The sequence below is a fragment of the Pseudofrankia inefficax genome (assembly GCF_000166135.1).
Taxonomy (GTDB): Bacteria; Actinomycetota; Actinomycetes; order Frankiales; family Frankiaceae; genus Pseudofrankia; species Pseudofrankia inefficax.
Map to the genome: position 1 here is coordinate 6591369 of NC_014666.1, position 57025 is coordinate 6648393.

General features: G+C 71.3%; 49 protein-coding genes and 1 pseudogene (2 of these 50 only partly in view). 27 read left to right on the forward strand and 23 right to left on the reverse strand.

Annotation, left to right across the window (positions count from 1 at the left end; translation table 11 throughout):
- The 5 genes from FRAEUI1C_RS26665 to FRAEUI1C_RS26685 form a co-directional block, all read left to right on the forward strand.
- Positions 1-532, forward strand: partial view of a TIGR03621 family F420-dependent LLM class oxidoreductase gene (locus tag FRAEUI1C_RS26665; protein WP_013426472.1) — the 3' portion only. Its footprint begins 431 nt before the window's first position; the window shows 532 of its 963 coding nt (coding positions 432-963); its start codon lies off the left edge, out of view; its stop codon occupies positions 530-532.
- A 143-nt stretch (positions 533-675) separates the two neighbouring features.
- The gene (locus FRAEUI1C_RS26670) at positions 676-1596 is read left to right on the forward strand and encodes an HpcH/HpaI aldolase/citrate lyase family protein (protein ID WP_013426473.1); all 921 of its coding nucleotides are present in this window, start codon (positions 676-678) and stop codon (positions 1594-1596) included.
- Between the two features lie 46 nt (positions 1597-1642).
- Positions 1643-3094, forward strand: coding sequence for an aldehyde dehydrogenase (locus FRAEUI1C_RS26675; RefSeq protein ID WP_013426474.1), 1452 nt, complete (start codon positions 1643-1645; stop codon positions 3092-3094).
- Positions 3095-3388: 294 nt separating this feature from the next.
- On the forward strand, positions 3389-4687 hold the full coding sequence (locus FRAEUI1C_RS26680; RefSeq protein ID WP_041259658.1) for a cytochrome P450: 1299 nt from the start codon (positions 3389-3391) through the stop codon (positions 4685-4687).
- Positions 4687-4875 carry a ferredoxin gene (locus FRAEUI1C_RS26685; RefSeq protein WP_013426476.1) on the forward strand — a complete coding sequence of 63 codons (189 nt, stop codon included), beginning with the start codon at positions 4687-4689 and terminating at the stop codon, positions 4873-4875. The genes FRAEUI1C_RS26680 and FRAEUI1C_RS26685 overlap by 1 nt, the downstream gene beginning before the upstream one ends.
- A gap of 89 nt (positions 4876-4964) precedes the next feature.
- Here the strand turns inward: FRAEUI1C_RS26685 and FRAEUI1C_RS26690 are convergent, their stop codons facing one another.
- From FRAEUI1C_RS26690 to FRAEUI1C_RS26700, 3 genes are all read right to left on the reverse strand, one after another.
- Positions 4965-5255 (reverse strand): DUF1330 domain-containing protein, encoded by a 291-nt coding sequence (locus FRAEUI1C_RS26690; RefSeq protein ID WP_013426477.1) that lies wholly within the window; start codon positions 5253-5255, stop codon positions 4965-4967.
- 263 nt (positions 5256-5518) lie between these two features.
- The gene (locus FRAEUI1C_RS26695) at positions 5519-6424 is read right to left on the reverse strand and encodes an LLM class F420-dependent oxidoreductase (RefSeq protein ID WP_013426478.1); all 906 of its coding nucleotides are present in this window, start codon (positions 6422-6424) and stop codon (positions 5519-5521) included.
- A gap of 201 nt (positions 6425-6625) precedes the next feature.
- Positions 6626-7840: a cytochrome P450 gene (locus FRAEUI1C_RS26700; RefSeq protein ID WP_013426479.1), complete on the reverse strand. Its 1215-nt coding sequence runs from the start codon at positions 7838-7840 to the stop codon at positions 6626-6628.
- Positions 7841-8074: 234 nt separating this feature from the next.
- Between FRAEUI1C_RS26700 and FRAEUI1C_RS26705 the strand changes: the two genes are divergently transcribed.
- Positions 8075-10504 carry a CaiB/BaiF CoA-transferase family protein gene (locus tag FRAEUI1C_RS26705; RefSeq protein ID WP_013426480.1) on the forward strand — a complete coding sequence of 810 codons (2430 nt, stop codon included), beginning with the start codon at positions 8075-8077 and terminating at the stop codon, positions 10502-10504.
- Positions 10505-10577: 73 nt separating this feature from the next.
- On the opposite strand, the gene FRAEUI1C_RS26710 is transcribed toward FRAEUI1C_RS26705, so the two are convergent.
- Both FRAEUI1C_RS26710 and FRAEUI1C_RS26715 read right to left on the reverse strand, forming a co-directional pair.
- Complete coding sequence (locus FRAEUI1C_RS26710) at positions 10578-11018, reverse strand: nuclear transport factor 2 family protein (RefSeq protein WP_013426481.1); 441 nt, start codon at positions 11016-11018, stop codon at positions 10578-10580.
- A 74-nt stretch (positions 11019-11092) separates the two neighbouring features.
- On the reverse strand, positions 11093-11839 hold the full coding sequence (locus FRAEUI1C_RS26715) for an SDR family NAD(P)-dependent oxidoreductase (RefSeq protein WP_013426482.1): 747 nt from the start codon (positions 11837-11839) through the stop codon (positions 11093-11095).
- A gap of 354 nt (positions 11840-12193) precedes the next feature.
- Here FRAEUI1C_RS26715 and FRAEUI1C_RS26720 point away from each other — a divergent pair, with 354 nt between their 5' ends.
- Both FRAEUI1C_RS26720 and FRAEUI1C_RS26725 read left to right on the forward strand, forming a co-directional pair.
- Positions 12194-13366 carry an acyl-CoA dehydrogenase family protein gene (locus tag FRAEUI1C_RS26720; protein WP_013426483.1) on the forward strand — a complete coding sequence of 391 codons (1173 nt, stop codon included), beginning with the start codon at positions 12194-12196 and terminating at the stop codon, positions 13364-13366.
- The gene (locus FRAEUI1C_RS26725) at positions 13363-14622 is read left to right on the forward strand and encodes an acyl-CoA dehydrogenase family protein (protein ID WP_013426484.1); all 1260 of its coding nucleotides are present in this window, start codon (positions 13363-13365) and stop codon (positions 14620-14622) included. The genes FRAEUI1C_RS26720 and FRAEUI1C_RS26725 overlap by 4 nt, the downstream gene beginning before the upstream one ends.
- Here FRAEUI1C_RS26725 and FRAEUI1C_RS26730 read toward each other — a convergent pair.
- Positions 14619-16238 (reverse strand): MFS transporter, encoded by a 1620-nt coding sequence (locus FRAEUI1C_RS26730; protein ID WP_013426485.1) that lies wholly within the window; start codon positions 16236-16238, stop codon positions 14619-14621. The two genes, FRAEUI1C_RS26725 and FRAEUI1C_RS26730, sit on opposite strands and share 4 nt — an antisense overlap.
- A 125-nt stretch (positions 16239-16363) precedes the next feature.
- On the opposite strand from FRAEUI1C_RS26730, the gene FRAEUI1C_RS26735 reads away from it, so the two are divergent.
- The 10 genes and pseudogenes from FRAEUI1C_RS26735 to FRAEUI1C_RS26780 all read left to right on the forward strand — a co-directional run bounded on the left by FRAEUI1C_RS26735 (position 16364) and on the right by FRAEUI1C_RS26780 (position 27652).
- Positions 16364-17095, forward strand: a complete 732-nt coding sequence (locus FRAEUI1C_RS26735; RefSeq protein WP_013426486.1) for a TetR/AcrR family transcriptional regulator — start codon at positions 16364-16366, stop codon at positions 17093-17095.
- 102 nt (positions 17096-17197) lie between these two features.
- Positions 17198-18151 (forward strand): zinc-dependent alcohol dehydrogenase, encoded by a 954-nt coding sequence (locus FRAEUI1C_RS26740; RefSeq protein ID WP_013426487.1) that lies wholly within the window; start codon positions 17198-17200, stop codon positions 18149-18151.
- Positions 18148-18621, forward strand: coding sequence for a VOC family protein (locus FRAEUI1C_RS26745; protein ID WP_013426488.1), 474 nt, complete (start codon positions 18148-18150; stop codon positions 18619-18621). Before FRAEUI1C_RS26740 ends, FRAEUI1C_RS26745 begins: the two co-directional genes overlap by 4 nt.
- 86 nt (positions 18622-18707) lie before the next feature.
- Positions 18708-19972, forward strand: a pseudogene (locus FRAEUI1C_RS26750) (alpha/beta hydrolase domain-containing protein).
- A gap of 35 nt (positions 19973-20007) precedes the next feature.
- Positions 20008-21036 carry a DUF2889 domain-containing protein gene (locus tag FRAEUI1C_RS26755; RefSeq protein WP_013426489.1) on the forward strand — a complete coding sequence of 343 codons (1029 nt, stop codon included), beginning with the start codon at positions 20008-20010 and terminating at the stop codon, positions 21034-21036.
- A 111-nt stretch (positions 21037-21147) separates the two neighbouring features.
- On the forward strand, positions 21148-22449 hold the full coding sequence (locus FRAEUI1C_RS26760; RefSeq protein ID WP_013426490.1) for an acyl-CoA dehydrogenase family protein: 1302 nt from the start codon (positions 21148-21150) through the stop codon (positions 22447-22449).
- Positions 22450-22553: 104 nt separating this feature from the next.
- The gene (locus FRAEUI1C_RS26765) at positions 22554-23558 is read left to right on the forward strand and encodes a phosphotransferase family protein (protein ID WP_049807261.1); all 1005 of its coding nucleotides are present in this window, start codon (positions 22554-22556) and stop codon (positions 23556-23558) included.
- Positions 23559-23562: 4 nt separating this feature from the next.
- Positions 23563-24540: an NADPH:quinone oxidoreductase family protein gene (locus tag FRAEUI1C_RS26770; protein ID WP_013426492.1), complete on the forward strand. Its 978-nt coding sequence runs from the start codon at positions 23563-23565 to the stop codon at positions 24538-24540.
- A 193-nt stretch (positions 24541-24733) separates the two neighbouring features.
- Positions 24734-26023 (forward strand): ABC transporter substrate-binding protein, encoded by a 1290-nt coding sequence (locus tag FRAEUI1C_RS26775; protein ID WP_013426493.1) that lies wholly within the window; start codon positions 24734-24736, stop codon positions 26021-26023.
- Between the two features lie 348 nt (positions 26024-26371).
- The gene (locus FRAEUI1C_RS26780; RefSeq protein ID WP_013426494.1) at positions 26372-27652 is read left to right on the forward strand and encodes an ABC transporter substrate-binding protein; all 1281 of its coding nucleotides are present in this window, start codon (positions 26372-26374) and stop codon (positions 27650-27652) included.
- Between the two features lie 55 nt (positions 27653-27707).
- Here the strand turns inward: FRAEUI1C_RS26780 and FRAEUI1C_RS26785 are convergent, their stop codons facing one another.
- The gene (locus FRAEUI1C_RS26785; protein WP_013426495.1) at positions 27708-28373 is read right to left on the reverse strand and encodes a TetR/AcrR family transcriptional regulator; all 666 of its coding nucleotides are present in this window, start codon (positions 28371-28373) and stop codon (positions 27708-27710) included.
- Positions 28374-28577: 204 nt separating this feature from the next.
- Between FRAEUI1C_RS26785 and FRAEUI1C_RS26790 the strand changes: the two genes are divergently transcribed.
- From FRAEUI1C_RS26790 to FRAEUI1C_RS26800, 3 genes are read left to right on the forward strand one after another with little or no spacing between them, the layout of a single operon-like run.
- Positions 28578-29645: an acyl-CoA dehydrogenase family protein gene (locus FRAEUI1C_RS26790; RefSeq protein WP_013426496.1), complete on the forward strand. Its 1068-nt coding sequence runs from the start codon at positions 28578-28580 to the stop codon at positions 29643-29645.
- Positions 29629-30804, forward strand: coding sequence for an acyl-CoA dehydrogenase family protein (locus tag FRAEUI1C_RS26795; protein ID WP_013426497.1), 1176 nt, complete (start codon positions 29629-29631; stop codon positions 30802-30804). Before FRAEUI1C_RS26790 ends, FRAEUI1C_RS26795 begins: the two co-directional genes overlap by 17 nt.
- 33 nt (positions 30805-30837) lie before the next feature.
- Positions 30838-31635 (forward strand): enoyl-CoA hydratase, encoded by a 798-nt coding sequence (locus tag FRAEUI1C_RS26800; RefSeq protein ID WP_041259659.1) that lies wholly within the window; start codon positions 30838-30840, stop codon positions 31633-31635.
- 237 nt (positions 31636-31872) lie between these two features.
- Here the strand turns inward: FRAEUI1C_RS26800 and FRAEUI1C_RS26805 are convergent, their stop codons facing one another.
- From FRAEUI1C_RS26805 to FRAEUI1C_RS26820, 4 genes are all read right to left on the reverse strand, one after another.
- Entirely contained in the window at positions 31873-32691 is an 819-nt protein-coding gene (locus FRAEUI1C_RS26805) for an acyl-CoA dehydrogenase family protein (protein WP_013426499.1), read from the reverse strand.
- A 2-nt stretch (positions 32692-32693) separates the two neighbouring features.
- Positions 32694-33872: an acyl-CoA dehydrogenase family protein gene (locus FRAEUI1C_RS26810; RefSeq protein ID WP_013426500.1), complete on the reverse strand. Its 1179-nt coding sequence runs from the start codon at positions 33870-33872 to the stop codon at positions 32694-32696.
- Complete coding sequence (locus FRAEUI1C_RS26815; RefSeq protein ID WP_013426501.1) at positions 33869-34300, reverse strand: nuclear transport factor 2 family protein; 432 nt, start codon at positions 34298-34300, stop codon at positions 33869-33871. The genes FRAEUI1C_RS26810 and FRAEUI1C_RS26815 overlap by 4 nt, the downstream gene beginning before the upstream one ends.
- 84 nt (positions 34301-34384) lie before the next feature.
- Complete coding sequence (locus tag FRAEUI1C_RS26820; protein WP_013426502.1) at positions 34385-35596, reverse strand: metal-dependent hydrolase family protein; 1212 nt, start codon at positions 35594-35596, stop codon at positions 34385-34387.
- A gap of 550 nt (positions 35597-36146) precedes the next feature.
- Here FRAEUI1C_RS26820 and FRAEUI1C_RS26825 point away from each other — a divergent pair.
- The 4 genes from FRAEUI1C_RS26825 to FRAEUI1C_RS26840 all read left to right on the forward strand — a co-directional run bounded on the left by FRAEUI1C_RS26825 (position 36147) and on the right by FRAEUI1C_RS26840 (position 40075).
- Positions 36147-37619: an aldehyde dehydrogenase family protein gene (locus FRAEUI1C_RS26825; protein WP_232425136.1), complete on the forward strand. Its 1473-nt coding sequence runs from the start codon at positions 36147-36149 to the stop codon at positions 37617-37619.
- Positions 37620-37728: 109 nt separating this feature from the next.
- On the forward strand, positions 37729-38142 hold the full coding sequence (locus tag FRAEUI1C_RS26830; protein ID WP_013426504.1) for a carboxymuconolactone decarboxylase family protein: 414 nt from the start codon (positions 37729-37731) through the stop codon (positions 38140-38142).
- 1 nt (position 38143) lies between these two features.
- Complete coding sequence (locus FRAEUI1C_RS26835; protein ID WP_013426505.1) at positions 38144-39013, forward strand: NAD(P)-dependent oxidoreductase; 870 nt, start codon at positions 38144-38146, stop codon at positions 39011-39013.
- Between the two features lie 207 nt (positions 39014-39220).
- Positions 39221-40075: an LLM class flavin-dependent oxidoreductase gene (locus FRAEUI1C_RS26840; protein ID WP_013426506.1), complete on the forward strand. Its 855-nt coding sequence runs from the start codon at positions 39221-39223 to the stop codon at positions 40073-40075.
- Positions 40076-40611: 536 nt separating this feature from the next.
- Here the strand turns inward: FRAEUI1C_RS26840 and FRAEUI1C_RS26850 are convergent.
- From FRAEUI1C_RS26850 to FRAEUI1C_RS26870, 5 genes are all read right to left on the reverse strand, one after another.
- The gene (locus FRAEUI1C_RS26850; protein ID WP_013426508.1) at positions 40612-41751 is read right to left on the reverse strand and encodes an acyl-CoA dehydrogenase family protein; all 1140 of its coding nucleotides are present in this window, start codon (positions 41749-41751) and stop codon (positions 40612-40614) included.
- Between the two features lie 194 nt (positions 41752-41945).
- Complete coding sequence (locus FRAEUI1C_RS26855) at positions 41946-42725, reverse strand: enoyl-CoA hydratase/isomerase family protein (RefSeq protein ID WP_013426509.1); 780 nt, start codon at positions 42723-42725, stop codon at positions 41946-41948.
- Between the two features lie 9 nt (positions 42726-42734).
- On the reverse strand, positions 42735-43835 hold the full coding sequence (locus tag FRAEUI1C_RS26860; protein ID WP_013426510.1) for an acyl-CoA dehydrogenase family protein: 1101 nt from the start codon (positions 43833-43835) through the stop codon (positions 42735-42737).
- Entirely contained in the window at positions 43822-44766 is a 945-nt protein-coding gene (locus tag FRAEUI1C_RS26865) for an acyl-CoA dehydrogenase family protein (protein WP_013426511.1), read from the reverse strand. The genes FRAEUI1C_RS26860 and FRAEUI1C_RS26865 overlap by 14 nt, the downstream gene beginning before the upstream one ends.
- 271 nt (positions 44767-45037) lie before the next feature.
- Positions 45038-46477, reverse strand: a complete 1440-nt coding sequence (locus tag FRAEUI1C_RS26870) for a class I adenylate-forming enzyme family protein (protein ID WP_013426512.1) — start codon at positions 46475-46477, stop codon at positions 45038-45040.
- Between the two features lie 87 nt (positions 46478-46564).
- On the opposite strand from FRAEUI1C_RS26870, the gene FRAEUI1C_RS26875 reads away from it, so the two are divergent.
- A complete protein-coding gene (locus tag FRAEUI1C_RS26875; RefSeq protein WP_013426513.1) occupies positions 46565-47590 on the forward strand; it encodes a ferredoxin--NADP reductase in 1026 nt (341 codons plus the stop codon).
- Between the two features lie 57 nt (positions 47591-47647).
- On the opposite strand, the gene FRAEUI1C_RS26880 is transcribed toward FRAEUI1C_RS26875, so the two are convergent.
- The 7 genes from FRAEUI1C_RS26880 to FRAEUI1C_RS26910 all read right to left on the reverse strand — a co-directional run bounded on the left by FRAEUI1C_RS26880 (position 47648) and on the right by FRAEUI1C_RS26910 (position 56384).
- On the reverse strand, positions 47648-48718 hold the full coding sequence (locus tag FRAEUI1C_RS26880; protein ID WP_041259660.1) for a CaiB/BaiF CoA transferase family protein: 1071 nt from the start codon (positions 48716-48718) through the stop codon (positions 47648-47650).
- Between the two features lie 194 nt (positions 48719-48912).
- Positions 48913-49872 (reverse strand): LLM class F420-dependent oxidoreductase, encoded by a 960-nt coding sequence (locus FRAEUI1C_RS26885; RefSeq protein WP_041261521.1) that lies wholly within the window; start codon positions 49870-49872, stop codon positions 48913-48915.
- A gap of 129 nt (positions 49873-50001) precedes the next feature.
- A complete protein-coding gene (locus tag FRAEUI1C_RS26890; RefSeq protein ID WP_013426516.1) occupies positions 50002-50502 on the reverse strand; it encodes a cobalamin B12-binding domain-containing protein in 501 nt (166 codons plus the stop codon).
- The gene (locus FRAEUI1C_RS26895) at positions 50502-52079 is read right to left on the reverse strand and encodes a methylmalonyl-CoA mutase family protein (protein WP_013426517.1); all 1578 of its coding nucleotides are present in this window, start codon (positions 52077-52079) and stop codon (positions 50502-50504) included. The genes FRAEUI1C_RS26890 and FRAEUI1C_RS26895 overlap by 1 nt, the downstream gene beginning before the upstream one ends.
- Positions 52076-53596, reverse strand: a complete 1521-nt coding sequence (locus FRAEUI1C_RS26900; protein WP_013426518.1) for a FadD3 family acyl-CoA ligase — start codon at positions 53594-53596, stop codon at positions 52076-52078. The genes FRAEUI1C_RS26895 and FRAEUI1C_RS26900 overlap by 4 nt, the downstream gene beginning before the upstream one ends.
- An 8-nt stretch (positions 53597-53604) precedes the next feature.
- Positions 53605-54795: an amidohydrolase family protein gene (locus FRAEUI1C_RS26905; RefSeq protein ID WP_013426519.1), complete on the reverse strand. Its 1191-nt coding sequence runs from the start codon at positions 54793-54795 to the stop codon at positions 53605-53607.
- A 29-nt stretch (positions 54796-54824) separates the two neighbouring features.
- Positions 54825-56384, reverse strand: coding sequence for an AMP-binding protein (locus tag FRAEUI1C_RS26910; protein WP_013426520.1), 1560 nt, complete (start codon positions 56382-56384; stop codon positions 54825-54827).
- Between the two features lie 163 nt (positions 56385-56547).
- Between FRAEUI1C_RS26910 and FRAEUI1C_RS26915 the strand changes: the two genes are divergently transcribed.
- Positions 56548-57025, forward strand: the 5' portion of a protein-coding gene (locus tag FRAEUI1C_RS26915; RefSeq protein WP_013426521.1) for an enoyl-CoA hydratase/isomerase family protein. 254 nt of this gene lie beyond the right edge of the window; the window shows 478 of its 732 coding nt (coding positions 1-478); it begins with the start codon at positions 56548-56550; its stop codon lies beyond the right edge, outside the window.

Sequence of the window (57025 nt, forward strand, 5' to 3'; positions counted from 1 at the left end):
GGCGCACTGGTCCGGCGAGCCGATCGAGCTGGACGGCCAGCACGTCAAGGTCTCCGGCTACCGCGGCCTCCCGTTGCCGGTCCAGCAGCCGCGGCCCCCGATCATGGTCGGTGGCGGCAAGAAGCGCATCCTGTCGTTCGCCGCCCGCGAGGCCGACATCGTGAGCATCTCGAACACGCCGTTCGTCGCGATCAACGAGGACGGGCTGACCCCCTCCGAGGAGCTCGCCCGCCGGGTCGGGTACGTACGAGCGGCCGCGGGCGACCGCCTGGAGCAGCTCGACATCGAGGGCTCGCCATGGTTCGCCGAGATCACCACGGACACCGTCGAGGCCACGGAGCGGATCGCGGGCTGGGCGCAGACCACCCCCGAGGTCATCGCGGCGCATCCGAACGTGCTACTCGGCACCCTCGACGAGATCATCGAGCGGCTTGTCGAGCGCCGGGAGGCCTTCGGCGTGAACTATGTCAGCGTCCAGCAGGGCCAGCTGCGGACGTTCGCGCCCATCGTCGCCGCGCTGGCCGGGAAGTAACCGCGCCGGCCATCCGGCCCGACCGCTCCCCAGTCCGACCGCTACCCCAGCCCGGCGGCCGTCCGGGCCAGGGGATGAGAACCTCGCCCGATCGAACGCGGCCAGGCAGAGCGCCGGCCTCGCACAGAACAGCAGGAGGATCCGTGCGCGAACCGCGTGCCCGCCGCTCGGAGCTGGCCACCCCGGCCAGCAGCGAGAAGATGTGCATGAAGGCCGGCAAGTCCGGAGCCGACCTGGTCTTCCTCGACCTCGAGGACGCCTGCGCGCCCCCTGTGAAGGAGTCCGCCCGCGCCATCGCCGTCGCCGCGCTCACCGGGCAGGACTGGGGGCACACCGTCCGGGCCGTCCGGGTGAACGGGCTGGACACCCCCTGGTGCCACGGCGACATCATCGAGATCGTCACCGGCGCCCGGGAGTCGCTGGACGTGCTGATCGTGCCCAAGGCGCGCTCGGCCCGGGACGTCTGGTGGGTCGACGTGCTGCTCACCCAGCTGGAGACGAAGCTCGGCCTGCGCAAGCGGATCGGCCTCGAGGTGCTCATCGAGGAGGCCGAGGGCCTCTCGAACGCCCCCGAGATCGCCAAGGCGAGCCCGCGGCTGGAGGCGATCATCTTCGGCGCCGGGGACCTGTCCGCCTCGCTGCACGCCCGGGTGGACGGCAACTTCGACCCGGTCGGGGAATACCCCGGCGACTTCTGGCACTTCGCCAGGGTGCAGGTGCTCGCCGCCGCCCGCGGTGCCGGCATCGACGCGATCGACGCTCCCTACCCCGCCTACCTGAACCCGGACGGCTACCGCCAGGCGGCGACGCACGCGAGCCTGCTCGGCTTCGACGGCAAGTGGGCGATCCACCCGTCGCAGGTGCCGATCGCGAACGAGGTGTTCGCCCCGACCGAGGCGCAGATCGCCGAGGCCCGCGACTCGATCGAGGTGTACCGGGCCTCCGAGCGCGACGGCGTCGGGGCGATCGGCCGCGGCGGCCAGCTCGTCGACGCCGCCCACATGCGCCTGGCCACGAACACGCTGCACCGCGCGGTGCTCGCCGGCCTCATCGACGAGGTCTGACACCACTTCCGCCCGGCCCCGGCCGGGTAAGCCCCCGGAGGGTCACATGCAGGTACAGGATCGACTGTTCATCGGTGGCGAGTGGGTCGCGCCGAGCGGCACCGACACCTTCGACGTCGTCTCGCCAGCCACCGAGGAGGTCATCGCCCGGGTCGCCGAGCCGACGACCGTGGACGTGGACAAGGCGGTGGCCGCGGCCCGCGCCGCGTTCGACGAGGGTCCCTGGCCCCGGCTGCCGGTCGCCGAGCGGGTGGCCGCGGTCCGCCGCCTCGCGGCGCTCTACAAGCCGGGCCGCGGCGAGCTCGCGAAGATCATCAGCTCCGAGATGGGCGCCCCGATCAGCTTCGCCAAGCTCGGCCACGTCGCCATCCCGATGTTCATGATGAACGCCTTCGCGGGCATCGCCGAGAACCTCGAGTGGGAGGAGCGCCGGCCCGGCTTCTACGGCCAGGACATCCTGGTGCGCAAGGAGCCCGTCGGCGTCGTCGGCGCGATCGTCCCGTGGAACATGCCGATGCACCTGACGATCGGCAAGCTGATCCCCGCGCTGCTCGCCGGCTGCTCGGTGGTGCTGAAGCCGTCGCCGGAGACGCCGCTGGACGCCTACTGGCTGGCGGACCTGCTCACCAGGGCCGAGCTGCCGGCCGGCCTGGTCAGCATCCTGCCGGCCGGCCGCGAGGTGGGCGAGTACCTGGTCTCCCACCCCGGCGTCGACAAGATCTCGTTCACCGGGTCCACGGCCGCCGGCCGCAAGGTCGCGGCGGCCTGCGGCGCGAACCTCAAGCGGGTGGGCCTGGAGCTCGGCGGCAAGTCCGCCGCCGTGGTGCTCGACGACGCCGACCCGGCGGCGATGGCCAAGGGCGTCCAGGTCGCCGGCCTGATGAACAGCGGCCAGGCCTGCGTCGCGCAGACCCGGGTCCTGGTTCCGCGGTCGCGCTACGCCGAGTACGTGGACGCGCTGGCCGCGATGGTCGCGGGCCTGCCGACCGGCGACCCGTCCGACCCGAGCACCGAGGTCGGCCCGCTGGTCGCCCAGCGCCAGCAGGACCGGGTCCGGGGCTACATCGAGATCGGCCAGAAGGAGGGTGCTCGGCTCGTCACCGGCGGCACCGACCTGCCGGCCGGGGTCGACCGCGGCTGGTACGTCCGCCCGACGCTGTTCGCCGACGTCGAGCCCTCCATGCGGATCGCGCAGGAGGAGATCTTCGGCCCGGTCCTCTCGGTGCTCCCGTACACCGACGAGGCCGAGGCCATCAGGATCGCCGACGCGACCGAGTACGGCCTGTCCGGCTCGGTGTGGACGGCGGACGTCGAGCGCGGCCTGGGTGTCGCCCGGCGGGTGCGCAGCGGCACCTTCGGCGTGAACGAGGCCTACAGCATGGACCCGGCGGCGCCGTTCGGCGGCGTGAAGGCGTCCGGCATCGGCCGCGAGCTGGGTAAGGAAGGTATCGAGGGCTTCCTCGACTCCAAGTCGATCTCGGTCGCCGCCGGTCGCTAGGCCAGCGGCTGGGCCGGGCGCCGCCAGGTTGCCCGGCCCAGCCAGAGCGCGACTGGAGCGGGCGCCGCGTCCGGTGCGGTACGTTGTGGATGTCAGCTTTCCGTTTCGGAGAACGCTGCTCTCGCTTAGAATAACGTCGTTATCCTCGTCACAGCCGCGACGAGAACCCCCGTCCCACGCCCGGCCGGCGTCGCGGCGTCGAAGGGAGCACCTGTGTCTGCTGAGGCCAAGAACGGGCCGGCGGCTGCTGAGGCCGAGAACGGGCCTGAGGCGTCTGAGGCCAAGACCGGGCCTGTGGCGAACGACCTCGAGTCGTTGGACTTCTTCCTCGGCAGGGACCTCGTCGACGATCCGTACCCGTACTTCGACGAGCTGCGGTCCAAGTGCCCGGTGTACCGGGAGCCGCACCACAACGTGCTGATGGTCACCGGCTACGACGAGGGCGTCCAGGTCCTGCAGGACGTCGAGAACTTCTCCTCGGTGACCTCGGTGACCGGCCCGTTCCCCGGCTTCCCGGTCCCCGTCGAGGGCCGCGACGACGTCGCCGAGCTGATCGCGCAGCACCGCGACTCGCTGCCCTTCAGCGACCAGCTGCCGACGATGGACCCGCCGACGCACACGGACCACCGTGCACTGCTGATGAAGATGATCACCCCGAAGCGCCTCAAGGAGAACGAGGAGTGGATGGGCGGGATCACCGACCAGCTCCTCGACACCCTGCTGGAGCGGGGCAAGGGTGAGTTCGTCGGCGAGTTCGCCGGGCCGCTCGCGCTGCTGGTCATCGCCGACCTGCTCGGCGTGCCGCCGGAGGACCACCCCGAGTTCATCAAGCAGCTCAACCGCTCCAACGTCGGCGGTGGCATCGGCTCCAGCAGCGGCGAGTCCCTGGCGCACAACCCGCTGGAGTTCCTCTACGGGAAGTTCGCCGGCTACATCGAGGACCGCCGCAAGGAGCCGCGCGGCGACGTGCTCACCGGCCTCGCCCAGGCGACCTTCCCCGACGGCACGACCCCCGAGGTCATCGACGTCTGCCGGGTCGCCGCCAACCTGTTCTCGGCCGGCCAGGAGACCACGGTCCGGCTGGTGAGCACCGCGGCGAAGCTGATCGCCGAGGACCCGGAGCTGCAGGCGACGCTGCGCGCCAACCCCGAGAAGGTGCCGAACTTCCTCGAGGAGGTGCTGCGGACGGAGAGCCCGATCAAGGGCGACTTCCGGATGTCCAAGTGCCCCGTCTCGGTCGGCGGGGTCGACGTCCCGGCCGGTGCCACTCTCATGATCGTCAACGGCGCCGCCAACCGCGACCCGCGCCACTTCGACGACCCGGCGACGTTCGACATCAGCCGGGCGAACGCGCGGCACCACATCGCGTTCGGCCGCGGCATCCACACCTGCCCAGGCGCCCCGCTGGCCCGGGCCGAGGCGAGGGTCGCCATCCAGCGGCTGCTGGAGCGCACCAGCGACATCCGGCTGGACCCGGGCCTGCACGGTTCCGCCGAGAACCCCAAGTACCGCTACATGCCGACGTTCATCCTGCGCGGGCTGCTCTTCCTGGGCCTGGAGGTCACGCCGGCGCAGGTCGCGGTCGAGGCGTGATGAAGGTCTTCATCGACGACGACAACTGTCGCGGGCACGGCGTCTGCGCGGCCGAGTGCCCGCAGGTCTTCGTCGTCAACGACGACGGCTACGGCGAGGTGATCGTCGACGAGGTGCCGGCCGAGTTGGAGGACGCGGTCCGCGTCGTCGCCACGCACTGCCCGGAGCGTGCCATCACAGTGGAGTGACCTGGCGCGACGGCGGGCGGTGGCGGGTTCTCCCGCCACCGCCCGTTTGGCGTCCTGGGCCGGTCTCAGAGGCCGGTTCGGAAGCCGGTTCAGAAGCCGGTGATGATGGCCGCGTTGCAGTCGGCCGCGGCCTGGCGCAGCGGGATCGCCTTGGCGTAGGCCTCCGACGTGTACCAGGCCTTCGCCTCCTCGACCGAGTCGAACTCGAGGATGACCGTCTGGTTGCCGTGCCACTCCCCCTCGAGGACCTCGGTGGCCGGTCCGACGGCCAGCGGCCGAGCGGTGTGGCCCGCGAACGACGCCATGGCCAGCTTGCTGTACTCGGCCATCCCGTCCGGGTCGTTGATCGCCTCGGTGAAAACGACATACGCCTTCGGCATGCGCTCGGCTCTCCTCAGGTCAGTTCGCAGGTCCAGACGTCGTCGACGTCGCTCCGGCCATCCTCGTCCGTCCCCACCATCCGGCGCGACGTCTGCAGCCCACACGGGACAAAACGGAGATGATCGCCGTTTCGGCCCTCGGGTGGTTGTGATCGGGGCTGGTTTACGACCACGGGAGGGCCGAGACGGCGATCAAGGAGGCGGATCCGCCGAGCTCATGGCCGGCGGGGCGGGAGGGGCCTCGGCTGCGGGAGGGGCCTCGGTCAGGAGAGGTACGTGGCGCCGAAGGACTCGATGAAGTCCAGCGTCGTCTCTCGCGACTCGGAGTGGCAGGAGATGATGCACCAGGTCGCGCCGACCTTCTCCAACTCGGCGAACTGCTCGCGGTGCCGGTCCGGGTCGACGGTCGGGGACGAGCCGATCGCCGGGTCGCTGTAGGAGCAGGTGAAGTCCAGCGGCTCGGTGCGCCCGGCCGCGGCCGCCGCGTCCTTCACGCCCTGGATCAGGCCGGCGAGCTCGTCGCGGGAGTTGATCGCCGTCGTCTGGGCGGTGACCGCGACCGACGGCGGGGCCATCATCGGCAGCCAGCCCTGGCCCTTCTGCGCCGCGCGGCGCCGGGCGGCCGGCGTGTTGCCACCGATCCAGATCGGGATCGGGTCCTGCACCGGCTTCGGCCGGGCGATCACGTTGCGGGCGTTGAAGTGGCGGCCCTCGTAGCTGAACGGCTCGCCCTTCCAGTGCAGCGGCAGCACGTCGAGCGCCTCCTCGAACAGGGCGCCCCGCTCGGCCGCGTCGACGCCGAGCGCGAAGAACTCCGACTTCTGGTAACCGGCGCCCAGGCCCAGGATGAGCCGCCCGCCCGACAGCTTGTCGACCGTCGCCGCCGCCTTGGCCAGCAGGAACGGGTTGCGGTACGTGACCACGGACAGGTTCGTCATCAGCCGCAGCCGGGTCGTCGCCGCCGCGGCGAAGCCGAGCGCGACGAACGGGTCGAGGCTCTGGTGGCCGCCGGTCTCCAGCCAGCCGGCCCCCGGGATCGGGTGCTCGGTCAGTGAGAGCGCGTCGAAGCCCGCCTTCTCGGCCGCCGCGGCGACCTCGTCCAGCGGCCCGGCGTCGAGCATGTCCCGGTCGGTGCCGTTGGTCTCCGGGTAGTGGAGGATGAAACGCATCGAGGTCCCCTAGCGCGCGTCGGTCGGGTCGAGCGGCGCCCCGCCGTCGCCGGCGACGGAACACCACGGGTCGGTCAGGTGCTCTGGCAAGCTGCCGAAGGCCGCTTTCGCGATCCTGCCCGCAGGCGGGTGCCCCGCGCACGAGATGCCGGACGGCCAGCTGCCGGCAGCGCCAGGCTGCCGGCCAGGACAGACTGCCGGCTAGGACAGGCGGATCGGGAGCTTCATCCAGCCTCGGGTCGTCGACGTGTGGTCGAGGACCGCGTTGTCGTAGTCGACCTCCCAGTCGGTCCACCGCTTGAGCATCTCGTCGAGCACGACCCGGCCCTCGGTCCTGGCGAGGCCGGCGCCCATGCAGAAGTGGATGCCGTGCCCGAACGACAGGTGCCGCTCCGGGGCGCGGTGGAGGTCGAAGGAGTCGGCGTCCGGCCAGTGCCGCTCGTCGCGGTTGGCCGAGGCGTTGAGCAGCAGCAGGGCGCTGCCCGCGGGCACGGTCTGGCCGTACAGCTCGACGTCGCGGGAGAGCACCCGCGCCTGCACCGGCGACGGCGCCTCGAAGCGCAGCGTCTCCTCGACCGCCCTGGCGACCAGGCCGTCCCGGTCGGCCGCGACCTGGCGGCGCTGGTCGGGGTGGTCGCCGAGCAGCTGGCCGGTCCAGCCGATGAGCCGGCGGGTGGTCTCGTTGCCTGCGCCCGCGAGCAGCGCGGTGTAGATGAGCACCTCGGTGCGGCTCAGGCGGCGGCGAGTGCCGGTCTCGTCGGTGAACTCGACCGTGAGCAGCGCCGTCATCAGGTCGTCGGACGGGTTGTTCGTCCGCCAGTCGATGTACTCGGCGAACGCCTGCATCGAGATCTCGGGGTCGCTCGCCTTCGGCGCCTGGCCGGCCTCCAGATGGTGGCGCTCGTGGCCGGCGTCGCGGATCGCGGCCTGGTCGCTCTCGGGGATGCCGAGCATCATGCCGATGACACGCATCGGGATGAAGGCGCCCAGGTCGACGACGAAGTCGAAGCCGTCGGTGCCGACGAACTGGTCGAGCGTGTCCGCCACCAGCTGGCGCACCTGGGGCTCCAGCGCCGCCATCCGCCGGGGCGTGAACACCCGGGAGATCAGCGCGCGGTGCAGGTCGTGGATCGGCGGGTCCTCGCCGAGGACCATGCCCGGCGGCACCCCTCGGCCCGCCTTGATGATCTCCAGGACCGAGCCCTGGCCGGAGATGTAAGTGTCATGGTCGGCGATCGCCTCGTCGACGTCGTCCCACCGGCTCAGCGCGTAGAAGCCGTGCGCGTCGTTGTAATAGAGCGGTGCCTCGTCGCGCATCCGCTTCCAGACCGGGTAGGGATCCGAGTCGATTACTACGTCATAGGGGTCGTAGTAGATCTCCCGGTCCGCCGTGGCACTGGCTAAGCCGAGCTCCACCCGCCGCCTCCTTCCGCGTCGCCGGCGACTCGGAGGCTCGCCCTCCGGTTCGTGGCAGCAGCATGTCATCAACCTGAACCCACGGGCAACCCGTGCCCGCCAGGGCGGCGGCTAGCCATCTGAGCCCTTGCGTCCCCCACGCGCAGCCACAACTATCAATCGACGTCGATGTTAAAACGCTGGCCGGCGCGATGCCCGCAGCTCGGGGCGGCCGGCGCACGGGAGGAGCGCCAGATGACGACCGAGCCGCAGGCTCCGACGATCCCCGCTCCGCACGGTCCCCTGGCGGGGGTGCGGGTCGTCGAGGCCGCCTTCGGCACCAGCGTCGTGGGCGCCGGGCTCGCCACGAGCCTGCCGGGCGCGCTGTTACGCGACTTCGGCGCCGAGGTGACCCGGGTGCGCTCGACGACCCGGTCGACGCTGGACACCGGCATCGAGTTCGACCACGTGTGGGACCGCGGGAAGCGCGTCGTCGAGGTCGACGACGCCGACCCGGCCGCCGCGGCCGCCGTCACCGAACTGGCCCGGGGCGCCGACGTCCTGTTCCTCGCCGGACCGCACGAGGCGATCGAACGCCAGGGACTCGACTATCCCGCGCTCGCGCTGCTCAACCCGCGGCTCGTCGTGGTCCGGCTGCGTCCCGGCCACACCGCCCGGGGCGCGGTCGGTGACCTGGAGCTGCTGCTCGACGCCCGGCTCGGGCTGCTCACCCAGATCCGCCACCATCAGCCCGGCAGGCCGGCCTTCCCCGATCTGACCGTCGCCAGCGCCGGGGCGGGGCTGGCCGCGACGGTCGGCGCGCTCGCCGGCCTGTACGAGCGGGTCGGCACCGGCCGGGGCGGCTGGGCCGAGACCTCGCTGGCCGACGGCCTGCGCGCACTGCTTCCCATGATCATCGGCCGGGTCGAGCACCCGTCCCCCACCACGACGCTGCTGTGGCGCGACCAGGGGCCGAAGGAGAGCCTGGCCTACCGGTGCGCCGACGGCGAGTACCTCCAGCTGTGGTTCGGGGCGAAGGGCGCCTACGAGGCCTTCCTCGCGCATCTGGGCGAGCCGCCGAGCGAGCGCGGCTACAACGCCGACCTGATGAGCGGCGCGATGGTCGAGCGCGGGGCCCGCTGGGCGGCCGCGTTCGCGCGCCGGCCCCGGGCCGAGTGGCTGGCGGAGTTCGCCGGCCACAACTTCCGCTGTGAGCCGGTGCTGCGCCCCGGCGAGGCGCTCGCGGACCCGCACGTCCGCCAGACCGGCCTGTCCGTCACCCACGACGACCCCGACCACGGCGCGGTCACGGTCCTCGGCCCGATCGCCCGGGTGACGGCGTCCGACCCGGCTCGCGCGGGCGGGACGCGCCCCCCGGCCGGCGACGGGCGGCTGCTGTCCGGGGTGCGCGTGCTGGACCTGTCGGCCTACCTGGCCGGGCCGGTCGCGACGGCGGTGCTGGCCGAGCTGGGCGCCGACGTCGTCAAGGTCGAGCCGGTAACCGGGGACGTCCACCGGACCATGGAGCCGATGTTCGCCGCCGGCCAGCGCGGCAAGCGTGCTGTCGCGCTGGACCTGAAGGCGCCCGGCGCCGACCGGGTCCTCGCGGCGCTGTTCGCCGGTAGCGACGTCGTTCACCACAACTCCCGGGTCGGCCTGGCCGAGCGGCTCGGCTACGACGAGGCGACCGTGCGCGCCGCCAACCCGGACGCGGTCTACTGCCACGCGAGCGGCTTCGGCGCGACCGGCCCGCGGGCGAAGCTCCCGGCGAACGATCACCTGATGCAGGCCCTGTCCGGCGTCGAGGGCGCCCAGGGCGGCGCCGGCCAGCCGCCGACGTTCCTGGTCTGGGGCGCGATCGACTCCGCGAGCGGCTGGGTCGCCGCCTGCGGCATCCTCGCCGGCCTCTACGCGCGGCGCCGGGGTGGCGGCGGGCAGTCGGTCGCGACGTCGCTGCTGGGCGCCGGGCTGATGCTCAAGTCCGGCGCGTTCCTCGCCGGCGATCCCTCCGCGGCTGCCCCGCACGTCATTTCCGGCCCGGTGCTCGACGCCGAGCAGACCGGGTACGGCGCCGCCTACCGGCTCTACCAGGCCGCCGACGGTGGCTGGCTCGCGCTGGCCGTCCCGGACGCGGCCGCGTGGCGCCGGCTGCGGGACGCCGTCCAGGCCGGCCTCGCCGTCGCTCCCGCGCCGGGCTCGGCCCGCCCGGCGACCGCGGGCCGGCCGGTCCCGTCGCTGGCCGGCCTGCCGGCCGAGCCGCCGCCGCTGCGGACCGCGCCGGGTGACAGGCAGCCCGCCGAGGAGATCCTCGAAGCCGCGTTCGCGGCGGGTGGGACGGCCGCGGGCTGGGTCGCCCGGCTGCGCGCGGCCGGCGTGCCGGCCGAGCTGGTCGCCGAGGTCGACCGGTCCGGGTTCATCGCGAACGTGCTGGACGACCCGGTCGACCGGGAGATCGGTCGCACGGTCGCCTTCGCCTGGGGTGCGCGCGGCCGTACCGAGCAGCCCGGCTTCGCGCTGCGGCTCGGCCCGGCACCGCGGCCGGCCGTGCGGGTCGCGATCCCCGGGCTGGGCGAGCACACCGCCGAGGTGCTGGCCGCGGCCGGCTTCGACGCGGACGCCCAGGCCACGCTGGCCGACGCGGGCGCGATCCCGCCGAGCCCGCTGCCCGCGGCCGCCCGCGGCTGAAGCATCGACCCCCGTGGGGTGACGGGCCAGGCTGACTCGTCACCCCACCGAGGCCCCGCCGCGCGGGGCGGCGTCAGCTCGTCGGGCGGGCCGATGGGGGGTTGACGAACCAGACCAGCTTCTCGGTGAGGTTCGCGCTCTTCCAGCCGTCCGGCGTGCGCACGAAGTCGTGGAAGTAGTAGCCACCGCAGGAGCTCTGCTCGGCCATCCCGGGCACCTGCATCGGGTTGAAGAACTGCGCGATCACCTTCGCCTTGTCGCCGTCGAGGGTGATCTCCACGTTCGTGATGTAGTGGATCTTCATCGGCATCTGGCCGAGACCTGCCTCGAGGTGCGCGGCCATCTCGTCGCGCCGGAGGACCGGCAGGGTGGCCGACGTCGAGGTGTAGTCGATCAGGGCGTCGGGGGTGAACACCGACTTCCACAGTTCGTAGTCGTTCGTGTCGACGCCACGCGCGTAGCGGGCAAGCTGCTCCTGGATCTCGAGCTTGTCCGAGACCGCCTGCAGATCCATCGGTTCTCCTCGCTGACCGTGCGTGCTGTGCTGCCTGTGCGGGGCTGCCTGTGCGGGCCGGGCCGGCGCCCGGGCTAGCTGACGGTGAGGCCGTTGTCGACGACGTAGACCGCGCCGGTGATCGACCGGGCCTCGCCCGAGGCCAGGAAGGCGAACAGCGCCGCGATCTCCTCTGGCATCGTGAGACCCCGGTAGCCGGCCATCCGGCGGGCCAGGTCCGGGTCCAGGTCCTCGGGGAAGGTCACGTCGCGGGCGATGTTCGTCAGGGTCCCGGCCGGCGCGATCGCGTTGACCCGCATCGGGGTCTTGATGAACTCGACCGCCATCGACCGGGTCAGCTGGATGAGCCCGCCCTTGCTCGCGGCGTAGGCGGCCGAGTACGGAGTGCCCTGGATGCCGGCGTTGGAGGCGATGTTGACGATGTTGCCGCCGCTCTCCAGCAGGTGCGGGATCGCCGCCTGGGAAAGGAAGAACGGGCCGTCGAGGTTGACCGCCATCGTCTGGCGATACAGCTCCAGCGACGTCTGGGCCGTGTGCGCCGGGCGGTAGATCCCCGCGACGTTGCCGAGCACGTCCAGCCGGCCGAACTCGGCGACGGTGACCGCGACCGCCTCCGCGCAGGCCGCGGGATCGCCGACGTCGACCTGGCGCAGCGAGACCGGCCCGTCCGCGAGCGTCTTCGTCTCCACGAGCGCGCCCTCGTTGATGTCGATGGCCAGCACCGAGGCACCCTCGGAAGCCAGGCGAATCGTGGTTGCCCGGCCCATTCCGGAGCCCGCGCCCGTGATCAGCGCTACCTTGCCTTCAAACCGTCCCGCCATGCCCGTGTTCTATACCCGGGAGCCATCGGGCGCACCCGTTGGCGAATCTTGACGTCGAAGTCGATTCGTGGCGCAGACCACTCCGTCCACGGCGTTCCGTCGGCCCGGCCGTGAGGCGGCCAGACTCAAAGCCACGCAGGTCAGCGTCTCCGGTACCGGCGGCGCGTCGGCGGCCCCGTACCGGCGGCGGGGCGGCGTCCTACCTGTCGATTGACAAACTTCGACGTCGAAGTCGATAAATGAAGGACCGCCCTGAACGGGCGGTCATCACCAGCTAACCACACGGTCCCTGACGACGGCGACCGTCACGCGCGCTCGCCCAAGCTGCTCGACTCTTTCGATCGAGGTAACCGAATGCTGCTAGAGCTCACTCCCGACCAGGAGGTCTTCCGGGAGGCGACCGCGCGGTTCCTCGCCGACCGCGTGCCCCCCGAGGAGATCCGCCGGCTGCGGGACGACCCCGCCGGCTTCACGCCGGACTACTGGCGCGCCGGCGCCGAGCTGGGCTGGACGTCGCCGCTGGTGGCCGAGGAGCACGGTGGCGGCTCGATCAGCGGGGCCGGGCGCACCGACCTGACGATCCTGGCCCACGAGTTCGGCGCCTGCGCCGCCCCCGGCCCGCTGGCGGCGGCGAACGTCGTCATGTCGGCGCTGTCCGGCGCGCTGGCGCTGGAGGGGTCCGGCGGCGAGGCCCACCTCGCGGTCCTGGAGTCGTTGCTGTCCGGCGGCTCGTTCGCCACCTGCGCGCTCGGCGAGCCCGGGCTGACGCTCGGCGTGCCGGACCAGGTCCGGGTCCAGGTACGGGCCGACGGCGGCGACGTCGTCCTCGACGGGCTGGCGCGCCCGGTCGAGTCGGCCGCGCAGGCAAGTCACATCCTCGTCACCGCGAAGGTCGCCGGGTCCGAGACCGGGTTCGCGCAGGTGCTGGTCCCGACCGCGACGCCGGGCGTCACCGTCGCGCCGCTGCGGACCGTGGACCTGACCAGGCGGTTCTCCGTCGTCACGTTCGACGGGGTCCGGCTGCCCGCCGAGGCCGTCGTCGGCAGCCTCGGTGACGCCGCGGAGCAGATCGAGCGGCAGTTCCAGGTCGCCGCGATCCTCGCCTGCGCCGAGAGCGTCGGCGCGATGCAGACGTCGTTCGACACGACCGTCCGGTGGGCGTTCGAGCGCTACTCGTTCGGCCGGCCGCTGGCCTCCTACCAGGAGCTCAAGCACCGGTTCGCCGACATGAAGATGTGGCTGGAGGCCAGCCACGCGATCTGCGACAAGGCCGCCGCCGCCGTGGACGCCGGCGCCCCCGAGGCGGCCGAGCTGGTCACCGCGGCGAAGGCGTACATCGGCGAGTGCAGCACCGACCTGCTGCAGGACTGCGTCCAGATCCACGGCGGCATCGGCGTGACCTTCGAGCACGACCTGCACTTCTACCTGCGCCGGGTCACCGTCAACCGGACCCTGTTCGGCACCCCGGCGACGCACCGGGCCCGCCTGGCCGGAATCTTCGAGCACCTCAAGGAGCAGGCCGCATGACCGAGAGCACCGAAAGCCTTGAGGAGTTCCGGGCTCGGGCTCGGGCCTGGATCCGCGCCAACCTGCGGCCGCTGGAGGCCAACGAAGAGGTCGGCATCCTGCGCCCGACGCGGACCGACGAGCAGGAGCTGGCCGCGGTCGCCCGCGACCGCGAGATCCAGCGGATGCTCTTCGACGCCGGGCTCGCGGGCCTCTGCTTCCCGCGCGAGTACGGCGGCCAGGGCCTCAGCTACGAGCACCAGCGCGCGTTCAGCGCGGAGATCGCCGGCTACGAGTACCCGGCCCGCCTGCAGGTGCCGACGTTCGCGCCGTGCGCCGCGGTGCTGCTGGAGTTCGGCACCGAGGAGCAGAAGCTGGCGCACATCCCGGCGATCCTCAAGGGCGAGGAGATCTGGATGCAGTTCCTGTCCGAGCCCTCCAGCGGCTCGGACGTCGCGGCCGCCCTCACCACGGCGACCCGGGACGGCGACGACTGGATCCTCAACGGCTCCAAGATCTGGACGACCGGCGCCTGGTGGTCGGACTGGGCGCTGTGCCTGGCCCGCACCAACTGGGACGTGCCCAAGCACCGCGGCCTGACCGTCTTCATCTTCCCGCTGAACTCGCCGGGCGTGGACGTGCAGCGCATCGAGATGCTCAACGGGGGCATGGAGTTCTGCCAGGAGTTCATGACCGACGTCCGGGTCCCGGACACCGCCCGGATCGGCCAGGTCGACGACGGCTGGACGGTCGGGACCCGCTGGATGTTCCACGAGCGCACCTACGCCAGCTCGCCCTACACGATCAGCACGGGCGGCAACTCGATCCACGGCGTCAGCTCGTCCTGGGTGCTCGACATCGCCCGTGCCACCGGCGGCCTGGCGGACTCGCGGGTGCGCGACCTGGTCGGCGAGGGCCGGACCCTCGACCTCGTGCGCGACGCGCTCCAGAACCGGCTCGCCACCGGCATGCGCAGCGGCAAGATGTCCGACCAGTCGGCGGCCATCGCCCGGCTCTGCGCGGGCGTCACGTCCACCCGGCTGACCTCCCTCGCGTTCGACATCGTCGGCGAGCTGGGAGCCGCCTGGTCGGCCGAGGACGGCGCCGGCGGCGAGGTCGGCGCGGACTTCCTGATGCGCCAGACGGCCACCCTCGGCGGCGGTACGACCGAGATGGCTCGCAACGTCATCTCCGAGCGGGTGCTCGGAATGCCGCGCGAGCCATCGCTCGACCGTGGCCGTGCCTTCCGCGACGTCCCCCGGGGCGGCCGGAGCTAGTCGCCGGCCACCGCGAGCGCCGCGGACAGCCGCTCCGCCTCGAGCTCGGCCTCCGCCGCCGAGCTCGGGGCAACCGGGCTCGGGGCGCTCATGGCGACCGAGCCCGGGATCGCCGGGCCCGGGATCGCCGGGCTCGGGGCGCTCGTGGCGACCGGGCCCGGGGTCGCCGGGCTCGGGGTCGCCAGCGCCGCGGCCGCCCGGTGGCGCGGGAGCGCGCAGGCGATCAGGCAGGACAGCACCGCCGTCCCGGCGCCGATCATGAAGCTGACCTGCAGCCCGGAGTGCGAGGGCACGCGGACCGGTCCGAGCGAGCTGGTCATGCTCGACATCACCGCGCCGAGGACCGCACTCGCCGTGGACGTGCCGATCGCGCGCATCAACGTGTTCAGGCCGATGGCCGAGGCGCCTTCCTCAGCCGGCACGGCACGCATGATCAGCGTCGGCATGGCGGCGTACGAGAGCCCGACCCCGGCGCTGATGACGATGCAGAACCCGAGGACCCCGGCCGGGCTGCCGGACAGGACCAGCGTCAGCAGGTAGCCGCCCGCGACCACGGCCGCGCCGCCGATCAGGGCGGTCTTCGGCCCCCGCGCGGAGATCAGCCGCCCGGCCACCGGCGAGATGGCCATCATCGCCAGGCCCGCCGGGCCCATCCACAGTCCGGTGGCCAGCAGCGACTGGCCGAGCCCGTAGCCGGTCTCCTTCGGCAGCTGCAGCAGCTGGGGGATGACCAGCGACTGGGCGTACATCGAGAAGCCCAGCGCGATCGACGCGACGTTGGTGACGATCACCTGGTGGCGGCCCATCGTGCGCAGGTCGATGAGCGGCCCGTCGACGCGCAGCTCGAACAGGCCCCACAGCAGCAGGACCAGCACCCCGCCGCCGAGCAGGCCGAGCGTCAGCGCGCTCCCCCAGCCCCAGTCGGCGCCCTTCGAGATCGCGAGCATCAGACCGACCAGGCCCAGGGACAGCAGGATCGCGCCCGGCACGTCGAATCCGCCGGTGGCTCGCACCGGCGACTCGGGGATGACCCGGGCGATCAGCACTGCCAGCACCAGGCCGACCGCGGCCGAGATCCAGAACAGCACGTGCCAGTCGGCCTTCTCCGCGATGATCGCGGCGAGCGGCAGGCCGAGCGCGCCGCCGACGCCCAGCGAGGAGCTCATCACCGCCATCGCCGAGACCAGCCGCTCGGCCGGCAGGAGGTCGCGCATGAGGCTCACGCCGAGCGGGATCACGGCGATGCCGATGCCCTGCAGCGCCCGGCCGGCGACCAGCGGGACGATCGACGTGGCCAGGGCGCCGACGACCGAGCCGACCAGCTGGGTCGAGACGGCGACCAGCATCATCCGCCGCTTGCCGAACAGGTCACCGAGCCGGCCGAAGACCGGGTTGGCGACGGCGCCGGCCACCAGCGTCGCGGTGATCGCCCAGAACGCGTTGGACGACGACGTGTGCACGAGCGCCGGCAGCTTCGGGATCAGCGGAATGATGAGCGTCTGCATCAGCGACATCGACGTGCCGACGGTCGCGAGGACCGCGACGACGGCGTCCGCCCGCACCGGCGGAGCAGCCAGGGCCGGGGCTGCGGCGGCGGTGGTCCGGCTGGCGCTCATGGCGGCCCTCCTAGGCATGTGCAGAGTGCACACAATATGTATCACGCATATCGCTCGGTTCCCAGTGGCGAATCGTTCGGGGGGCCGGTGACTTTGCCCACCCGACATGTCAGAATCGGATTCTGATGACACAGAACGCTGATCGACTCCTGCCCGGCGGGCCCGGGCACGTCCCCGCCCAGGATCACGAGGTCCCGACGGCCCGCGACGCCTCGGCCTCGCCGGGCGGCAAGGACGTCGCCGCCCGGACCGCCGCGCGCACCCTGGCGGCGCGCACCGCCGGCTACACCAACGAGGTCCGCCGGCTGCTGGACGCCGGCCTCGTCGTGGTCATCCGCAACGGCACCTCGTCGCGGCCGCGGGTCGCCGACATCGTGGCCGAGGCAGGCCTGTCGAACGACGCGTTCTACCGCCACTTCCCGTCGAAGGACGCCCTGGTCGCCGCCCTGATCGAGGACGGCGCGGAGCGGCTCGCCAGCTACGTCGACCATCAGATGAGCAAGGAGCCGACGCCGGCGGGCAGGGTGCGCCGCTGGGTCGAGGCGGTGCTCGCGCAGGCCATGGGCGACGTCGCCGAGTCGACCCTCGCGGTGCTGTGGAACGGCAGCGGAAGCGGGGACGTCGCCTCGGGCCGCCACCCGGCCGCGGGACCGCTGGCGGTACTGCTGCACGAGCCGTTCGCCGCGCTCGGCAGCGAGGACCCGGCGCTGGAGGGCAGCCTCGCCGCGCACGCCACGCTCGGCACGTTGTCCGACCATCTGTGGCGCCGGGCCGAGCCCACCGAGGCCGACGTCGAACGGATCACCCGCTTCCTGCTGCGCGCGGTCAGCGGCGCCCCCGCGCCGGACGCCCCCTGACCCTCCCCCGCCGCACCGCGCCTCCAGCCGGCACCCCCACCAGCACCGCCCTCCCCACCAGCACCGATCGCCAGCACACGAGTCCCCAGTCAGGGAGCGCCCATGAAAGCTGTCCGAGCGACGGACGGCGCCGTCGCCGTCGTCGAGCTCGACGCGCCGCCAGGCATCGGTGGCGAGTTAGTCGAGATGAAGTCCGCGAGCATCTGCAGCTCTGACCTCATGTACCTCAGGTACGGGCTGAACAGGGTCGTGGGCCACGAGCTGGCCGGCATCCGCGCGGACGGCACGGCCGTCGTCGTCGAGGCGGTCCTCAGCTGCGGCGAGTGCGACCACTGCCGCAGCGGCCGCTACAACCTCTGTCCCACGCACTTCACCCAGGCGCTCGGCGCGACCACCGACGGTGGCATGGCCGAGCAGTTCCAGATCCAGTCGAACCGGCTCATCCCGCTGCCGAGCGGGCTGGACGTCAGGGATGGCTCGCTGGCCGAGCCGACCGCCGTCGGCTGGCACGCGCTGCGCCTCGCGCACACCGGTCCGGACACGTCCGTCGCGGTCGTCGGCGCCGGGGCACTCGGCCTGCTGGCGGTGGCCAGCGCGTACCGACAGGGCGCGACCGAGGTCGCGCTGGAGGCCAGGCACCCGCACCAGGTCGCCGCCGGCGAGCGGCTCGGCGCCAAGATCGGGGCGACCGGACGCTACGACGTGGTGCTCGACGCGGCCGGCACGATGGAGAGCCTCGCCCGCGCGGTCGAGCTCGTCGGCCCGCGCGGCAGGGTCGTCTCGGTCGCGACGCATCGCGGTCCGGTGCCGATCGACTGGAGCACCTTGTTCCATCTCGAGGCGAGCATCCTGCCGTCGATCGGCTACTGCATGCACGATCGCGGCGACGGCGAAGCGGTGGCCGAGATCGCCGAGGCGGCCGCGATGCTGGCCGACAACCCCGAGATCGCCCAGACCCTGATCACCCACCGGTTCCCGCTGGAGGACGCCGTCGAGGCGTTCCGAGTCGCGGGCGACCGGGCATCCGGTGCTATTCGAGTAGTGGTGGAGCTGTGACGACCCTTCGGCCCGAGAACCTGTACCACGTCGGGATCATCGTCGAGGACTTCGAGTCCGAGCTGAAGCGGCTCACGGAGCTGTTCGGCTACGAGTGGTGCGACGAGCTGGTCGCGGACACCAACGTCCGGATCCACACCGCCGACGGCCCGGTCGAGAAGACGATCACCAACCGGTTCACCTACTCGGTCAACGAGCCGCGCCTGGAGATCATCCGGCCGATCCCGGGGACCGTCTGGACGCCGTCCAACTCGGGCGCGCACCACCTGGGCTACTGGTCGGACGACGTGGTCGCCGACTCCGCCGCCCTGGTCGCGCTGGGGATGCCGCTGGAGGTCGAGGGCGTCGGCCCGGACGGGCTGCCGTACTGGACCTACCACCGCGGCACCCAGGGACCGCGCGTCGAGCTGGTCAGCAGCGCGATCAAGCCAGGCCTCGAGGGGTACTGGGCGGCGGGAGCGGCCCGGTGACCGTCGCCGGCTCGCTCGATCTCGCCGAGTTAACGGACGGCAAGGGCGTCTACCTGGCCTCGCCGGTGCCGGCCGACCTCGCCGGCGTGGGCTATGTCGAGCAGGAGTTCACCGCGACCGGGACGGCGACGGCCTACCGGCCCGCCGGGCCGCTGAGCTCCGACGGCCGCTGGTCGTTCGAGCCGGCCGGCACGGCGCCCTACCGCACCCGGATCGTGGTGCGCCGCCCGGCGGCGCCCGCGGACCTCAGCGGTGTCGCCATCGTCGAGTGGCTCAACGTCAGCTCCGGGCACGACTCGGATACCGGCTGGGCGGCCGCCACGAGGAGATCACCCGGCGGGGCCACCTCTGGGTTGGCGTGTCGGCGCAGCTGATCGGCGTCGCCGGTGGCCCGGTGACCGCGTCGACCATCGAAGGCTCCGAGGCTCCGGGCCTCGTCGGCACCGACCCGGAGCGGTACGGCGGTCTCGTCCACCCCGGCGACGGCTTCGCGTTCGACATCTTCACCCAGGCCGCCCGTGTGGTCCGGACAGGCGGCGAGCTGTTCGGCGGGGTGACGCCGTCCGTCCTGCTCGCCTGGGGCCAGTCGCAGTCGGCCTACGCGTTGGTCACCTATCTCAACGGGGTCGAGCCCAGCACCCACGGGCTCTTCGACGGCTATCTGCTGCACAGCCGGGGTCTCGGCGCGCTGAACCTCGCCGCCCCCGGCCGGCCCGCCGGCCTGCAGGAACTGGCCGCCACCAGCCCGGTCGTGATCCGCGCGGACACGGCGACGCCCGTCCTGATGGTGCAGGCCGAGGGCGATCTCAACCAGGTGCTGCACTCGCTCGGCTCCCGCCAGGACGACACCGAGAAGGTCCGGACCTGGGAGGTGGCCGGCGCCGCGCACGCCGACCGGCACACGGTCGGGGCGTTCGCCGATCTGCTCGGCTGCGGAGTGGCCATCAACGACGCCCCGACGCACGTCGTCATCAAGGCCGCGCTACGCGCGCTGGAGGGCTGGGTGCGCGAGGGCATCGAGCCCGCGACGTCGTCACGGATCGAGACCGCCGGCGGCGACATCGTCCGGGACGACGACGGCATCGCCCGGGGCGGCATCCGGGTGCCGCCGGTGGAGGTCCCCGTCGACGTCCTGTCGGGAATCCCGGGGCCGAACCCGTCGCTGATCTGTCAGCTGCTCGGTTCGACCGTGCCGCTGCCCGCCGAGCGGGTCGCGGCGCTGTACCCGTCGCGCGACGAGTACCTCGCCCGGTTCACCGCGTCGGCGGACCGGCTGATCTCGTGGGGGTTCGCCCTCGCCGAGGATCGCGACGCGCTGCTCGGGTACGCCCAGCCTGATCGGGTCGGTTGAGCGACGGGCGGCCCGACACGACGAGGGGTGACCGGATGACCAACGACACGCTGACCGGACCGGCGGCACCGGACGGGCCGGCCACCGCCACGCCGCCACGGCGGCCCGGCCTGGTCCGCCGCACGACGACCCACGACTCGCTGCGGCTGTCCGGCCTGCGCGGGCCGGTCACCCTCGACGCGCGCGGCCGGGACCTGCGGGTCGAGCCCGACGGTTCGACGTCGATCCTCGCGGCGCAGCGCGTGATGGTCGAGGTCACCTTCCCGGAGCGCGCGATCGCCCGGATCGACACCGATCCGGGCGAGCCCCGGCTCGGAGCCCTGCTCGGCGCCCGGGCCGCGTCGGGCTTCCGGCAGAAGGTCATCGAGGCGTTGCCCGGCGAGGGGGAAAGCCGCTCGGTCCGCTTCCAGCTGCTCGACGACCTCCCGACGGCGCTGCTCATCAGTGGCTACGCGCTGCAGAAGCAGGTGGCCCCCGCGCCGTTCGACCGGGAGCGCAAGGCCGCCGGGCTGACGCTGCAGTACCCGGACCTGTGCGCGGGCTGGATCACCGGCGGCACGATCGTCCGGGGGCTGGAGGAGACCGGGCAGGTACCGAGGCCGGTCGGCCCGGCGGTCGGCCCGATCGCGGGCACGGACCCGGACGGCTGGCACGAGGTCGGCCCGCTGCCGGCGCACGGCATGCGCCGACGCCGGCGTCTCGACGTCTGGTGGGAGCCGGGCGAGCCGGACGCGCGGGTGGAGTGCTTCTTCCGCGACAGCCACATGGACGCGGGCGGCGTCGAGACCGCGCTGCACGAGTACACCGTGCACGCGACCGTCGACCCGCGGTCGGGGACGTTCACCAGCTGCACCGCCGACTTCGGCGCCCTGCCGTGGCAGGAGTGCCCGGTGGCGCTGGCCAGCGCCGGCCGGCTGGTCGGGCGGCGCCCGGACGGCCTGCGCCGCCACGTCCGCGACACCTTCACCGGCATCTCGACCTGCACCCACCTCAACGACACGCTGCGCTCGCTGGAAGACGTCGGCGCGCTGATCGACAAGCTGCCCGCGCATCACGCCGGGTAGGCACCCGGGCCGAGGCGCCGGCCCACCAAGTCGGGTTCTGAAGATCCAGACTTGTGTTTGGCAACATCAGAATCGTATTCTTCGAGGGACGACGAGGAAGGACACACAGCGATGGCGTGGGACTTCGAGACCGATCCCGAGTACCAGAAGAAGCTCGACTGGGCCGATGAGTTCGTCCGCAACGAGGTCGAGCCGCTCGACCTCGCCTTCCCGGACCTGCAGTTCGTCCCGCTGACGGAGACCCGCCGCCGGCTCATCGACCCGCTCAAGCAGCAGGTGCGCGACCAGGGCCTGTGGGCGACCCACCTCGGCGCGGACCTCGGCGGCCAGGGCTTCGGCCAGCAGAAGCTGGCGCTGCTCAACGAGATCCTGGGCCGGTCCTCGTGGGCGCCGATCATCTTCGGCTGCCAGGCCCCGGACACCGGGAACGCCGAGATCATCGCGCACTACGGCACGCCGGAGCAGAAGGAGCGCTACCTGCAGCCGCTGCTCGACGGCGAGATGTTCTCCAGCTACTCGATGACCGAGCCGCAGGGCGGCGCGGACCCGACGCAGTTCACCTGCAGCGCCCACAAGGAGGGCGGCGAGTGGATCATCAACGGGTGGAAGTACTTCTCGTCGAACGCCAGGACGGCGAGCTTCTTCATCGTCATGGTGGTCACGAACCCCGACGTGAGCGCGTACCGGGGCATGTCGATGTTCCTGGTGCCGTCGGACACCCCGGGCATCAACATCGTCCGTAACGTCGGCCTGGCCGGCGAGCCCCTCGGCGACGGAATGCACGCGCTGATCCACTACGAGGACGTGCGGGTGCCGGAGTCGGCGCTGCTCGGCGGCGAGGGCCAGGCGTTCGCCATCGCCCAGACCCGCCTCGGCGGCGGGCGCATCCACCACGCGATGCGCACCATCGGCCAGGCCCAGCGGCTGCTGGACATGACCTGCGAGCGGGCGCTCTCGCGCACCACCGCGGGCAGCAAGCTCGCCGAGAAGCAGTTCGTGCAGGGCTTCATCGCCGACTCGTACGCCCAGCTGCTGCAGTTCCGGCTGCTGGTCATGTACATCGCCTGGGAGATCGACAAGTACCAGGACTACAAGCGGGTCCGCAAGGACATCGCCGTCGCGAAGATCGTCATGCCGACGATCCTGCACGACATCGCGTGGCGGGCGATGCAGATCCACGGCGCCCTCGGCACCACCAACGAGATGCCGTTCTTCAAGTCGATCAACGGCGCCGCGGTGATGGGCCTGGCCGACGGCCCGACCGAGGTCCACAAGGTGACCGTCGCCAAGCAGGTCCTGCGCGACTACAAGCCGACCGACGGCATGTGGCCCACCGAGTGGATCCCCGCGAAGCTCGAGGCCGCCCAGGCCAAGTACGCCGAGTTCCTCGAGCACGAGGTCGGCAACCAGTAGGGCCGCCAGGTCCCCGAAACCAGATCCAGCACTCTTGAAATGGGGAAACACCTGTGAGCGACGCGGACCCGACACCGCTCGACTTCGACAAGCTCGCCGCTTGGATGGACACCCAGGGGCTGCCGGGCGCTGGCGCCCCGCTCTCGTCCAAGTTCCTGTCCGGCGGGACCCAGAACGAGATCTACCTGCTGACCCGCGGCGACTTCCAGTGCGTCATCCGGATCCCGCCGGCCAAGGCGCCGGCCGACCGGGACGCCGGCATCCTGCGCGAGTGGCGGATCATCGAGGCGCTCGACGGCACCGACGTCCCGCACACCGCGGCGGTCGCGGTGTGCACGGACCACTCGGTGCTCGGCCGGACCTTCTACCTCATGGGCTTCGTCGACGGCTGGTCGCCGATGAACATGAAGGACCGCAAGTGGCCCGAGCCGTTCGACAGCGACCTGGACCTGCGCCAGGGCCTGGGCTACCAGCTCGCCGAGGGCATCGCGCTGCTGTCCAAGGTCGACTGGCAGGCCAAGGGCCTGCAGGACCTGGGCCGGCCCGACGGCTTCCACGAGCGCCAGGTCGACCGCTGGACCAGCTTCTTCGAGAAGATCAAGACCCGTGAGCTCGAGGGCATGGACGTGGCCACCGACTGGCTGCGCAACCACCGGCCGCTCGACTACATCCCCGGCCTGATGCACGGCGACTACCAGTTCGCCAACGTCATGTTCAAGAACGAGGTCCCGGCCAAGCTGGCCGCGCTCGTCGACTGGGAGATGGGCACGGTCGGCGATCCCAAGCTCGACCTGGCCTGGATGGTCATGAACTGGCCCGAGAACCCGCTGGACCGGGACGCGGTCAAGGCGGGCTACGTCGACCACTTCGGGATGCCGACCCGGGACAAGATCGTCGAGCACTACGCGAAGGTCTCCGGCCGCCAGGTCGACGACCTCGACTACTACCTCGTGCTGGCCCGTTGGAAGATCGCGATCGTCCTGGAGCGCGGCTTCGCGCGGGCGGGCAACGACCCGAAGCTGCTCGCGTTCGGGCCGGTCATCGAGCAGGCGATGCGCAACGCGGCCGAGTTCGCCTCGACCACGGACTACAAGCACACGGGGAAGTGAACCCATGAAGGCTGCGGTCTGTGTGGAGTACGGCGGCCCGGAGGTCATCGAGGTCAAGGAGATCGACACTCCGCCGGTCGGGCCGGATCAGGTCCGGGTCGGCGTCCGGGCGGCTGCGGTCAACTTCCCGGACGTGCTCGTCATCGCGAACACCTACCAGGTGAAGGCACCCGTGCCGTTCGTGCCCGGCAGCGAGTTCGCCGGTGTCGTCGAGGAGGTGGGCGCGGACGTCACCGGCCTCGCCCCCGGCGACCGGGTCGCCGGGACGGTGTTCGTCGGCGCCTTCGCCGAGCAGGTCGTGTGCAGGCCCGAGTCGTTGCGTCCCATCCCCGACGGGGTGGACGACCGGTCGGCCGCGGCCTTCGTCGTCGCGCACCGCACGTCGTACCACGTGCTGCGCTCGATGGCCCGGGTCCAGCCGGGCGAGCGGGTGGTGGTGCTCGGCGCGGGTGGCGGCGTCGGCCTCGCGGCCGTCCAGCTCGCCGTCGCCCTGGGCGCCGAGGTGACCGCGGTGGCGAACGCGGCCGACAAGCTCCAGATCGCCGCGGCGAACGGCGCGACGACGCTGCTCGACAACACGGTCGAGGACCTCCGGAAGGCGCTGAAGGTGGCGCACCCGGACGGCGTCGACGTCGTCGTCGACATGGTCGGCGGGGACCTCTCGGAGGCGGCGCTGCGGGCGCTGCGCTTCGACGGGCGTTTCGTGACCGTCGGCTACGCGTCGGGAACCATCCCGCGTATCCCGCTGAACCTGGTGCTGCTCAAGGGTGCGCACATCATGGGCTTCCAGATGCGCGATTTCGCCACCCACCGGCCGGACGAGCTCGCTCGCGACGACCGGGAGCTTACGGAGCTGCTCTCGTCGGGGAAGGTTCGCCCGTACATCGGCTCCGTCTTCGACCTGGACGACACGGCCGGCGCGCTGCGGCACGTCGCCGACGGAAAGGCGATCGGAAAGGTCGTGCTCGACGTCGCGCCCTGACCGGAGGAATTGTGACGCGCCGCGCAATGCGTGTCACCGCGACGGCGAGCTGAGACCAGTCCTACTTCGAGGTTCACTCCTGGCGACAGGTCGGGGGCGCCCGGGTTTCATCGGGCGCCCCTTCTCTTTTAGAACCCTCCCCACGCCAGCATCGAGTCGATTTCGACCACCGAAAAGCTGCAGGAGAATCACCATGGCGCCGTTCCGATGGCGGAGCTCATCCCGGACGAAAGCCGCATTACTCGCCGCGGCCACCGGGCTCACGATGCTGGTGGCCTGCGGAGGCCCAGGCACGACGGCCGCCGCGGGCTCCTGCACCTCGTCCGTCGCCGGAATCACGCCGACCGGCGTCAAGGCGGGAATGGTCTGGAGCGATACCGGGCCGTCGGCCGAGACCATGCGGGCCTTCCGCGCCGGAGTCGACGCCAGGATCGATGCGGCGAACGAACAGGGCGGCATTCTCGGCCGCAAGGTGACCTACGCCTGGCGCGACGACCAGGCCGACAAGTCCCTGAACCTGCACGGCACCCAGGACCTGGTCCAGAACGAGAAGGTCTTCGGCATCATCGCGATGCCGAGCGCGACCAGCGCGGAGACCTCGGACTGGCTCGCCAGCCAGGGCATCCCGGTTACCGGCCTGGCCAGCGACGCCAGCTGGCTGGGCAAGAACAACATGTTCTCCTGGTTCTATCTCGGCGACGGCTCGGTCACGACCTGGGGCGACTACGTCAGCCACGAGCACGGCACCCGGGCCGCCGTCATCGCCGTGTCGGCGAACGCGTCCAACGGCGACTTCACCCAGCAGATCGTGGCCAGCCTGAAGGCCGCGCACATCACGGTCGTCAGGACCTTCGCCATCTCGGACACCACCACCAACTACGCGTCGCTCGCGCAGCAGATCAAGGCTGCCGGCATCGACTCCCTGGCCGGTGTCCTGCTACCGGACGCCGCCGCCCAGCTGATCCCCGCGCTCAAAGAGGTCGGCCTGAACCTGGGCCAGAGCCTCAAGGTCGCGCAGATGCCACTCGGCTATGACCCGACCGTCCTGGCGAAGTACGGCAGGACGCTCGCCGGGGTCTCCGTCGCCACGGCGATCAGGCCCTTCGAGGAGGGCGCCCCCGGGCAGCGGGCGTTCACGTCCGCGATGGAGCTCTACGCACCGGAGATCCAGCCCCCGACGCAGGACAGCGCCGTGGACGGCTGGATCTCGGCGGACCTGTTCATCCGGGGCCTGCGGGCCGCCGGCGCCTGCCCGACCCGACAGTCATTCATCTCCGGGCTGCGCGCGGTCAAGGACTACGACGGCGCAGGCATGTCCCCGCTCGCGAAGAACGATCTGTCGGCCAACTACAAGCAGACGACGAGCTGCTACTACTTCTTGAAGATCAGCCAGGACGGGGCGGCGTTCCAACCCCAGAACGGTGGGCAGCCGTTCTGCGGGAGCCCGATCAGCCCGGCAGAGGTCGCCGCCGCCAACCAGTGATCGGACGGATGCGCCCGGCGAGAGGCCGGCGCGCATCCTGGCGTCTCCGTCCCCACGCGGCTCCGCACACACACCGCGTCCATCGCAATGACTACCGCCGAACACGGGGTCAAAGCGCGACAAGGGGCGTCCGGCATTCACCGGGCGCCCCTTGTCGGTTACGGCAAAGCCGGCGATTACTATCGACGTTATATGGACGCCGTTGAGAAACCATCGCGCCGAGACCAGGTGACGCGCTAGGTTTCCGTCCATCCGACGCGGTGTCGCGATGCGCGCGACGTCCGCCCCCTCACGTCGCGGCGGCCCTGGGGCCCCGGACGTTCGCATCCGCACCAGAGGAGCGATGAAGTGTCGTCACCCGGACGCAGTCGGTTAGTTCGCGCTGGCGCGCTAGCTGTGATCGCGACAAGCCTCGCGGCTGGGCTGGCCGGTTGCGGCAGCTCCGGCTCCGCCACTTCCGCGGCTTCCTGCTCGACGCAGGTGCCGGGCATCACGAGCACCACGGTCAATGCGGGGCTGCTGTGGAGTGACAGCGGCGACGGCGCCAGCTCCATGCCGGACTTCCGCTCCGGCGTCGACGCTCGCTTCGGGCTGGCGAACGAGTCCGGCGGCGTCTTCGGCCGCACCGTCAGCTACGCGTGGCGCGATGACCAGAGCAGTCAGGATCTCAATCTCCTCGGTGCCCAGGATCTCGTCGGCCGTGGGCACGTCTTCGGCATCATCGAGGCCCCTGGCGCGAGCAACGGTTCCATCACCTGGCTCAACCAGCAGAACATTCCGGTGACCGGGCTGGCCAGCGACCCGGGTTGGGTCGGCCGGAACAACATGTTCTCGTTCTATTACCTGAGCGATGGCTCGAGCACCGTGTGGGGGGACGTCATCAATGCGGCGGGAGCCTCCCGTGCCGCGGTGCTCGAGGTCTCCGGGAACAAGTCCAACTCCGATTTCAGTCGCCAGTACGAGGCGAGCCTGCTGGAATCCGGCGTCAAGATCGTGAGAGAGTTCCAGATCGCGGAGGCGGTCACCAACTACCAGGCGGTCGCGAAACAGCTCAAACAGGACGATATCGACGCGCTGGTTGGCGTCCTGCTCCCGAGCACGGCGGCCAAGCTCATCCCGGCGGCCCGAAGCCTGGGCGTCAACCTCAAGATCACCATGATGCCGCTCGGCTACGACCCCGCCGTGCTGGCCAGCTCCGGCAAGGCGATCGCCGGCACGATCATCTTCACCGAGGTCCAGCCCTGGCTCGACACCCCGCGCCAGCAGACCTTCGAGGCGGCGATGGCGAAGTACGCCCCCGAGATCCAGTCGGTGCGGTCGGACAGCGCGGTCGACGGCTTCGTCGCCGCCGACATCTTCATCCGCGGCCTGCAGGCGGCCGGGAAGTGCCCGACGAGGGAATCCTTCATCTCCGGGTTGCGCGCGGTCACGAACTACGACGGGTTCGGCCTCGTTCCGGCACCGGTCAACTTCGCGACGAACCTGAAGGCGCCGCAGTCCTGCTACAACTTCATCCAGGTCCGCGCGGACGGCTCCGCCTTCGACCCGATGTTCGGAGGCCAGGCCAGGTGCGGCCGGCCGATCTCCTCCGCCCGCATGAACCAGCTGCTGGACCCGGGCTCGTCCTGACCCGGGCGGGCTCAGCCGGCCGACCTGGGCGGCTGGGCCACGCGAGGTTCGTCCGTCACCCGGCGAGGGGACGGACGAACCCTCCGGCGCAGAAGTTCCACACCTCGTCGCCGGTGAGCGGGTGGGCGCCCTCGCTGTCCGCCACGACCGCCGTGGACTGGGCCAGGAACATGACCGACTGCATCACCATCGCGGCGGCCCGGCGCGGCCGCAGCTCGGTGCGCAGCTGACCGGTCGCGTCGACGCGGCCCATCAGCTCGGCGAACAGGGTGAGCATTGGCTCGTGCGCGGACCGCACCTCCGCCGGGTAGCTCACCAGAAGCTGCGTGGCGAAGTCCGTGAACAGCGGATGACTGCTCTCCGGGCCCGGGAGCGAGCTCGCGAACAGCATCCGGACGGCGAGCTCGAGCCCGGCGAGCGGGTCGACCTCGGAGGTGGCGGCGGCGCGGATCTCGTCGGCGGAGCGGCGCAGGGCGTTCTCGAACAGGGCAAGCAGCAGCTCGTGCTTGCCACCGAAGTGCTGATAGAAGCTGCGCAGCGACTGGTGCGAGCGGTCGACGACCTCCTGTACGGTGAAGTCGGTCGACCCCTTCGCAACGATGATCTCCTGGGCGGCCTCAAGGAACTGCTGGACCTTGCGCTCGGCACGCAGCCGCGCGGCCTTGGTGGAGCGCTCGACCGCACGCTGCTTCCAGGCCGGCTCTTCACTCAGCGTGCTCACGGCAAGCTCCTGATCCTGCGCCATGGGAAGAACGTACTCCCCACTATGCGTGCAACCACGTGTGCTCTTGGCTCCCTCCACCCGCGCAACTCGCGAGAGGATGCTTCCATCTTTGGAGAATGGTATTCTCGCACGAGTCCGAGCGAAATGTCGGTAGGAGGGCCCTCGTGGCTGAAAAGTCACTAACCGTCAGTGGGAGCCGACATGCTCTTTGAGTTCGACGAGGACCAACAGCTGCTGCGCGCCACTGTCCGCGACGTGTTGTCGAAGGAGTGCCCGCCGGCGCTGGTCCGTTCCGTCGCCGATCAGGGCGTCGACCCGATGCCACTGTGGCGGACCTACGCCGAGCTCGGCTGGACCGAGCTGACCGGGACGAGCGAGGCGGTCGAGCTCGCGATCGTGCTGGAGGAGCTCGGCCGGGCGACCGACCCGACGCCCTACCTGGCCACCATGACCTGGTTCGCGCCGCTGGTGGCCGGGGTTACGGACGGGTCGGCCGCCGGCGACGGTGAGACCGGCACCGCCGTGTTCGACGGGGTCAGCGCGCATCTCGACCCACACGGCGACGGCGCCTGGATCCTCGACGGCACCGCGCACCACGTGCTCGACGGCGACCGGGCCGACTGGTTCGCGGTCGTCACCGACGCCGGGGTGTTCACCGTGCCCGCCGCCGACGCGACGGTCCACCGCACCGAGGCCTTCGACCCGCTGCTGCACGTCGCCGACGTCAGCTTCTGGCAGGTCAGGGTCCCGGCGGCGCGGCGGGTCGAGGCCGACGTCGAGCTGGCCCGCGACATCGCGCTCACCGGTCTGGCCCTGACCATGGTCGGCGCCTGCCGGCGCGTGCTGGAACTGACGCTCGACCACGTCCGCACCCGCGAGCAGTTCGGCGTCCCGATCGGCTCGTTCCAGGCGGTCAAGCACAAGGCCGTCGACATGCACGTCGCGATCGAGCGGGCCACCGCCCTGGCGTACTTCGCCGCCCTCACCCTGGCCGAGGAGGACCCCCGCCGGGCGACCGCGGCGGCGATGGCGAAGGCCGCGGCCGGCGAGTGCACCTCGCTGGTATTCGAGAGCGGCTTCCAGCTGTTCGGCGGCATGGGCTTCACCTGGGAGAACGACCTGCAGTTCGCGTTGAAGCGGGCGCTGGCCGGCGAGCTGCTGCTCGGCGGGGCCGACGTGCACCGGGCCAGGATCGCCGCCGCCCTGCTCGACGGCCCGGCGACGGCCGGCGACCAGCCCGCGAAGGAGCGTCATGCAGCTGCGGTTTGACGACGACGTCGAGGCGTTCCGCGCCGAGTTCACCGCGTTCCTCGACGCGAACCTGCCGGCCGTCGAGGAGGCCGCCGAGCGGCCGACCTCGACCGCGCACATGCCGGCCTGGTCACGGCGCTGGCAGCGGCTGCTGTTCGACAACGGCTGGCTGCTGCCCGGGAACACGCCGGAGTTCGGCGGCCGCAACGCCAGCCTGCTCCAGCAGTTCGTCCATCTGGAGGAGCTGGGCAAGCGGCGCATCTACCACAGCTTCAACCCGCAGGGCCTGGGCATCATCGCCGCGTCACTGCTGACCTTCGGCACCGACGAGCAGAAGCAGCGCTGGGCCGTGCCGATCCTCAAGGCCGAGATCACCGCGGCGCTGGGGATGAGCGAGCCGGGCGCTGGCTCGGACCTCGCCGGCCTGCGCACCCGGGCGACGCTCGACGGCGACCACTTCGTCGTCAACGGGCAGAAGATCTGGACGTCCGGCGCGCATGACGCCGACATCCTGCTGACCTTCGTGCGCACCGACCCGGACGCGCCCAAGCACAAGGGCATCAGCGTTCTGGTGATCCCGACCGACCTGCCGGGCCTCACCTGCCGGCCGTTCGGCTCGATCCTGGGGACCGACGACCAGGACTTCAACGAGGTCTTCTTCGACGACGTCCGCGTACCGGCGGAGAACCTCATCGGCGAGCTCAACAAGGGCTGGCACGTCGCGAACGGCTCGCTCGGGCACGAGCGCACGATGCTGTGGCTGAACTTCGCCGACCGGCTCGACGAGTTCGTCGAGGACTTCCGGCCGACGACCACGCTCGACCGGGACCGCTACGCGACCCTGGCGATGGACGCGACCGCGCTGCGGCTGCTCGGCTCGGCCGCGCTGGCCAAGGCTGCCCGCGGCCAGGAGGACGTCGCCTCGATCTCGGTGCTGAAGCTCCTCGGCTCCGAGGCGGTCCGGACCACCGCCCGCCACGCCCTGCTCGCCCAGGGCCCGGCCGGGCTCGACGGCGCCGTGAACTCGCGGCCCTTCGAGCACATGAACCTCGACTGGTTCTTCGCCAGCTGGTTCAAGCGGTACGCCCACAGCTTCTCCGGCACCATCGCTGGCGGCACGTCGGAGATTCAGCGCACGATTGTCGCCGAGCGGGTGCTCGGCCTGCCCCGGAGCTAACCGGTCAGCGAAACGGTCATGGGAGTTACCGACTTGTACATTCTCTACGATGTCGCGGACAGCATCGCGACGATCACGTTGAACCGTCCGGAAGCGGCGAACGCGCAGAACGGCGCGCTGCTGGAGGAGCTCAACGACGCCTGGGTGAAGGCGGCCGAGGACCCCGAGGTCAAGGTCATCATTCTGCGCGCCGAGGGCAAGCACTTCTCGGCCGGGCACGACCTGAAGCCGGACCCGTCGACACCGACCCCGGCGAAGATCACCCTTGAGGACATCTACAACATCGAGGCGCGGCGGTACCTGGAGTTCTCGCTGCGCTGGCGCAACATCCCGAAGCCGTCGATCGCGGCGGTGCAGGGCCGCTGCATCGCGGGCGCGCTGCTGCTGTGCTGGCCGTGCGACCTGATCATCGCGGCCGACGACGCCAAGTTCTCCGACCCGGTGGTCGCGATGGGCATCGGCGGCGTCGAATACCACGGCCACACCTGGGAGCTCGGGGCGCGTAAGGCCAAGGAGATCCTCTTCACCGGCCGCGCGGTCACCGCCGAGGAGGCCGAGAAGGTCGGCATGGTGAACAAGGTCGTCCCGCGGGCCGACCTTGACGCCGAGACCCGGGCGCTGGCCGCGCAGATCGCGGTGATGCCGTCGTTCGGCCTGCGCCAGGCCAAGCGCGCGGTCAACCAGACCCTGGACGTGCAGGGGTTCTACGCGGCGATCCAGTCGGTCTTCGACATTCACGAGACCGGCCACGGCAATGCGCTCTCCGTGTCCGGATTCCCGGTCCTGGTGAACCTCAACCAGATGAAGGACACCATCAAGTCCGTCAACTGACGGCCCGCACCAGTCGATCAGCACCAGTCACGAAGGCGGCCGAGCCCAGCCAGGGCCCGGCCGCTTTCGCGTTTCCTTCTCGTCGTCGCCACTGGTGCGGCGCGGCTGTTGATCGCCGTTTGGGCCCTCGGATGGTCGTGGCCAGGGCGTTTGTGCGACCACCCGAGGGCGAAAACGACGATCACGGCCCGAAGGTGGAGCCGTAGGCCAGGCCGCGGGCAGGTCTGGTGCCGGTTCCTACAGCTGGGCGATGCGGGGGGCCGTGCGGCGGGCGCGGATGAGGGCGCCGGCCTCGCGGGTGAGCTCGCGGCTGTTGCCGAGCAGGCCGTCGAGGGTGAGGGCGCGGCGGATGTGGTGGTGCAGGTCGTGCTCGGCGGTGAAGCCGATGCCGCCGAGCACCTGCTGGCAGTGCCGGGCCGCGTCCAGCGCCGCCTGGCCGGCGGCCGCCTTCGCCAGCAGCGCGCCGAGGTCGTCGTCGGCCGCCGACAGCGTGGCCTCGGCGCCTTCGAGCGCGACGTACGTCTCGGCGAGCCGGTGCCGGACGGCCTGGAACCCAGCGACCGGGCGGCCGAACTGGTGGCGGTCCAGCGCGTGGGTGCGGGCCAGGTCGAGCATCGCGCGCCCGGTCCCGACCAGCCACCAGGCGAGCGCGCGGCGGCCGGCGGCCAGCGCCACCGGGTCCGCCGCGACCTTCCCGCCGTCGGCCGCGCCCGCGTCCACGACCCGCAACGGCACGGGACCGTCGAGGATCGTCCCCTCGCCGACGACGTCGGCCCGTTCCCAGACGACCGTGCGCCCACCCGCGTAGGGCAGCGCGACGACACCGCCGATCGGCGAGCCGATGGCGGCGAGCAGGACGTCGTTGACCAGCGGGGCGTGCGCCCCGGTCTGCCCCAGCAGGGCGAACACCAGCGGGATCGCGTCGGCGGACTCCTCGGCGAGCAGGTCCGCCCAGCCGAGCTCGGCCAGCGCCACGTCGAGCGCCGCGCCCGCCGGGGTGTCGGTCATCGTCCCGCGCAGTGCCTCGGCGAGAAGGTCCCGTTCCTGCGCGTCCACGCCTACTCCTTGCCCAGGTTCAGCAGCCGGCGGGCGACGATGTTGCGCTGGATCTCCGCCGTGCCGCCGTAGATGGTCGCCGCCCGCGAGTACAGGTATTCGGTCCGCCAGTGCGCGTCGGTCAGCTCGATCGCGCCGGGCAGCACCTCGCGGGCCGTGTCGAAGAGCTTCTGGTCCGCGGTCGCCAGCAGGATCTTGTCGACGGACGTCTCCGGGCCCAGGTGCACACCGGCGGCCAGCTGGCGCTGGGTGTTGCGCGACCGGCTGCGAATGGTGTGCAGCGCCAGGTAGGCGGCGCCGAGCGCGGCGTCGGTCGTCGCGGCGGGTTCGGTCTCCTGCGCCTCGACGTCGGCCAGCAGCAGGTCGAGCCGGGTGAACAGGTACGTGATCCGGTGCCAGAAGCAGGTGGACCGCTCGTACGGCAGCAGGTCCATCGCGAGGCTCCAGCCGTCGCCGACCTTGCCGAGCAGCCGCTCGGCCGGAATCACGACGTCGTCGAAGAACACCTCGGCGAACTCGTCGACGCCGTGCATCGTGCGCAGCGGCCGGACGGTGACGCCGGGGGTGTCCATGTCGAGGAAGAACGCGGTGATGCCGGCGTGGCCCGGGCCGGTCCTGGTGAGCAGGACGCAGCGCTGGGCGTACTGGGCGAGCGACGTCCAGACCTTCTGGCCGTTCACGACCCAGCTGCCGTCCTCGCGCTGCGTGGCGCGGGTCGTCAGCGAGGCGAGGTCGGAGCCGGAGCCGGGCTCGGAGAAGCCCTGGCACCAGTGCTCCCGGCCGGACAGCAGCCGCGGCAGCATCTCGGCCGCGAGCTCGGGCCGGGCGTACGAGATCATCGTCGGCGCGAGGACCTCGATCAGCGAGTAGTTGGTGGCGTCGGTCAGGTCACGGTTCGCCACCTCCTCGCCGAGCACGGCCCGCAGCACGTCCGGGCCGCCCAGACCGCCGGCCTCGACCGGCCAGCCGTACCGCATCCAGCCCGCGTCGTAGAGCGCGCGACGGACCTTGCCGAGCTGGGCGACCTCCGTGTCGAGCGAGTGGTCGTCCACCGGCTTGGCCAGCTCGGCCGCGTGCTCGTCGAGCCAGGCCCGCACCGCGGCGCGGAAGTCCTCGACGGTGACGGTCTCGCCGTCGACCGGCGGAACGAACCCGTCCGGCACCAGGCTGGTCAGACTCACAGGTTGATCCGCTCGATCACATGCGGGATCCCGTGGTCGTGGGCGCCGCTGCGGCGGATGAACGTCATCGACCGGGTGCGCAGCCGCCAGCCGTCCTCGGTGCGCAGGTAGGTGTCCCGGTAGTAGCCGATGCGCATGTCGTGCGCGGAGTGCTCGATGAAGCACAGCGGCTGGGTGCCGGTCGCGTTGACGCCGTCGTCGGCGAAGTCGATGGCCGGCGTGCCGGTGAGGAACAGGCCCTTGGGCGCGGCCGCGACGAGCGCCGGGAAGTCCTTGAGCGCGAACGTGTCCCCGAAGGCGCTGTATGTGCCATCGGGGGTGAAGACCTTGACCAGACCCTCGATGTCGCCCTGGGTGATGGTCACCGCGTAACGGGCGAGGGTCTGCTGGATCTCGACCAGATCCTCGATGCGGTTCGGCTTGGTCACGGTCTACTCCGAACTTGGGAGCGCGGAAGCTGGGGTCTCGGCACTGTCGACGTCATCGCGACCGTCGAGATCAGTAGCTGAATGTCAGTAGATGAACTGCTTACCACCCTTCATGACGAAGGGGACGCGGGTCACCACCCGGATGTCCTGGAGCGGGTTGTCGCTGACGGCGATGACGTCGGCCAGCAGGCCCTCGGCGAGCCGGCCGCGGTCGGTGACGTCGATCAGGTCGGCCCCGACGATAGTGGCGGCCTGGATCGCCTGCAGCGGAGTCATGCCGCGCTCGACCATGGTGACCAGCTCGTTGCCGTTCTTGCCGTGCGGGATCGCCGGCGCGTCCGAGCCGATGGCGATCTTCACGCCGGCCTCGATCGCGTTGCTGATGGAGGCCTTCGCCTTCGGCCAGTCACGGGCGGCCTTCGCCTGGATCCGAGGGTCGGAGGTGTTGAGCACCTGCATGCCGTCGATCAGCGCCTGTGTGGCCACCAGGTAGGTGCCCCGCTTGACCATCAGGTCGATGGTGTCGTCGTCGATCATGAAAGCGTGCTCGATGCAGTCGACGCCACACTCGATCATCTGGGTCACGGCCTCGGAGCCGTGGGTGTGCGCGGCCACCCGCAGCCCGCGCCGGTGCGCCTCGTCCGTGATCGCGAGCACCTCCGCGTCGGAGTAGTGCTTCGCGCCGGCCGGGCCGGTGAGGGTCATGGTGCCGCCCGAGCCGCACATCTTGATGACCTGGGCGCCGTGCTTGATCTGGTGGCGGACGGCCTTGATGACCTCGTCGACGCCGTTGGCCAGGCCCTCCTCGACCGTGAGCTGCAGGACGTGCGGCGCGAACTGGCCGAACATCGTCGGGTCGAGATGACCGCCGGTCGGCGTGACCGCGTGGCCGGCGGGGACGATCCGCGGGCCGTCGACCCAGCCGTTGTCGATCGCCTTCATCAGGGCCACGTCGAGCAGGTAGCCACCGGTCTTGCAGAACAGGCCCAGGTTGCGGACGGTCGTGAAGCCGGCGCGCAGGGTGCGCCGGGCGTTCTGGGTGGCGCGCATCATCCGCAGCGGCGGGTCGTCGCGCATCTGGCTGGTGAACTGGTTCTCCCCCGGGCCACCCATCAGGAGGTTGAGCTCCATGTCCATCAGACCCGGCAGGAGGACCAGGTCGCCGAGGTCGATGACCTCACCCTCGGGCTGACCGCCCACGCCGACGATGTACTCGCCCTCGATCTTCAGGATGCCGGGCCGGATGATCTCACCGGTGTCGACATCGAGCAGGCCAGCGGCCTTGAGCGTCAGCATCCCGCGTCCTCCTTGACTTCAGGGCCAAATCCGGGCCCCTGACCTCAGGGCCAAGATCGGGCCCGTGACCTCAGGGCCAGAACCGGGCCCGTGACCTCAGGACCGAAACCGGGCCCCGTCGGCGTTGCCGTGTCTGGAACGCGGCCTCGGACCGCATCGTGGTCTCGCGATCGTGGTCCCGCGCCCGCGCACCAGCCGTCCCCAGCCAGGCGGAGAACCACGTTCTCAGAGTTGAGTCTCAGATTCTCACGCGGTCGGGAGTCGAGTCAAACGGCGCGACCCGGACCCGGGCCACCACCAGCACGGACGCGGCCGTCGGCCATCCGCGCCGGAGATCGCATGTTTGATTCTCACAGGGCGAGAAGCTAGTTTCCAGCCAGGAAGGCCAACGGCCCACCCGGCCTCGCGATCGCGAAGCAAGATGAGGCGTGAGCGACGCTGGGCCGACCCGGCGGAGATCGACATGGTGTTCGGGAGCGCGGACGCACAGGAGTGTGCCCGCGCCTGCGCCGAGCACCGACCGCCCGGTGTGGAAGGGAAGGTGGTTCCGGTGAGCGTCACCGATATCCAGAACGCGGCCAGGCGGCCGGCCGTGGCAGCCGAGACCCGGCGGCACGACCACTGGATCAATGGCCGGGCCGTGGCCCCGGCCGAGGGTGCCTACTTCGCCACCCACAACCCGGCGACCCGCGAGCCGGGCGACACGATCGCCGCGGGCACCGCCGCCGACGTCGAGCTTGCCGTCACCACGGCGGCGGCCGCCTGGCCGGGCTGGGCCGCGCGGCCCGCGCGCGAGCGGTCCGACGTGCTGCACGCCGTCGCCGACGCGATGGCCGCCGCGAGCGACGAGCTCGCGGAGCTCGAATGGGCCTCCACGGGCAAGGTTCCCGGCCAGGTCGCCTTCGAGATCGCCATGTCGGTCGACTACTTCCGCTACTACGCCGGGGTGGTCCGCGCGTTGAACGGGCGCACCATCGACCTCGGCGCCGGGGCGCACGCGTACACCCGCCTGGAGCCGTACGGCGTCATCGGCGCGATCACCCCGTGGAACCTGCCGCTCAACCAGGCGTCCCGCGCGCTCGCCCCGGCGCTGGCCGTGGGGAACGCGATCGTCGCCAAGCCGAGTGAGTTCACCGCCACGTCCACCGTGCTGCTGGCGAGGCTCGCGACCCAGGCCGGGCTGCCCGACGGCCTGCTCAACGTCGTCACCGGCACCGGGCCCGAGGTCGGCTCCCCCCTCGCGGCGCACCCGCTCGTGCGCAAGGTGGCGTTCACCGGCTCGGTGGCGACCGGCCGGCACCTGGCCCAGCTCGCCGGGGACCGGCTGATCCCGTTGACCCTTGAGCTCGGTGGCAAGTCCCCGGTCGTCGTCTTCGCCGACGCGGACCTGGACCGGGCCGCGGCGGCAGCGGCGGCCGCGATCCAGACGAACTCCGGCCAGGTCTGCTCGGCCACGACCCGCCTGCTGGTCGAGGGCTCGGTGCACGACGAGGTGGTCGCCCGGATCGTCGAGCGGCTCGAACGGCTCCGGCCCGGCGTCGACTTCGGCCCGATCATCACCGAGGCGCAGTTCGGCAAGGTGCTCGCCGCGTTCGCCGACGCGTCTCGGGACGGCCTCACCCCGCTGACCGGTGGCGCCGCCTACGACGACGGTCCCGGCGCCGCCGGCCAGTACGTCCGCCCGACCGTCTACGCGGACGTGCCCCTCACCCACCCGCTCGCCCGCGAGGAGGTCTTCGGCCCGGTGCTGGTGACCCGGCGCTTCAGCGACGAGCAGGACGCCGTCGCCGCGGCCAACGACACCGACTTCGGGCTGGTCGCCAGCGTGTGGAGCGGCGACGTCGCGCGCGGGCTGCGGGTGGCCGAGCGGATCGACGCCGGCCAGGTCGCCGTCAACGGCGGGCCGCTGACCAACGAGACCCCGTTCGGCGGCTACAAGAACAGCGGCTTCGGCCGGGAGAAGGGCCTCGAGGCCCTGCACGACTACGCCCAGACCAAGACCGTCAGCCTGTCCTTGGGCTGACGGCCAGCGCCTACCCCGGCAGGCGCCGGACTGCCGGGCCGCCCGGTGGCCGACGTCGGCTCTTTTCGCGCCGCCTCCTTCGGTGGCGCCGAGGATCGGAGGAACGACCGTGGACGAGGCACTGAGCGCTGCCTACGAGTTGCGCCGGGCCATGCTGGGCGACGCCTACGTCGATGCCCAGAAGGCCGAGACCGACCCGGTCGCGCAGGACTTCCAGGACCACATCACCCGCCAGGCCTGGGGGGTGTGGACCCGCGGCGGAGCGCTCTCCAACCGGGATCGCAGCCTGCTGGTGCTCGCGATGACCGCGGCCCTCGGTCGGATGGAGGAGTTCAAGCTGCACGCGAGCGCCCAGGCTCGCACCGGGGTCAGCGACGCCGAACTCGACGAGTTGCTCTTCCAGGTCGCCGCCTACTGCGGCGCCCCCGCGGCCATCTCGGCCAAGCGGGCACTGCGCGAGGTGCGAGCCACCCGCGCCACCGACGCCGCGCCCGCGAACACCACCGCGCCGACGGAGGCCTGAGATGACGGTCGGAGCGCCGGTCGTCGGCTTCGTCGGGCTGGGCAACATGGGCGCGGCGCTGGCGAACAACCTCGTCGTGGCTGGCTTCGACGTCGTCGCCTTCGACGTCGCCGGGCCGGACCGGGCACCCGAGGGCTCGACCTTCGCCGCCGACATCGCCGGGCTCGCCCGCGCGGCCGACGTCGTCGTGTTCAGCCTGCCCAACGGCATCGTCTCCGAGTCGGTCGCCACCGAGATCGCCGGCACCGCCGAGCGCCGGGTCGCGCACCTCATCGACACGTCCACCATCGGCGTCACCGCGGCCAAGAAGATCACCGGACTGCTCGCCGATGCCGGCATCGGCTACGTCGACGCTCCGGTCTCCGGCGGCGTCGCCGGCGCGAAGGCCCGCCGCCTCGCGGTCATGTACGCCGGCACGGACGACACGGTCGAGGCCGTCCTCCCGGTGCTGCGGGGGCTGTCCGACAAGCTCCGGCGCGTCGGTGGCCAGCCGGGCCTCGGCCAGGCGCTCAAGCTGGCGAACAACTTCCTCTCCGCCACCGCGCTCGCCGCCACCAGCGAGGCGGTGGCGTTCGGCGTCGCCGCCGGGCTGGACATGGCGACGATGATCGAGGTCCTGAACACGTCGTCCGGGCGCAGCGCGGCCACCGACGACAAGTTCCCCAACGACGTCCTCACCGGCCGCTACGGCTCCGGCTTCGCCAACACGCTGATGGCCAAGGACGTCCGCCTCTACCTGGCCGAGGTCCGCGACGCCGCCACTCCGCACACCGTCGGCGACGTCACCGTCGACATCTGGCAGCGCTTCGCCGACGCCGAGCCAAACGTCGACTTCACCCGCATCTACCCCTTCGTGGAGGGCTCCGCCTGATCCCAGCGGCAGCGGCAGCGGCCATGATCGCCGTTTCGGACCTCTGATGGTTGTCGGCGGGGCTCGTTTATGACCACCAGAGGGCGGAAACAGCGATCTGTGGCCGGGGATCGGCCGCCGGGGACGCGGTCGATCGCCCGGTAAGGTCCGTCGGGCGACGTCGGCCGGACGCGGCGAGCCGGCTCGACCACGTCGAGAGGACTGAGCATGCGTTTCTCGGTCAACGTGCCGAACTTCGGGGATTTCGCCGATCCCCACGTCGTCGCCCAGGTCGCCGCCGCCGCGGAGAGCGCCGGCTGGGACGGCTTCTTCGTCTGGGACCACGTCGTCTGGCACAAGGACAGCGGCCATCCGTTCGGCGACCCGTGGATGCTGCTCACCGCCGCCGCCCTCGCCACCAGCCGAATCCGGCTCGGCGCCCTGATCACGCCCATCGCGCGCCGCCGCCCTGAGCAACTCGCCCGGCAGGTCGCCACGCTGGACGCCGCCAGCCATGGCCGCGCCATCTTCGCCGCCGGCCTCGGGGCACCGCTGGAGGACGAGTTCGGCAGCTTCGGCGACACCACCGACCCGATCGTCCTGGCCGAGCGGCTGGACGAGGGCCTGGACCTGCTCGCCCGTTACTGGACCGGCACACCCGTCAACCACCGTGGCCGCCACTTCCAGGTCGACGACGTCACGCTGCTGCCCGGCACCGTCCAACGACCCCGGCCGCCGGTCTGGATCGCCGGCCGCTGGCCGAACCGGCGCCCACTGGAGCGCGCCGCACGCTGGGACGGAGTCGTCCCGCTCTTCGCCAGTGCCACCCACGGCGTCCCGCCGGCTCCCGACGACGTGCGCGGGGTGGTTACCCGCATCGCCGAGTCTCGACCCGAGGCCGCCGGCCCCTTTGAGGTCGTCGTCGGCGGCCAGACAACACCGGTCACCGCCGCCGACGTCATCGGCCCGCTGGCCGACGCCGGCGCCACCTGGTGGGACGAGCGCCAGCACATCCAGAGCCCCGACCTCTACGCGCTGGCCCCCGTCCTGCGCCGCGTCGAACAGGGCCCGCCAGTCTTTTGATGCGGTTCGGTCAGTGAGGCCGAAAACCATACCCAACTGGTGATCTTCAGCCGTTTCCGATCTCCGGAACCATCATGATCGCGAACCACGTATGGATAAACCAGGCATACCGGACCCGGTGCGCCAATTTGCATACCAAGTCCGCGATCATCACGCCGACGAGGCCTGACACCAGCCGATGATCGCCAGTTTGGTATGGAAATTGCCGCGCGAGCCGCCGCCAGGAGCGGGCCTCGGTTACCTCCTGGATCTTCGGCCGGCCATCTTGACCCACGGGAAAGCTCCCAGCCCTACACTTCTCCGCCCGGGTCAAGCAGGGAAAGGGCGAGGCGAAACCGGACCGTTGTCGCGCGACGAGCCGATCAGTCCTTACGCAGCGTTGACGCCGGCCTGGCTTGGACCGGTCGGCGCGGATCGCGATCAGGGGCTGGACCGTCCCTGGACCGTCACACCAGCGAAGACCACGAGGCCAGGCCAGATCACGCTAGGTGCCGTGATGCTGGTCCGAGCCAGATCCAGGATCCGCGCCGTCCGTGCTACAGGCCGAGGTCCTTGGCGATGATGGTTTTCATGATTTCGGAGGAGCCGCCGTAGATGCGGCCGACGCGGGCGTCGGCCCAGGCGCGGGCGACGGGGTATTCGGTCATGTAGCCGTAGCCGCCGAACAGCTGCAGGCAGGCGTCGACGACCCGGCCCTGCATCTCGGTGACGAACAGCTTGACCTTCGCCGCGTCGGTCGGGGTGAGCTCGCCGGCGTCGAGCGCGACCAGGGCCCGGTCGAGCATCGCCCAGCCGGCCTCGACCTGGGTGGCGCAGTCGGCCAGCACGAACTTGGTGTTCTGGAAATGGCTCAGCGTCTTGCCGAAGGCTTTGCGGCCGTTGACGTACTCGACCGTCTGGGTGACGACCGACGCCGCCGACGACTGCGCGTTGACGGAAATCGACATCCGCTCCTGGGGCAGGTGCGAGGTCAGGTAGGTGAAGCCCTGGCCCACCTCGCCGAGCAGGTTCGCCGCCGGCACCCGGACGTCGTCGAAGAAGATCTCGCACGCCTCCTGGATGTGCAGGCCGATCTTCTTCATCGGGGCGCCCCGGGAGACACCGGGAGCCGTCGCGTCGATGACCAGGAGCGAGAGGCCTGCGTGACGCTGGGTCGGGTCGGTCTTGACGGCGGTGAGGAAGATGTCCGCGTTCAGGCCGCCGGTGATGAAGGTCTTCGAGCCGTTCACGACGTACTCGTCGCCGTCGAGGCGGGCGCTCGCCGAGAGGCCGGCGAGGTCGGAGCCCGCGCCCGGCTCGGTCAGCGCGAGCGCGCAGACCAGCGACCCGTCGGCCAGGCCCGGCAGCCAGCGAGCCTTCTGCTCCTCGTTGGCGTGGTCGACGAAGTACGGCACGGAGATGTCGCAGTGGATGCGCAGTGGGCCGAGGCCGAGGCCGAGGCGTCCGGCCTCCTCCGCGACGACCGCGTTGAACAGGTACGAGGCACCGCCGCCGCCGTACTCCTCGGGAATTCCGAGGCCCATGATCCCGAGCTCGCCGCACTTGGTGTAGAAGTCGCGCGGCGGCATGCCGCGCTCCTCCCACTCGTCGTAGTGCGCGACGACCTCCTTCTCCAGGAAGGTCCGGACCGTCGCCCGGAACGCGTCGTGCTCCGGACCGTAGACCGTGCGTCGCATCCGGTCGTCACCCCTCAGAACCAATCAGGAAAACGAGAACTGTGCGGCCGGCCGCCTCGTCGGCGGCTGCCGTGATCGCCGTTTCGACCCTCTCGTGGTCGTAACTGCCACCGGATCGCGACCATCAGAGGGCGAAAACGGCGATCATCCCGGCGGACCGGCAGCCCAGCGGACCGGCAGGCCGCCAGGCCGGGTCAGGACTTCTTCGCGGTGAGCTTCGCCATGATGGCGGCGAAATCGTCGGTGGTGAACGACACCTGCTCGGCGTAGTTCGCGTAGTCGAGCGAGGCGAGGACGTTCTTCTCCAGCTGCAGGTTGAGCAGCCGCTTGGTCGCCTCGACGGCCTGCTGGGGCAGCGCGGCGATGCTCTTCGCGCATTCCAGGGCCTCGGCCACCGGGTCGGCGACGATGTGGTTCGCCAGGCCCATCTCCAGCGCCTTCTCGGCCGAGATTCGCTTGCCGGTGATCGCGTATTCCTTCACCCAGTGCATGCTGGTGTTCATCGGCCAGACGAGCGGGCCGCCGTCGGCGGCGACCAGGCCGACCTGCACGTGCGGGTCGAGCAGGTAGGCCTTCTCGGCTATGTAGACGATGTCCGAGAGCCCGACCAGGCTGCAGCCGAGACCGGCCGCCGGGCCGTTGACGGCGGCGACCACCGGGAGCCGGCAGCGCAGCATGCCGAGGATGATGTCCCGGCCGTGCATGATGGTCAGCTTCTGCAGCTCGGGGTCCTGGCGCAGCACGTTCAGGTAGGCGAAGTCGCCGCCCGCCGAGAAGGCCCGGCCCGCGCCGGTGATGACCGCGGCCCGGGCGCCGAGGTCCTCGTTGAGCTGCGTCCAGAGCCGGGCGAGCCCGACGTGCAGGTCGTGGTTGACCGCGTTCAGGTTGTCCGGCCGGTTCAGCGTGATGATCCGGATCGGGCCGTCGGCCCGGACCTGAACTTCGTCCGGGAGGTCGTAAAGGTTGTCGGACATCCGCATCCCCTAGCTGGCCGGCAGGCCGAGGATGCGGCCCGCGACGATGTTCTTCTGGATCTGCGACGTGCCACCCATGACGCTCTGGGACCGGCTGTACAGATAGGTCGCGAGCATCTCGGCGTCGCGGGTGCCGGTGACCGCGAGGGCCGCGTGGCCGACGGACTGCTCGACCCACGTCATCAGCAGCTTGTCCAGCGAGCCGTCCGAGGTGTGGGTGACCCCGTCGAGCTGCTCGGACAGGCGGCGGCGGACGTGCAGGCGCAGCATCTCGGCCTGCACGGCCCCCCAGCGCAGGTCGTCGGGCACCGTCTCGCCGGCAGCGGCCGCGGTCTTGGCCAGCGCGCGGACGGTCTTGCCGTAGCGGGCCGAGAAGCCCAGCGTGGACGGCTCCCGCTCGTGGCCGACCACCGTCATCGCGAGCTTCCAGCCGTCGCCGGGCTTGCCGACCATGTTCGCGGCCGGCACCCGGGCACCGTCGAACAGCACCTGGCCGAACTCGGCCGAGACCCCGTTGATCATCTTCAGCGGGCGCTGCTCGATCCCGGGCTGGTGCATCGAGATGATGAAGCCGGAGATGCCCTTGTGCCGCGGAGCGTCCGGGTCGGTGCGGGCCAGCAGCAGGCACCAGTCGGCGACGTCCGAGTAGCTCGTCCAGATCTTGTGGCCATGGATGACGTACTCGTCGCCGTCCAGCTCGGCCCTGGTGGTCAGGGAGGCGAGGTCGGAGCCGGCGCCGGGCTCGGAGAAGCCCTGGCACCAGCGCTCGGAGCCGTTGATCATGCCGGGGAGGAAGCGTAGCTGCACCTCGTCGCTGGCGTGCGCGCCGAGTCCGTGCGCCAGGTAGCCCAGGCTCGGCCGCGGCGGCGCGCCGGCGATCGCCAGCTCCTCGTCGAGGATGACGTCGTAGACCGGCGCCAGGTCCTGCCCGCCGAACCGCTTAGGCCAGCTCAGGCCGAAGAAGCCGCCCTCGTACAGGGCGGTGTGCCAGCGGCCCGCCTGGTGCCAGTAGTCGTCGCCGGTCGCCTTGAAGTCCGCGACGTTGCCGGCCAGCCATTCCCGCAGCCGCGCGCGGAACGCGGCTTCCTCCGCGGAGTCACGAAAGTCCAAGGTCGATCTCCTCCAGCTTCGCGGGGAACAGCTCGGCGGACGTCAGCACCCGCCGCAGGTAGACGTGAGCGAGGCACTCCCAGGTGTTGCCGATGCCACCGTGCACCTGGATCGAGGTCTCGCAGATGGTCCGGGCGGCCCGCTCGACGTAGACCTTGGCGATCAGCGCCGCCTGGACCGCCTCGGCGGCCGACAGCTCGTCGACGGCCCAGGCCGCGTGCCGCAGCACGCTGACCGAGCCCTCGACCAGCGCCAGCGCCTCGGCGAGCAGGTGCGCCACGGCCTGGTAGGAGCCGATCGCGTGGCCGTACTGGGACCGCACCTTGCTGTACTCGACGGCGAGCGCCTGCGCGCCGCGGGCCGCCCCCAGCATGTCGGCGGCCGTGACGACCAGGGCGAGCGCGCGGGCCTTCGCCGCCGCCTCGCCGTCGACCGTGCCGACCGCCGCCAGCGCGGTGGCGGGGCCGCCGACCAGCCTGGTCAGGTCGACACCGAGCTCGGTCGCGCCGAGCGTGCCGGCCAGCACCGCCGTGCCGTCGAGGCCGAGCAGGCCGTGCATGCCCTTGGCGTCGGGCGCGAGCCCGTCGACGACGACGGTCGTCAGGCTGGACACGGCGGCGTCGAGTGCGGCGGCGTCGGCCACCTCGCCGTCCGTGGTCAGCCGGCTGTGCAGGTCGTCGGCCAGCACCGGGCCCGAGAACGGCACGTCGACGAGCCCGCGAGCGAACTCCTCGACGACCAGTGCGACCTCGACGCCGGAGGCGCCGTCGGACCGCAGCGTCCGCCAGCCGGTCGCGGCGATCGCCTTCTCCAGGCGGGCGGCGCGGTCGTCGTCGGCGAGGTCGAGCACGGAGCCCGGCCCGAGGTCGTCCGCGAGCCGGGCGGCCGCGTCCCGCAGCTCGCGCTGCTCAGTCGTCAGACGAACGTCCATGCCGCTCCTTGAAGTTTCCAGCGTTCTCTGCAGCCAGCCGCGGGCGTCTGGCAGCGCCCGAACCACTCGACGATCACGACGTCGTTCGCCCTGGCGGCCAGGTGGCCGCCAGCCTCGCCGCGGCACCAGCGCGGCGATCGCGTCCGGGCCGCCCCCGCCCGCCCGTATGTCTATATTGACGTCAAGTCTGGTACCGGTCTACCGCACCCGTCGCGGTCGCGCCGCGCGATGTGAGCAGAAAGTGGCGGGGGCACCGACGGCGGCCCGGCCGTCACCCGGGGGCCGGCGGGTCGACCGCGACGTCCAGTACCTGGTCGCGCAGGAGGCGGCGCAGCACCTTCCCGGAGGGCAGCCGCGGGATCTCGGGGACGAACACGATCCGCCTCGGCCGCTTGTAGGACGCGAGCCGGTCACCGACCAGCGTGACGAGTTCCTCGGCCAGGCCGGCCGGGTCGGCGCCGCCCGCGACGGTGACCGCGGCGACGATCGACTCCCCGTCCGCGGGGTCAGGGACCCCGAACACCGCGCAGTCGGCGACCGCCGGATGACCGTGCAGCACCGTCTCGACCTCGGCGGGCGCGACCTGGAAGCCGCGCACCTTGATCATCTCCTTGCGCCGGTCGGTGAGCCGCACCCAGCCGTCGGCATCGATGGTCCCGACGTCACCGGTGCGGTACCAGCCGTCCTGGAACGCGTCCGCGTTGGCCTCCGTCGGCAGGTAGCCGATCATCAGCGACGGCGAGCGGGCCTGAATCTCCCCGGTCTCCCCCGGCGGGACGGGAACGCCGGTCTCCAGGTCCACGACCCGCAGCTCGACCCCGGGCGCGGCCAGGCCGACGCTGTCGAGCCTGGCGCCGTCCAGCGGGTTGCAGGCGATGACCGGCAGCTCGCTCGCCCCGTAGGCGGGAAGCCACGCCACCCCGGCGCGGCGGGTCACGGTCTGCGCGACGCTGGCCGTCACGGGCGTCGCGCCCCACATGATGTAGCGCAGCGACGACAGGTCGAACGACTCCAGCTTCGGGTGCGCCGCGATCGCGAGCGCGATCGGCGCGACGGCCATCTCGATGGTGATCCGGTCGTCCTGGATGCAGGCGAGCACCGTGTCCAGGTCGAACCGGCGGTGCAGCCGCATCCACGCGCCCGTCTCCAGCGCGGTGACGATGTTGAGGATCCCTAGGATGTGGGACGGCGGGGTGGCGACCTGGATCCGGTCGGCCGACGTCATGCCGAGCACGGCGCGCCAGTCGTCGACGGCGGCGGCGAACGAGGCGTGCGTGTGCCGGACGGCCTTGGGCAGGCCGGTGGTGCCGGAGCTGAACACGAACACCGCGTCGGCGGCCGGGTCGGGCGCGGGAACCGGCGTGACCGGGGAAACACCGGCGTCGACACCCTCCAGGGGCTCGTCCAGGTGCACCATCGGCATCAGGTCGGCGAGAACTGGATGGTCACCGATGGCATGCGCCGGCTCGCTTACCGCCAGGGCGTGCGCGACGTCAGCGCGCTTCCAGGAGGGGCTGAGCAGGACGACGGCGGCCCCTAGGCGCCAGATGGCCCTAACCGCGATGATGAACTCGGGCCGGGTCGACGACATCAGCGCGACGCGGTCACCGGGGCGGACACCGCGGTCCGCGAGCCTGACAGCCAAGGCGCCGGTCAGGGCATCCAGCCTGGCCAGGCTGTACTCCTGCTCCTCGAAGACGAGGATCGCCATGGGGAGGCTCCCGTCTCAGCTCCTGCCAGGCGCGCGGAAACTGTATTCTCACCTGGATAGAACCTTAATACCAGAGGATGCCGTCACATGCCGAGACCTCCGCTCTTCCAGCGTGCGACCGTGAGCCGGGTGATCGAGGAGACCGCGGACGCCCGCACGTTCGCCCTCGTACCGCTCGACGGTCCATGGGAATACCGCGCCGGTCAGTTCTGCACGTTCAAGGTCACCATCGGCGGTGAGGAGCTGCTGCGCAGCTACTCGATGTCCAGCGCGCCGGAGACCGACGGCGAGCTGGCGGTGACCGTCAAGCGGGTGCCCACCGGCGCGGTGTCGAACTGGCTGATCGACAATCTGGCCAAGGGCGACGAGGTCGAGCTGACCAAGCCGCACGGCGTCTTCTGCCTGCGCGAGACCGACGTCCCGCTCATCGGCTTCTGCGGCGGCAGCGGGATCACCCCGGTCATCTCGCTGGCCAAGAGCGCGCTCGCGACGACGAACCGCCAGGTCCGGCTGCTGTGCGCCGACCGCGACCAGTCGGCGGCCATCTTCTGGCAGGCGCTGACCGAGCTGGCCGAGCAGTACCCCGGCCGGCTCACCGTGACCCGGCATCTGGACGCCGACGCGGGTTTCCTGGACCCGGCCGCGATCCGGGAGTTCCTCGGTGACGACGTCGGCGCGGACATCTACATCTGCGGGCCGACGCCGTTCATGGATCTCGTCGAGGCCGCCGTGCCCGGGCCGGGGAAGCTGTTCATCGAGCGGTTCGGCGGCACCGCGCCGCTGCCGCCCCAGGAGGAGGAGCCCGCGGCCGGCGCCGGCTCCGAGGCCAGCAAGGTCCTCGAAGGCAGCGTGACGATCATCCTCGGCCGCAAGAAGGCCACCGTGCCGCGCCGGCCCAACGAGACCCTGCTCGAAAGCGCGCGCCGCGCCGGCCTCACCCCGCCGTTCTCCTGCGAGTCGGGCACCTGCGCGACCTGCATGGCGCACGTCGAGGAGGGCGAGGTCACCATGCGGGTCAACGACGCGCTCACCGAGGACGAGGTCGCCGACGGCTACGTCCTGACCTGCCAGGGCCTCCCCCAGTCCGAGAAGGTCATCGTCAAGTACGAATAGCCCCGAGTGCACGACGAGCCCGGCCCCTCGTGGGGGCCGGGCTCGTTTCGTTGGGGCTCAGGCGGTGCCGTGTTCGCCGAGGGTGGGGGGCGGGCCGTAGGACGTCGTGTGGCCGTCGATGCGGATGGGGTTGGCGACCAGGCGGTAGCCGGCGGTCTCGATGACGCGGTCCGGGGCCTCGGCGAGCGCCTCGGGCAGGGTGCGGACCGCGGCGACCGGGATGCCCAGGGGGCGCAGCCGGGCCTCCCAGCCGCGCGCCGTGTCGGCCGCCAGCGCTCTGGTGACGGCTTCCACGACCTTGTCCCGGTTCGCCGACCGGTCGGCCATGGTCGGGAAGGCGGCGATCTCCGCCTCGGGGACGGCGGCCTCGGTGACGAACGTCCGCCAGTAGCGGTCGTGGGTCAGGAACATCGCGAGAAAGCCGTCGGCGGTAGGGAACAGCTGGGCCGGCACGTAGAACGGGTGCGCGCCGAACGGGTGGCGGACGGGTGGCGCGCCCTCGTTCAGGTAGGCGGACGCCTTGTAGTTCAGCTGCGAGAGCATCACGTCGCGCAGGGACACGTCGATCTGGCCACCCCGGCCGGCGATGATCTGGGCGAGCAGGCCGAGCGCGGCCGTGAGGCCGGCGGAGTTGTCCGCCGCCGAGTAGCCCGGCAGGGTCGGCGGGCCGTCCGGCTCGCCGGTCATCGCCGCGACGCCGGTGGCCGCCTGGATCACGTAGTCGAACGCCGGGTCGTCGCTGCCGTAGAGGCCGTAGCCCGTGACGGCGACACAGACGATCTTCTCGTTGTACTGCTTCAGCGCCTCGTAGGTGAGCCCGAGCTTGCGGATCGCCGACGGCTTCTGGTTGACGATCAGCGCGTGCGCGTCCGTTACCAGCTCGTGCAGCTTCTCCTGCCCCGCCGGCCCGGTCAGGTCGAGACAGACGCTGCGCTTGCCACGGTTGAGGCTGGCGAAGTAGGCGTCGCTGACCTGCCGGGACATGTCACCGGTCGGCGGCTCGACCTTGGTGACCTCCGCGCCGAGATCCGACAACATCATCGAGGCATACGGACCGGCCAGAATATGGCCGGCCTCGAGGATCCTGATCCCGGCGAGCGGCCCTTGGCTGCCGGCAGAACTGCTCATGGTGTCCCGATTGCGTTCCACCAGCGCACCCCCTCCGCGCGCGGCACGCACCGCCGTGTGGCGGCAGCGCTCTGGCGCAGCGTCAACTCAGCCACCCCATCGACCCGTGACCAGCCGGGCCACGCTGATGGACCTCGGCCTCGAACCACGTAGGAGGGCGCCTAGCGCCCGACGGCTGGCGCGCAGCGCCAGCCTCACTTACGGAGGTCCGCGGCGATCTGGGCGTAGACCTCGCGGGTGCGGCGCTTCGAGGCGACCAGCTCGTCGCGGTTGTCGCCGATCGGCAGCAGCCGGGCGGAGACGTCGGTGACGCCGGCGTCGATGAACCGCTGGATGCGGGCGGCGATCATCCCCTCGTCGCCGACGGCCGCGAGGTCGCCGACGTCCTGGGCGTCCCCGGCGTCGAGCAGCCGCTGGTAGTTCGGGGACACCTCGGCCTCGCCGAGGATCCGGTTCGCGCGGGCCTTGGCCTCCTCGACCTCGTCCGGCCGGCACAGGCAGACCGGGAGGCCCGCGACGATCCGCGGCGCCGGCTTGCCGGCACCCTCGGCCGCCTTGGTGATCTTCGGCGCGATGTGGTCGCCGACGGCACGCTCGTCGGCGAGCCACAGGACGGTGCCGTCGGCCTGCTCGCCGGCGATCCGCAGCATCACCGGGCCGAGCGCGGCCACCAGCACGGGCAGCGGCCCGATCGGGGTCAGGCCCAGCGGGTTGTGCACCGTGAAGGTGGCGTTCTCGACGTCGGCGCTGCCGGTCCCCGCGAAGGCGGCGTTGAGCACCTCGAGGTAGTCGCGGGTGAAGGCCGCCGGCTTGTCGTAGGGCAGGCCGAGCATGTCCTTGACGATCCAGTGGTGCGACGGGCCGACGCCGAGCGCGAGCCGGCCGTTCGTCGCGGCGTGCGCCGACATCGCCGAGCGGGCCAGCGCGATCGGGTGCTGCGGCTGCAGCGGCACCACCGCGGTACCCAGCTCGATCCGCTCGGTCACCGTGCCCATCAGGGCGACCGTGATCAGAGCGTCGAAGTCCGTCGGGACCTGGGGAATCCAGGCGGTGTCCATGCCCGCGCTCTCGGCCCAGCGGACGTCGTCGAGCATCCGCGCGGCCTTGCGCGCGGAGTCGCCACGCTCGGGGCCGATCATCACGCCGAACCGCACCATGTCTCCACCTTCACTCTGCGAGCAGCCAAACCTGGCGTGCCTTCTCCCGCCCACGCCGGCCGAGGCGCGGCTCGGCGACGACGGCGGGAGAGGCTCAGTCTCAGCTCACCGGCCGGTGAGCGGTAGTCACGCGGCGCTGGCCGCGCCGGTGACCGCCCGGACGCCGGAGACGACGTCGACGAGCGGGGTGCCCGTCGGGAAGACCGCCACGGCGCCGAGCTCGCGCAGCTTCGGGACGTCCGTCAGCGGGATCGTGCCGCCGACGACGACCGCGATGTCGTCGGCGGACGCGGCCTTCAGGCCCTCGATGACCCGGGTCGTCAGCGCCATGTGCGCGCCGGACAGGATCGACAGGCCGACCAGCGCGACGTCCTCCTGGACGGCCACCGCGACGATGTCGTCGACCTTCTGCCGAATCCCCGTGAAGATCACCTCGAAGCCGGCGTCCCGCAGCGCCCGCGACACGATCTTCGCGCCTCGGTCGTGGCCGTCGAGACCGGGCTTGGCGACGAGCACCCGCACGGGAGTGGCCAAAGGAGTCTCGGCCGGGGTCGCCGCGAATGCCTCGGCCGGGGTCGCCGCGAATGCCTCGGCCGGGGTCGCCGCGGGAATCGGCGCGTCAGTCATCAGAACACCACCGGCTGCTGGAACTCGCCCCAGACCGACTTCAGGGCGGCGACCATCTCGCCGACCGTGCAGTAGGCGCCGGCGCAGTCGATCAGATGGGGCATCAGGTTGGCGTCTCCCTCCGCGGCCGTCGTGAGGGCCGCGAGCTTCTCCTTCACGGCGGCGCCGTCCCGGTCCGCCTTGACCTGGGCGAGCCGCTTGAGCTGGCGGTCGCGGCCGTCGGCGTCGAGCTCGTAGGTGGCGAGGTCGGGGGCCGGCTCCTCGGAGACGAACCGGTTCACGCCGACGATCGGGCGGGTGCCGTCCTCGATCTCCTGCTGCAGCCGGTAGGACTCGTCGGCGATCATGCGCTGCAGGTAGCCCTCCTCGATGGCGCGGACCATGCCGCCGCGCCGCTCGAGGTCGTCCATGATCTCCTTGATCCGGGCCTCGGTCTCGTCGGTGAGCGCCTCGACGAAGTAGGAGCCACCGAGCGGGTCAGCGGTCCGGGTCACGCCGGTCTCGTAGGCCAGGATCTGCTGGGTGCGCAGCGCCATCGTCGCGGAGTCCTCGCTCGGCAGCGCGAACGGCTCGTCCCAGGCGGCGGTGAACATCGACTGCACGCCGCCGAGCACCGAGGCCAGCGACTCGTAGGCGACCCGCACGATGTTGTTCTGCGCCTGTGGCGCGAACAGCGACGCCCCGCCCGACACACAGCCGAAGCGGAACATGGCCGCCTTGTCGCTGGTCGCGCCCCACCGCTCCCGCACCAGGGTCGCCCAGCGGCGCCGGCCGGCCCGGTACTTGGCGATCTCCTCGAAGAAGTCGCCGTGCGTGTAGAAGAAGAAGGACACCTGCGGGGCGAACTGCTCGATCGTCATCCGGCCCCGGGCGAGCACCGTGTCGACGTAGGTGACGCCGTCGGCGAGGGTGAACGCCATCTCCTGGACGGCGGTCGCGCCCGCGTCGCGGAAGTGCGCCCCGGCGACCGAGATGGCGTTGAAGCGGGGCACCTCGGCGGCACAGAACTCGATCGTGTCGGCGATCAGCCGCAGCGACGGCTCGGCCGGCCAGATCCAGGTCCCGCGGGAGGCGTACTCCTTGAGGATGTCGTTCTGGATGGTGCCGGTGAGCTTGGCGCGCGGGACGCCCGCCTTCTCGGCCGCGGCGACGTAGAACGCCAGCAGGATCGCGGCGGTGCCGTTGATGGTGAAGCTGGTCGAGATCTTGTCGAGCGGGATGTCCGCGAACAGGATCTCCGCGTCGGCCAGGGTGTCGATCGCGACGCCGACCCGGCCGACCTCCTCGGTGAACTCCGGGTCGTCGGAGTCGTAGCCGCACTGGGTTGGCAGGTCGAGCGCGACCGACAGGCCGGTGCCGCCCTGCCCGAGCAGGTAGCGGTAGCGCTCGTTGGACTCCTCCGGCGTGCCGAAGCCCGAGTACTGGCGGAACGTCCACAGCCGGCCGCGGTAGCCCTTGGCGAAGTTGCCCCGGGTGAACGGGTACGTGCCCGGGTCCGGCGGCTCGGCCGTCCGGTCCGCCGGCCCGTAGACCGGCCGGATCGGAATCCCGGAGTTGGTCGTGATCTCGTCGGTCATCGCAGCTGGTCCTTCACGACCTTGCCGGTGGCGTTCAGCGGGAGCGCGTCGAGGAACTCGACGAACCGGGGCGCCTTGAAGCCGGCCATCCGCTCCTTGGACCAGGCGATGATCTCGTCGGCCGTCACCTCGGCGCCCGACCGCTTCACGAGGAAGGCCTTGCACACCTCGCCCATCCGCGCGTCGGGCACGCCGATGACGGCCGCCTGGGCGATGGCCGGGTGCTCCAGCAGGTAGCCCTCGATCTCGGCCGGGTAGGCGTTGAACCCGCCGACGATGAACATGTCCTTCTTGCGGCCGATGATCTTCACGTAGCCGCGGTCGTCCATCGAGCCGAGGTCGCCGGTGTGCAGCCAGCCGTCGGCGTCGATCGTGTCGGTGGTCGCCGCCGGGTTCTCGAAGTAGCCCTGCATGACGCTGTAGCCGCGGATCAGCACCTCGCTGTCACCCGCGATGGCCACCTCGATGCCGTCGCAGGGCGCGCCGACCGTGGTGGCGATGTCCTCGAACGAGTCGCCGGGCCGCGAGGCCGTCGCGGTGCCGGCCTCGGTGAGGCCGTAGCCGGTCATGATGTGCTGGAACGGCAGCTCCTGCTTCATCCGGCGGATCAGCTCCACCGGGATGTCCGCCGAACCGGTGACCGCGCAGCGCAGCGACGACAGGTCCCGGCCGGCGATCTGGCCCGAGCCGATCGCCTCCAGCAGCGACTGGTAGACGGTCGGCGCGCCCGGCAGCATCGTGATCTTCTCGCGCTCCACGATCTCGGCGACCGTGGCGACGTCGAACACGGCCAGCGGGAACATCGTCGCGCCCTTGATCAGGGACGCGATGAGGCCGGCCTTGAGCCCGAACGTGTGGAAGTACGGGTTGATCATCAGGTACCGGTCGCCCTCGCCGAGCTGGGCCTGGTACGTCCACTCGCTGTAGAGCCGCAGCGTCTGGCGGTGGTTCATCATCACGCCCTTGGGGCGCCCGGTCGTGCCGGAGGTGAAGATGATGTCGGCGATGTCGCCGCCGTCCACCTTGCGCTCGAACGGCGAGCCGGACGTGAGGAAGTCCGACTTCAGGTCGACGCCGGTGACGCCGGCCGGGATCTCGTAGTCGATGCCGAGGAAGCCGGGCTGGGTGAGCACCGCCTTCGCGCCGCTGCGCACGATGATGTCCGCGGCCTCGGCGGCCTTGTACCGGGTGTTGACCGGGACCAGCACCCCGCCGGCCGTGAGCAGGCCGAACGCGGCGATGGCCCACTCGGCCGAGTTCGGCGCCCAGAGGGCCACCCGGTCACCGGCCTCGACACCCAGCTCGGCGAAGGCACCGGCGGCCGCGCGGACCCGCTCGGTGAACTGGACATAGGTGAGGCGCAGGTCGCCGTCGACGAGCGCCTCCGCGTCGCCGAACCGGGTGGCGGTGCTGAGCACCATCTCCGGGATGGTGTCCCACGGCAGGCCCTGGAAGGTCGGGCTGTCCGTGGTCCCCGCGATCCGCAGGTCGCCTTCGACCCTGACGTTGTCTGTCACCGGGCCGGTCAGCCGTCGATCAGCTTGGCGAGGTTGCCACCCATGACCTTGACCTTGTCCTCCTCGCTGAGGTCGCCCAGCTCCGAGACATGGGACACCGGGTCACCGAGGCCCTCGGGGTGCGGGTAGTCCGAACCGAACAGGATCCGGTCGATGCCGAGCAGCTCACCGAGGTCCGCGTAGCTCTCCTCCCAGAAGGGGGAGATGTTGACGTTGCGGCGCATCACGTCGAACGGGTGCTCGTCGAAGCCCTGCGGGTACTTCTTGTACGCGTCCTTGAGCGACTTCATCAGCGGGGCGACCCAGGAGGCGCCGTTCTCGATGACGGCGATCTTCAGCTCGGGGAACCGGGACAGCGCGCCGTGGCAGACCATCGCCGCGACGGAGTCCTCGATCGGGCGCCACTGGCTGACCATCTTGAACACGTCCGGCTTGAACGGCAGGTACTCGCGCTTGTTCGAGTCCCAGTCGCTCTGGTACCGGACGTAGCCGCTGTCCGAGGAGTGCATGCCGACCAGCACGCCGTGCTCGACGACCTTCGCCCAGAACGGGTCGAACTCCGGCAGGCCGAACGAGCGCGAGCCGCCGAGGCCGGGGACCGGCGCGGGCCGGACCAGGATGACGCGGGCGCCGCGGGCGACGACCCACTCCAGCTCCTCGATCGCCTTCTCGACGATCGGCAGCGTGATGACCGGGGTGGAGTAGATCCGGTCGGCGTAGTTGAACTGCCAGGTCTCGTACATCCACTCGTTCAGCGCGTGGACGACGGCGTGGGTCAGCTCGGGGTCGTCGCGCATCCGCTCCTCGAGCAGGCTCGCGAGCGTCGGGAACATCAGGGTCCGGTCCAGGCCCTGCTCGTTCATCAGCTCCAGGCGGGCGGCCGGCTCACGGAACGCGGGGATCGCGCGCATCGGCTTGCCGACGATCTCGCGGTAGGACTTGCCCTCCGGGTTGCCGACGCGGAAGTAGTCCTCCTGGGCGCCCGGCCGCGCCACGACGTCGAACGTCGGGTTCGGGATGTACTCGCTGATCTGGCCCCGAATGGCGATCTTGGTGCGACCCTCGACCTCCACGTACCGGATCGCGCCCTCGAACTCCTTCGGCAGGTACTTGGTGAAGGCGTCCTTGGTCTCGTACATGTGGTTGTCCGCGTCGAAGACCGCGTACGGCGAGCGCGGCGTCACCGAGTTCGTGGACATGAGACCCCTCCTTGCTGAATGCGAGAATCCTATTCTCTGGTCTGTCCGGTCGCAATGTCCCGCCGGAGCAGCGCCTTCTGGATCTTGCCACTGGGGGTGCGCGGGAAGTCCTCGACGGTGTGGATCTCCTCCGGCCACTTCTGCCTGGCCAGGCCCACGCCCTGCAGGTGCGCCCGCAGCTCCTCCAGCGTCGGAACCGCGTGCCCCGGCAGCAGCCGCAGGACGGCGGCGGCGTGCTCCCCCAGCCGCGGGTCCGGGGCCGCGACCACGGCGACCTCCGCGATCGCGGGGAGCGTGAGCAGTGCCTCCTCGACCTCCAGGGCGCTGATGTTCTCGCCACCGCGGATGATGAAGTCCGCCTTGCGGTCCACGATCGTCAGATACCCGTCGGCGTCAAGGGCTCCGACGTCGCCGGTGTGGTACCAGCCCTCGTCGTCGAAGGCCCGCGCGGTCAGCTCGTCGTCGAGGTAGCCCAGGCACAGGTCCGGGCCGCGGCTGAGGATCTCGCCGTCCTCGGCGAGCCTGATCTCGACGCCCTCCATCGGGTCGCCGTCGGTGAACAGCCGCTTGTCCCGCGGGGCGACGTACCGGGAGCCGGTGATCGACGGGTGCTCCGTGCTGCCGTAGGACCGGAAGACGGTCACGCCGAGGTCGGACAGGCGGGTGGTGACCGCCGCCGGCACCGACGATCCGCCCAGGCCCGCGTAGCGCATCCCGTCGAGGTGCTTCGCCACCTCGAAGTCGGGGTGGTCGATCAGGCTCGTGACGAAGTACGTCGCGCCGCCGCCGATGGTGAGGCCGTCGGCCAGCAGGGCCAGCACCTTGCCCGGGTCCCAGACGTCGAGCAGGTTGATCGGCATCCCGTCGAGCACCGGGATCAGCAGCGCGTTGAGCATGCCGATGAAGTGGCCGACCGGCGCTCCGGTGACCTGCGCGCCCCGGTCTGCCGGCATCAGGCCGGCGAGCTGGCGGGTCTCGAACCCGAGCGTCTGGTGGCTGTGCACCACGCCCTTCGGGTCCTTGGTCGTCCCGGAGGTGAACGCGATCACCGCGGGTGTGGCCGGGTCGGCCGCCACGACGCCGGCCAGCGGCTCGTCGGCCAGCAGCGCGTCGAAGTGACGGCCATCGAGGTCACGGCCGACGACGCCGACGACCGGGATGTCGGCGCACAGGTCCGGCTGGAACTCCAGCCGGCCGAACCGCTCCGCGGTCAGGAAGACCTTCGGCTTCGCCGTCCGCAGGATGTAGCCGAGCTCCTTGCGGCCGTAGAAGTGCACGATCGGCACCGTGACCGCGCCGAGCAGCGCCGACGCCCAGAAGCCGGCCGCCGCCTCGACCCAGTTCGGCAGCTGGAGCGCGACGACGTCACCGGGGCCGATCCCGCGGGCGCGCAGCCCGGCGGCGAGGCGGCGGGCGAGCAGTTCCACGTCACGGAAGGTGCCCTCGTAGGGCCGGACCGCCGAGTGCACCCGGAACTGGGCGTCGGGCGCGGCAGCCAAGCCGGTGGCGAGCAGGTCGCCGAGGGTCTCGGGCTTCCACCACCCGGCCGCCTCGTACCGCTTCGCCAGCTCCTCGGGGATCGTCCGCATGCCGGGACACGCTCCGTTCAATCAACAACGATGTTCGATCAACAGCGAGGTCGTGCGGTGGTGTCAGCCGGTCGGCATTCGCTCGGTACGCGCCCGCCTCGGCGGCAGTGAGACGGTACTCTCGCCAGACGAGAACGTTAGTCCCAATGGCGGAGAAGGCACAGTGATCGATCTCGAACTCGAGGCAGGCCTCGCGGTTGTCACGATCAACCGGCCCGAGGCGCGCAACGCCATCTCGCGGGACACCATGGACGAGCTGGAGAAGGTGCTCGACGCCGTCGACTCGTCCGGAGCGCACGCCCTGGCGATCACCGGAGCCGGCGAGCGGGCCTTCATCTCTGGTGGCGACCTCAAGGAACTGGCCGCGATCCGCACCTTCGAGGGCGCGGTCGACATGGCGCTGCGGATGCGCGGCCTGTGCGACCGGATCGCGAACTTCCCCGGCCCGACGATCGCGGCGGTCAACGGCCACGCCCTGGGCGGCGGCGCCGAGGTCGCGGTGGCCGCCGACATCCGGATCGCCGCGGAAGGCATCCAGATCGGCTTCACCCAGGTGATGCTCGCGATCATGCCGGCCTGGGGCGGCTCGGAACGGCTCGCCGCGATGGTCGGCAAGGGCAAGGCGCTCATGCTCGCCGGCG

Coding starts and splice junctions, on each gene's coding strand:
- FRAEUI1C_RS26855 (WP_013426509.1), bottom strand. CDS start 42,725: ATGTCCGACAACCTTTACGACCTCCCGGACGAAGTTCAGGTCCGGGCC.
- FRAEUI1C_RS26720 (WP_013426483.1), top strand. CDS start 12,194: ATGCTGCTAGAGCTCACTCCCGACCAGGAGGTCTTCCGGGAGGCGACC.
- FRAEUI1C_RS26770 (WP_013426492.1), top strand. CDS start 23,563: ATGAAGGCTGCGGTCTGTGTGGAGTACGGCGGCCCGGAGGTCATCGAG.
- FRAEUI1C_RS26685 (WP_013426476.1), top strand. CDS start 4,687: ATGAAGGTCTTCATCGACGACGACAACTGTCGCGGGCACGGCGTCTGC.
- FRAEUI1C_RS26890 (WP_013426516.1), bottom strand. CDS start 50,502: ATGACTGACGCGCCGATTCCCGCGGCGACCCCGGCCGAGGCATTCGCG.
- FRAEUI1C_RS26765 (WP_049807261.1), top strand. CDS start 22,554: ATGGACACCCAGGGGCTGCCGGGCGCTGGCGCCCCGCTCTCGTCCAAG.
- FRAEUI1C_RS26735 (WP_013426486.1), top strand. CDS start 16,364: ATGACACAGAACGCTGATCGACTCCTGCCCGGCGGGCCCGGGCACGTC.
- FRAEUI1C_RS26905 (WP_013426519.1), bottom strand. CDS start 54,795: ATGTCCACGAACTCGGTGACGCCGCGCTCGCCGTACGCGGTCTTCGAC.
- FRAEUI1C_RS26835 (WP_013426505.1), top strand. CDS start 38,144: ATGACGGTCGGAGCGCCGGTCGTCGGCTTCGTCGGGCTGGGCAACATG.
- FRAEUI1C_RS26775 (WP_013426493.1), top strand. CDS start 24,734: ATGGCGCCGTTCCGATGGCGGAGCTCATCCCGGACGAAAGCCGCATTA.
- FRAEUI1C_RS26675 (WP_013426474.1), top strand. CDS start 1,643: ATGCAGGTACAGGATCGACTGTTCATCGGTGGCGAGTGGGTCGCGCCG.
- FRAEUI1C_RS26880 (WP_041259660.1), bottom strand. CDS start 48,718: ATGAGCAGTTCTGCCGGCAGCCAAGGGCCGCTCGCCGGGATCAGGATC.
- FRAEUI1C_RS26760 (WP_013426490.1), top strand. CDS start 21,148: ATGGCGTGGGACTTCGAGACCGATCCCGAGTACCAGAAGAAGCTCGAC.
- FRAEUI1C_RS26740 (WP_013426487.1), top strand. CDS start 17,198: ATGAAAGCTGTCCGAGCGACGGACGGCGCCGTCGCCGTCGTCGAGCTC.
- FRAEUI1C_RS26910 (WP_013426520.1), bottom strand. CDS start 56,384: ATGCGGACGATCCCCGAGGAGCTGGCGAAGCGGTACGAGGCGGCCGGG.
- FRAEUI1C_RS26755 (WP_013426489.1), top strand. CDS start 20,008: ATGACCAACGACACGCTGACCGGACCGGCGGCACCGGACGGGCCGGCC.
- FRAEUI1C_RS26820 (WP_013426502.1), bottom strand. CDS start 35,596: ATGCTGACGCTCAAGGCCGCTGGCCTGCTCGATGTCGACACCGGTGAG.
- FRAEUI1C_RS26710 (WP_013426481.1), bottom strand. CDS start 11,018: ATGGATCTGCAGGCGGTCTCGGACAAGCTCGAGATCCAGGAGCAGCTT.
- FRAEUI1C_RS26840 (WP_013426506.1), top strand. CDS start 39,221: ATGCGTTTCTCGGTCAACGTGCCGAACTTCGGGGATTTCGCCGATCCC.
- FRAEUI1C_RS26850 (WP_013426508.1), bottom strand. CDS start 41,751: ATGCGACGCACGGTCTACGGTCCGGAGCACGACGCGTTCCGGGCGACG.
- FRAEUI1C_RS26790 (WP_013426496.1), top strand. CDS start 28,578: ATGCTCTTTGAGTTCGACGAGGACCAACAGCTGCTGCGCGCCACTGTC.
- FRAEUI1C_RS26705 (WP_013426480.1), top strand. CDS start 8,075: ATGACGACCGAGCCGCAGGCTCCGACGATCCCCGCTCCGCACGGTCCC.
- FRAEUI1C_RS26695 (WP_013426478.1), bottom strand. CDS start 6,424: ATGCGTTTCATCCTCCACTACCCGGAGACCAACGGCACCGACCGGGAC.
- FRAEUI1C_RS26725 (WP_013426484.1), top strand. CDS start 13,363: ATGACCGAGAGCACCGAAAGCCTTGAGGAGTTCCGGGCTCGGGCTCGG.
- FRAEUI1C_RS26870 (WP_013426512.1), bottom strand. CDS start 46,477: ATGGCGATCCTCGTCTTCGAGGAGCAGGAGTACAGCCTGGCCAGGCTG.
- FRAEUI1C_RS26730 (WP_013426485.1), bottom strand. CDS start 16,238: ATGAGCGCCAGCCGGACCACCGCCGCCGCAGCCCCGGCCCTGGCTGCT.
- FRAEUI1C_RS26795 (WP_013426497.1), top strand. CDS start 29,629: ATGCAGCTGCGGTTTGACGACGACGTCGAGGCGTTCCGCGCCGAGTTC.
- FRAEUI1C_RS26875 (WP_013426513.1), top strand. CDS start 46,565: ATGCCGAGACCTCCGCTCTTCCAGCGTGCGACCGTGAGCCGGGTGATC.
- FRAEUI1C_RS26895 (WP_013426517.1), bottom strand. CDS start 52,079: ATGACCGACGAGATCACGACCAACTCCGGGATTCCGATCCGGCCGGTC.
- FRAEUI1C_RS26715 (WP_013426482.1), bottom strand. CDS start 11,839: ATGGCGGGACGGTTTGAAGGCAAGGTAGCGCTGATCACGGGCGCGGGC.
- FRAEUI1C_RS26865 (WP_013426511.1), bottom strand. CDS start 44,766: ATGGACGTTCGTCTGACGACTGAGCAGCGCGAGCTGCGGGACGCGGCC.
- FRAEUI1C_RS26690 (WP_013426477.1), bottom strand. CDS start 5,255: ATGCCGAAGGCGTATGTCGTTTTCACCGAGGCGATCAACGACCCGGAC.